Genomic DNA, 56,769 nt, shown 5'->3' with positions numbered 1-56,769 from the left:
GTACCCAACAGCATGGCGCACATCAATCTGACGCGCGGCGCCGATGCCATCGTCATCGCGCCGGCCAGCACCGATTTCATCGCCAAGCTGGCCAACGGCCTGGCCAACGACCTGCTGTCCACCTTGTGCGTCGCCAAGGGCAACTGCCCCCTGCTGGTGGCGCCGGCCATGAACCGCGAGATGTGGCTGCATCCCGCCACCCAGCGCAATGTGGCGCAGATAAAGGCGGACGGCGCCCTCATTCTTGGGCCCGCCGAGGGCGACCAGGCCTGCGGCGAAACCGGCAGCGGCCGGATGCTGGAACCCCACGAATTGCTGGCCGAGCTCATCGCCTTCTTCCAGCCCAAGCCGCTGCGAGGAAAAAGGGTGCTCATCACCGCCGGCCCCACCTCCGAGAAAATCGACCCCATCCGGGTCATCACCAACCGCTCCTCCGGCAAGATGGGCTATGCCATTGCGCAAGCGGCCCGCGAAGCCGGCGCCGAGGTCGTGCTGGTATCGGGCCCCACCGCCCTGCCCGCCCCCTACCAGGTGATGCGCGTGGATGTCGACAGCGCGGCGCAGATGCACGCCGCCGTCATGAACGAGGCCGGCAACGCCGACGTGTTCATTTCAGTCGCCGCCGTGGCGGACTGGCGGGTGGTGAACGCCAGCGGCAGCAAGCTGAAGAAGCAGGCGGACGGCAAGGCGCCCCAGCTGGAATTCGAGGCAAACCCCGACATCCTGGCCGACATCGCCCGGATGCCCTCAGGCCCATGGTGCGTGGGTTTTGCCGCCGAAACCGAGAACCTGCTGGAATACGCGGAAGCCAAGCGCAAGCGCAAGGGCGTGCCCTTGCTGGTCGGAAACCTGGCCCAGCAAGCCATGAATGCCGACGAAACCGAACTGATCCTGTTCGACGATGCCGGGCACACCGCCCTGCCCGTGCTTGGCAAGCTGGCGGCGGCGCGAAAGCTGATCGCGGCGATTGCGGACAAACTACCGGTCAGCCCCAAGCCCTGATACGAAGCGCGGCGGCGGAGAATACCGCCGCCCGCGGCTTGGCGTCCCCGGATACCGGGCCGTTGCGGTTTTCCTGTACCGTTGACGGGCTGAGCGCATACAATGGCGCGTCCCAGAAACCGCCTTTCCACAAGAAAGAAAAAGCCATGAGAAAAATTGCACTGAAGATCCTGGACCCGCGCATGAACGATTATCTGCCGGCCTACGCAACCAGCGGCTCCGCCGGCCTGGATTTGCGGGCCTGCGTGGATGCGCCGCTGTCATTGCCGCCGGGCGCGACGGAGCTCGTACCCACGGGCCTGTCCATCCATATCGCCGACCCGGCCTACGCGGCCATGATTCTGCCGCGTTCCGGCCTGGGACATAAGCACGGCATCGTGCTGGGCAACTTGGTGGGCCTGATCGACTCCGATTATCAGGGTCCGCTGATGGTGTCTGTATGGAATCGCGGCCAGCAGGACTTTACGCTGCAACCGATGGATAGGCTGGCGCAGCTGGTGGTGGTGCCGGTGCAGCAGATCGAGTTCGATATCGTCGATGAGTTCGAAGACAGCGATCGCGGCGCCGGCGGCTTCGGTAGCACGGGGCGCGGCTGAGCGCGTGCTTCTACGCTGTGCTGTGAACTAATCTTCTGCTGCGCAGATCATTCTTCCCCGGCCTTTCTCTTCGATTGATCGCTTTGATTGATCGCTTCCTTATGACGCCGTGGCGGGATGGCGGGGGTCGGGGCTGGCGAATTCGGGAGCGTCGCGGCATGGGCCCATGGCGAGGAGGCAAGGTCGTGACTGTTCGAGCAACAAGGGTGTTGGCAGCCCGGGGGGCTGCCAACGTTGCGAGTTTCACGGCCGCCTCGCCATGGGACTATGCCGCGAGTAGTCCCGGAACGGGACCGCGGACGGTGAGCAGGCCCCGACCCCCGCCATCCCGCCTGCTCAAGAACCAAAGATAGACAGAAGCACATCTGATACCCGACATTGCAGCCATTTCTTCGGGAAAACCGATGACCTAGCCTCGGCTAGGCCGCTTCCTCTTCCCCCAAATAAGCCGCCCGCACCTTCGGATCATCCAGCAACTGATCCGAAGGTCCTTCCAGAATCACGCGCCCCGACTCCATCACGTAGCCTCGGCTGCTCGTCTCCAGCGCCAGCTTGGCGTTCTGCTCGATCAGCAAAATCGTTACGCCTTCGGCGGCGATGGTGCGCACCACCTCGAAGATCTTCTCGACCATCAGGGGCGCCAGCCCCATCGACGGCTCATCCAGCAACAGCAGGCGAGGACGTGAAATCATCGCGCGTCCCATGGCCAGCATCTGCTGCTCGCCGCCCGACAAGGTACCGGCCGACTGCCGGCGCCTTTCAGCCAGGCGCGGAAAAAGCTCGAACACATGCTCGGTGTCCGCCTTGACGCCGTCCTGATCCTTGCGGCTGTACCCGCCCATCGCCAAATTTTCTTCTATGGTCAACTGCCCGAAAATGCCCCGCCCTTCGGGCACCATCACCAGGCCGTCGCGCACCAGCATATAAGACGGCGCACCGGCAATCGACTTGCCTTCGTAAAGAATATCGCCGCCGGCAATCGGCACCAGGCCGCAAATCGCGCGCAAAGTCGTGCTTTTACCCGCCCCGTTGGCGCCGATCAGGCTGACCAGTTCGCCGCGCTCGACCCGCAAGTCCATGCCGCGCACCGCGCGGATACCGCCGTAGGCGACTTCGAGCTGGCGTATTTCCAGCAAATTATTGGTATTGCTCATGAATGTTCCCCGCCCTTGCCGTCGACAGCCGGCGCCTGATCCGCAATGCGCCCGGCAGGCGCGGCGGGCGTGTGATCGGCAGCCCCGGCCCCCAGGTAGGCCTCGATGACCTTGGGATTGCGCTGTATCTCCGCCGGCTTGCCTTCGGCCAGCACCTTGCCGTATTCAAGCACCAGCACACGATTGCACAAGCCCATGACCAGCTTCATGTCATGTTCGATCAACAGTACCGTTACCCCGTCGTCACGTATCTTTTCGATCAGGCGGCGCAGCACCACCGTTTCCGACGCGTTCATGCCGGCGGCCGGCTCGTCCAGTGCCAGCAAGGCGGGATCGGTGGCCAGCGCCCGGGCGATCTCCAGGCGGCGCTGGTCGCCGTATGGCAGCGAACTGGCAACGTCGTTGGCCCGTTCGCCTATGCCCACGTATTCAAGCAATTCGTGCGCGCGCTGCTCAATGGCGGCCTCTTCGTCGCGCGTCGCCCTGTTGCGGGTGATGGCCCCGTAGACGCCGGCGCGGGTGCGAATGTGGCGCCCTATCATGACGTTCTCGATGGCGCTGAGGCTGCCGAACAGGCGTATGTTCTGGAAGGTGCGCGCCAGTCCGACGATGGCGATTTCGTGCGGCTTCAGGCGGGTAAGCTGGTGCCCCATGAAATTGCAGTTGCCCGACTCGGGCACATACAAGCTGGTCAACACATTGAAAAGTGTGGTCTTGCCCGCCCCATTGGGCCCGATGAGCCCGTAGATGTCGCCCTTGCAAATGGAAAAACTGACATCCGACAAAGCCTGCAAGCCGCCGAAGCGCTTGCTCAGCTTGTTGGCCACCAGGAGCAATTCGGGCATGGAGCGTGCATCGCTGTTCACATTGGCCTGTATCATGCCTGGCCCTCCTTGGCGGCGGTGAGTTCGCGCCGGCGCGTTGCCGACGGCCATAGGCCCGCGGGACGGAAAATCATGACCAGCACCAGAGCGAAGCCGAAGAGCAGCATGCGTATGCCTTCGGGGTCCAGAATCACGTCGCCGAACAAGGTCTGCTGCACCGGCACGACCACCGCCCGCAGCAACTCCGGAAACACGGAAAGAATGATCGCACCCAGTATGACGCCCGGTATATGTCCCATGCCGCCCAGCACGACCATGCACAGCACCATGATCGACTCCGTAAGACTGAAGCTCTCGGGGCTGACGAAGCCCTGCATGGAGGCGAACATGGCGCCCGCCACCCCGCCGAAACTGGCGCCCATGGAAAAGGCCAGCAGCTTGATGTTGCGCGTGTTGATGCCCATGGCCTTGGCGGCCACTTCATCTTCGCGCACCGCTTCCCAGGCCCGGCCTATGCGCGAATTCTGCAAGCGTACGCAGATGACGACGATGACGATGACAAGCAGCAGGAGCAGGTAATAGTACTTTTCAGGCCCCGTGATACGAAAGCCGAACAGCGATTGCGAGCGGCCGAAGGCGAACTCGCCGATCGAGAACGTATCGACGCGGTTGATGCCTTGCGGGCCGTTGGTGATGTTGATGGGCGCATCCAGGTTGTTCATGAAGATGCGCACGATTTCGCCGAAACCCAGGGTTACGATGGCCAGGTAATCGCCGCGCAGCTTCAGGGTGGGCGCGCCCAGCATGGCGCCGAAAAAGGCCGCCAGCAGGACGCCCAGCGGCAGCACCACCCAGAATGGCAGGTGCAAGCCGAAATGAGGCGATGCCAGCAAGGCCCATACATAGGCGCCCACAGCATAGAATGCGATATAGCCCAGGTCGAGCAGGCCGGCGAAGCCCACGACTATGTTCAGGCCCAAGGCCAGCATGACATACAGCAAGGCGAAGTTCAGCGTGCGCACCCAGCTTTGGCCGGCCATGCCCAATACGAATGGCAGCACGGCCAGCACCAGGCCGCACAAGGCGATGCCCAGCCACACCTTGAACGATATACCGCCGCTGCGGGAAACAGTGGAATAGCTCATGCGCGGTCTCCCACCCGTTCGCCCAGAAGTCCGGACGGGCGGAACACCAGGACCAGGATAAGCACGATAAAGGAAAAGACATCCTGGTAATTGCTGCCGAACACTCCATTGGTCAGGTCGCCGATATAGCCCGCGCCCAACGATTCGATCACGCCCAGCAACAGGCCGCCCAGCATGGCGCCGCCCAGGTTGCCGATGCCGCCCAGCACGGCCGCCGTGAAGGCCTTCAGGCCGAGCATGAAGCCCATGGTGTACTGGGCCACCCCGTAGTAGGTGGTAATCATGACGCCCGCCACCGCGGCCAGCGCCGACCCGATCAGGAAGGCGGCGGAAATCACGGTGTTGATATTGACGCCCATCAGGCCGGCCACTTCGCGATTCTGTGCCGTGGCCCGCATGGCGGTGCCCAGGCGCGTGCGATGCACCACCAGCAGCAGCCCGGCCATGATGGCGGTTGCCGACAGAATGATGATGATCTGCAGCATGCTGATGCGCGCCCCTCCGACCTGGAAGATATTCGGTTCGATGATGTGCGGGAAGCTAAGGTAGTTGCGTCCCCAGACCATCATCGCAATATTCTGGATAATGATGGATACGCCGATGGCGGTAATCAGCGCCGCCAGGCGTGGTGCCCGGCGCAAAGGCCGGTAGGCGAAGCGCTCGGCGATCCAGCCCAGCGCCATGCAGACGGGGATGGCCAGCAACAAGGCGGCCGCCACGGCCAGCCAGGCCGACATGCTGCCCGGATCGGCGCCTATCAGCGTGACCACCAGCGTGGTGGCGACCATGGCGCCCACCATGACGACGTCGCCATGGGCAAAATTGATCAGGCCTATGATTCCATAAACCATGGTGTAGCCAAGGGCAACCAGGGCGTACACGCTGCCCACGGTAATGCCGTTGATCAACTGTTGTAGAAGAATATCCATGCTTTAGGACTCGCGGCTTGGGCCGGCCGCAGCCGGCCCGTGAAGGACGGAAGGCTTAGTTGGCCTTGCTTACCATGGTCTTGACCATTTCCCATTTACCGTTTTTGACTTCGTAAATGGTGACGGAAATTTCCTTCAGGTCGCCGTTCTTGTCGTAGGCGATGTTCTGGCTGGTGGCGCCGGTGCGCTGCAAGGCGGCCAGCTTGGGCAGATAGGATTCGGGCTTGGCCGATCCAGCTTCCTTCATGGCGGTGATCATGTTCCACGCGCCGTCATAGGCGTAAGGCGCATAGACGCCCGGTTCGACCTTGAAGCGGGCCTTGTAGTCGGCTTCGAATTTCTCGCCGGCGGCCATTTGCTTCAGGGGCACGCCTGCCAGCGACGCGTAAGTACCGTTGGCGGCCTCGCCGGCCAATTTCAGGAAGGTGTCGCTGCGCGTCATTTCGCCCGAGACCAGCGGAGCCTTGATGCCCAGCCTGACCATCTGGCGGCGCATCGGACCCGACTGCGCATCCAGGCCGCCGAAGAAGATGGCATCAGGGGTCTTGGACTTGATATTGGTCAGGATGGAGGTGAAGTCGTTGGCCTTGTCGGTGGTGTACTCGCGGGAAATGACCTTGCCGCCATTGGCTTCCACGGCTTTGGCCACCTGGTCCGCCAGTCCCTGGCCGTAGGCGGTGCGATCGTCGATCAGCGCCACTGTCTTGGCCTTCAGGTCCTTGACGATGAATTCACCGGCCGCGGCGCCCTGCTGCGTATCGCTGGTCATCATGCGGAAGGTGGTGTCGTAGTTCTGCTGGGTGTATTCGGGCGAAGTCGCCATGGCGATCTGCGGCAGGCCCGCATCGTTGTAGACGCGCGAAGCGGGGATGGTCGTGCCCGAATTGAAATGGCCCAATATGCCTTGCACGTCTTCATCGACGATCTGCTGCGCCACTTGCACCGCGGTGCGGGGATCGGCCTGATCGTCGCGCGTCACCAGCTCGAACTTGGCTGTCTTGCCATCCAGCTGTATGTTCTGCTTGTTGGCCTCTTCCAGCGCAAGCGTAAGGCCATTCTTCATGTCTTCGCCGTAGTGCGACTGCGGACCGGTAAGCGGCGCGGCAAACCCCAGCTTGACCACGGTGTCGGCCGCCTGCGCGGGACTTAGGGCGAAACCCGCCATGACGGCTGCCGTGGCGGCCAAGAGTTTGAATCCTTTGGTGGACTGCATGTTTATCTCCTTGTGGATGAGAATACGGTCATTCTCGAGCGCGGGTTGCACCCCGCATTAAACCAAAAGCACAACCAAGCGGTAATTGGTCGTAACCCTGAAAAATCGTTTATTCCGGCCTGCGCCGGCTCAGCCCACCATCATCAAGCTGGCATTGCCGCCGGCCGCCGCCGTATTGACGCAAACCGACACCTCCCTTAACAGGGGTTCCAGGCGATAGGCCCCGCCCGATGCCAATTCGTCGCTGCTAAGACCTTGAACCGGAACGATGGGGCCATTACGATCGGCCACAGTGCGGTTCAGTTCGCGCAGCGCATCGCTATCGCCCTCGAACAGCACGGCATCGTAATCGCCGCTATCGATCTCTTCTTGCCCGGCAAGGCGAATGCTGGTGTTTTCAGCCTGATCGCGATCGACGAAAAAGGCACGGCCCGCGCCGCCGCCCACAACCACCATGGCATTGCCCGTATCGGAGCAAGCCTGGAATTGCGCACGCGCGCCGGCTTCGGTAATCGGCACGCACAGGACCGTGCCGCGCGGCTTGATGCGGTAAAGATTGCTTTCTCCGGTCGGACCGGGAAGCGTCTGCACCGCGATCCGGCTGGCGGAATCGATCTCGCACCCGGCGGGCAAGCCCGCCGGCCGACGCGACAGCAAGCGCGGCAAATACAGGGGTCCGCCCGCCTTGGGCCCGGTGCCCGACAAGCCTTCGCCGCCAAAAGGCTGGACACCGACGACTGCGCCGACGATATTCCTGTTCACATAGATATTGCCGGCAAGTATTCGTTCGGACACACGCGCAACCGTTTCGTCCAGCCGGGTATGCACACCGAACGTAAGGCCGTAGCCTGTCGCGTTCACCGCATCGATCAACGCGTCCAGATCCTGGCGCTTGTAGCGCAGGACGTGAAGCACGGGACCGAAAACCTCTTTTTTCAATTCCGATACCGCACCCAGTTCAATGATGGTCGGCGGCACGAAATACCCATGCCCGCATGCGGCGCCCAGATCGAGCTGATCGACTCTGTGCCCCGCCTCGCGCATGGCCTTGATGTGCGTCTGTATGCCGGCCTGTGCCTCGGCATCGATGACCGGCCCCACATCGGTCGTCAGCACATCGGTCCTGCCGATACGCAACTCCTGCATGGCGCCGCGCAGCATCGTCAGCACACGATCGGCGCAGTCTTCCTGCACACAAAGCAGCCGCAGCGCCGAACATCGCTGGCCGGCCGAATCGAAGGCTGAAGTCAGCACATCGAATACCACCTGCTCGGCCAATGCCGACGAATCCACCACCATGGCATTCTGGCCGCCCGTTTCCGCAATGAGGGGGATGGGATGCCCCGCATCGTCCAGCCTTTCGGCCAGCTTGCGTGAAATGAGCAGCGCCACGTCGGTCGATCCCGTAAATATCACGCCGCGCACGACGGGGCTGGCCACCAATGCGGCGCCCACGCTTTCGCCGCGTCCCGGCAGCAACTGGACGGCGCCGGCGGGCACCCCCGCCCGATGAAGGATGGATACGGCCGCCGATGCAATCAGGCTGGTCTGCTCGGCGGGCTTGGCCAGCACCGTGTTGCCGGCCGCCAGGGCCGCCGCAATCTGCCCGGTAAATATGGCCAGTGGAAAATTCCAAGGACTGATGCACAGCACGGGACCCAGCGGACGATGGGTATCGTTGGAAAATGAACGCTCGATCTGGGCGGCGTAATAGCGCAGGAAATCGACGGCTTCCCGGACCTCCGAAATCGCATTGGAAAGCGATTTTCCCGCCTCGCGCACGATCAGGCCCAGCAGGGGCTGCATCTCGTCTTCCAGAATCTGCGCCGCGCGGACCAGGCACTGCGCCCGTTCGGTGACGGGCGTAGCGGCCCATATGGGCGCAGCATTGTCCGCCGCGGCCAGGGCATTGCCGATATCGGCGCCAGTCGCCTCTATGACATGGCCCACGATATCGCGGTTATCCGAAGGATTGCGCACGGGAACAGCCCGCGCATCGTCCCAGGCGAAACTGCCATCGGCCAGCAGCGGGAAGGCGCGCCTGTCCTGGCTGACGCCGCTGAGCAGCGCCGCCGCCAACGAGCCCAGGCGATGCTCATTGCTAAGATCGATGCCGGCGGAGTTCGGCCGGCCATCGGCCTGCCGGTACATGTCGCGGGGCAAGGGTATCTTGCCGTGAGGGGCGCCCAAAGGCTGGATGCGCTCCGCCGCCTGAACCGGATCGGCGATCAGCACATCCACGGCAACATCTTCGTCGCCGATCTGGTTGACGAACGAGGTGTTGGCACCGTTTTCAAGCAGGCGGCGCACCAGATAGGCCAGCAAGGTTTCGTGCGTGCCCACCGGCGCGTAGATGCGGCAGGGACGATTCAGCTTTCCCTGCGATATCGGTCCGGTCACCAGTTCGTACAGCGGTTCCCCCATGCCATGCAGGCACTGGAATTCGTACTGTCCCGGATAATAGTTGCGGCCCGCCATGTGATAGATGGCCGACAGCGTCTGGGCGTTATGCGTGGCGAATTGCGGATACACCGCCTGGGGCGCCGCCAGCAATTTGCGCGCACATGCCAGGTAGGCGACGTCGGTATAGACCTTGCGCGTATAGACCGGATAGCCTTCCAGCCCGTCGACCTGCGCCCGCTTGATTTCGCTGTCCCAGTAAGCGCCCTTGACCAGACGCAGCATCAGCCGATGGCCGCTGCGCTGGGCAAGGTCGATAACATAATCGATGACGAACGGGGCGCGCTTCTGGTAGGCCTGAACCACAAAACCGATGCCGTTCCATCCAGAAAGATCGCGGTCAAAGCACAAGGCCTCCAGGATATCCAGCGAAATTTCCAGCCGATCCGCTTCTTCCGCATCGATATTCAGTCCGATGTCGTAGCTGCGGGCCAGCTTGGCCAGCTCGGTAGTGCGCGGCAGCAGCTCGGCCATCACGCGATCATGCTGGGCGCGGGAATAGCGCGGATGCAGTGCGGAAAGCTTGATGGAGATGCCTGGCCCCTCGTAGATGCCGCGGCCTTGCGCAGCCTTGCCTATGGCATGTATGGCTTGCACATAAGAGGCGTAGTAGCGGTCCGCGTCCTCGGACGTGGTGGCGGCTTCGCCCAGCATATCGTATGAATAGCGGAACCCCTTGTCTTCGTGCTTGCGGCTGTTGGCGATGGCCGCCGAAATGCTCTGGCCCGCCACGAACTGCTCGCCCATCATGCGCATGGCGATATTTACGCCTTTCCGAATCAGCGGTTCGCCGCCTTTGCCGATCAAGCGCGTCAGGGCCTTGGACAGGGATTGCTCGCTGTTGACGCTGACCAGCTTGCCTGTAAGCATCAGGCCCCAGGTGGCCGCATTGACGAACAGGGATGGGGATTCGCCCATGTGCGAACGCCAGTCGCCATGGCTGATCTTGTCCCGGATCAGCGCATCGCGGGTGGCCCGGTCGGGTATGCGCAACAGCGCCTCGGCCAGGCACATCAAGGCGACCCCTTCCTGGCTGGACAGGGAAAACTCCTGAATCAGGCTTTCAACGCCGCCCGCCTTGCGCTTGCCACGCAAGGTTTCCACCAGGCGGCGGGCCAGGGCATAAACTTCCTGCGGCTGGGCGCAACGCGCCTGATCGATCAGCAAAGGCACGCATTCCGTTTCCGGACGCCGGTAGGCGGAAGTGATGGCGGCGCGCAGCACCGATTGGGGCTGTACGTCCTGGGCGAACTCGTAGAATGGGGGCAAGGCATCCGGGCCGGGGAGCTCTCCGGTTTCGGCTTCGCCATCGCCCTGGCCGAAATGGGCGATCTCGGCCGGCAATTGTCCGCGCTCTATCGCCTCGACATAAGCCAGCAATGCTTGCTTATGCAGCCAATGCGGGGTGCAGCCGAGCTTGACGGCCGCGGTTTTCAAGCGCTCGCGCAAGGTTTCGTCGACCTTGACGCCCAGTGTCGTTGTTGCCATGTGTGTATCCGTATTCCCTATGCCACCATCTGGAACCCGTCCTGCGCTTGGCGCTCAGAAACGTTTCAATATCCAGCGGTATGGAATACTACACAGGTTGCACCTTTTTTACACTAAGGTTAACCCCTAATGAAAATCCTAGGAAAAGGTACAACCTTTCAGGGTTAGACCTTTGCCGGAATCGGCCGGCTGGCTTCCTTGCAATTGGCTGGCGATGGCGGCGCCGAGCTTCTGGAGAGCAGCCTGATGACCGGCCACCAGGGCCGACATCCCCTCTCCCACCGCTACCTGCGCCTCGGCCCGGCACAGCACGGTCTTTTTGCCCGGCTGACGAATAGGCGACAGACGCCAGGTCGCATCGACCAAGGCGCGTTCGCCATACAGGGAATCGAAGCGCTGCACACGAACGCTTATGCGCCAGACCGGCAGGGACTCGGGCGCTCCGGTTGCGGCAATGTCGAGTACGCCCAGGCGCCGGGAAATATCATCGGACAGCGCATTGCGTATTTCATCGGACAGGGGCGAAGCCCATAGGGAACTGTTCAAGGGCATCACTTGCGTGGAGTCCGGATCGCTCACGACGATCTGCGGCCTGTCCACTTGTTCGGGTACCTGGACAACCTGGACGCTTATGGCGTATTCCGGCTGCGCGCCGCCTTTGACCGCGGTAGTGTGTCCGGCCGTCGCGGACGGCAGCAGGGTGTAGTAGTGACTGGGTTTTCCCGACGCGCATGCGGCAAGCAACCCCGCAGTCAGGACGATCATCGTTATTCTCAAGCCATGCATGCCTATCTCCTGGTGCCCCGTCCCGGGCACCGAAATTGACGAAGCGAATCCGACATGCTGGACATCATGGGCTGACCGGCAAGGCGTCAGCCGCCCGTCCGCGAATGAGCGCCGAAGGGTTCGTCCGCAAATAATCGGATAAAGCGCGCAAGGACTTGGCCGCGCCATTGATCTCGGTCAGCGTGCGTTCAACATTGCCGCTCAAGGAAGAGTCCTCGGCCAATACCTGATCGATGCGCTTCAAGGATTTTTGCGCTGTCTTCAGCATGGCGGCCGCCTGCGGCGTAAGCTCGCCCTCGAAACGCTTCAAAAGCCTGGTCATGGAAGTCAGGCTGGAGCGCAGGTCGTTGCTGATGCCTTCGAACGGAATGGCGTCGAGCTTGCCCACAATACTGCTGATCTGCTGTTGCAGGCGGTCGAAATTGCCGGCAATGGTAGGCATAGTCACCGGCACCTGTTTGGCGTCGAAATCGGCGGGCTCAGCGTCGGGGAAGAAATCAAGGGCCACGTATTGCTGGCCTGTCAAAAGATTGGCGGCGCGTATCTGTCCGCGCAGGCCATGCTTGACCAAAGGTCCCAGCAGGACCGCGCCCGGATAGCCGGTGGCCGAATCCATTTTCATCATGTTCTCGTACACGGCGCCAAAGCGCAGCGGATACAGTTCGGCCTTCACCAGAGCATAGAAGCGCTTGGTCTTCTGGTTGAACTCCAGATCTATGTCTATGACCTTGCCCAGTTCCAGTCCGCGAAAGTCCACCGGCGCACCCACCTTCAGACCGCGCACCGACTGTTGAAAATGCAGCTCGATAGGAAATGGCGGGCCGTCCGGGTCGGCCATGGCTTCGATCCGCGTCGCCCCCAGGGCGAAGCGGCTGTCGGCCTTGGCCGGTTCCGTATTGGCTTCGTTGGCGGACGCAAACGCCACGCCCCCGGCCATTACGGAAACCAGCGAGCCGGTTTGCACATTGAAGCCATCGGCATCGAGCGACAGATTGATGCCGCTGGCATTCCAGAAGCGCGTATCGGAAGTAACGAACTTATCGTTCGGCGCGTCGATGAAGACCTGTATGTTGACCGATTTTCCGTCTTCGCCCAGATCGTAGCCAATGACGCGCCCAACCTGTATGCGCCGGAAATACACCGGAGAGCCGATTTCCAGCGAACCCAGGTCGGGGGCATACAAGGTATAGCGGGTGCCAGGGCGTCCGCTGGTGATCTCAGGCGGCTTCTCCAGCCCTTCGAACTCATAGACCGGGTCGTCGCCATTGTTGGATTCAGCCGCATCCACGCTTATATAGGCGCCCGACAGCAGAGTGCCCAGGCCGGACACGCCGCTTATCCCCAGGCGTGGACGCACCACCCAGAAGCGGCTGCCTTTCTGGGTAATGTATTCGGATCCTTCGCGGTTGAGATCGGCGCTGACCAGTACTTTTGAGCGATCGGACGACACCTTGATGCCCGATACCGCGCCAATGACCACATCCTTGTAGCGGATCTTGGTCTGGCCGACTTCCAGCCCCTCCGCCGATTCGAAGCTTATGGTGATGGTGGGACCGGTATGCATCCAGTTGCGCACCAGCAGCGATGCGCCAACCAATGCCGCGACCAGCGGAACCAGCCATATCCAGGAGATTCTTCCTTCACGCCGAGGCCGCACATCCGGCTGCAAGACTGCGCCGCGTCCCGCCGATCGTGCATCGCCATCTTCCCCGGCCTTGTCGCCCGCGCCGGATTCCGAAGTTGTAGAGGGGTCTGTCATGCGCTTCTCTTTAGCCTGTACTCAGGAACCTTGCTATTGCGTTCCATCCGCTCGTCCCACCCGCAACGCGGGTCATAGCTCAGCGTGGCGAGCATGGTCAGTATCACCACCACGCCAAAGCTGGCCGCCCCCGGACCGGCTATGACTTGGGATATTCCGGGAAAATTCGCCATGGCCGTCATCAGGATCACCACGAACACATCCAGCATGGACCACTGCCCGATGAACTCGATCAATTCGTAGAGCCTGGTGCGTTGGCGCTGAACCTCGCTTCCTCGCCAATGGTGTTTTACCATAAGCACCGACAAGGCCAGCAGCTTGGTCATGGGAACCACAACGCTGGCAATGAACACGATAAGCGCCAGATCCCAGGACCCCAGCCGCCACAACTCGAGCACTCCGCCCAATATCGTGTGCGCGCCGTCGCTGGTGGCGGTGCGCACACGCATGATCGGCAGCACGTTGGCGGGAATATAAATAATCGCCGCGGCGATCACCAGCGCCCAGACGCGCGAAAACGGGTCGGGCTTGCGAAAGTGAATTCGCGCTCCGCAACGCTTGCAAGGATCGGACTTCGCCGAGGACGCCAGGCTCTGCACGAAACCGCAGGACTCGCAAGAGGCCACAGGACCGCCGGCGGACGAATCCATCGAGGCATTCGCCACCAGCCCGGCATCTTCGGCGTGGCGCCACAGGCGGTGAGCATTGAGCCTGCTTAGCGCGGTGATCAGAAAGGCCAGGACTCCAAAAGCCCATATTGCCGGCCCCGGTTCTATGGTGGCAAACCCGGAAAACTTGACCAGGGCCACAAGAATGCCCAGCATCAGCACCGGCACCATGCTCCATGGCTCCACCCAATGCAGCAAGCGCATGCCGTAGTGGAAGTCGGCCGGCAGCCGACGCGCGCGTATGGCCATCAGGGCCCAAAGCAGAATGAACAACTGCATCAACGGCAACCAGAAGCTGAACAGGCCGGTCATGACAGCCAGGGTTTGGTGGCCCTGCTGCCAAGTCAGGTAGAGCGCCCCAGGCAGGGATGCCTGAATGCTCAGGCCCTGGATATTCAGCCGCGCAATGGGAAAATAGTTGGCAATCGCGAAAATGATGATGGCGCTTGCTGTAAGGGCGATCCAGCCATCGGGCGAAACCGCGCTGTTCCGGAACAGCGCATAACTGCAGCGCCTGCACGTGGCAACCGCGCCGGGTTCTATCGGCACACGCTGGTGCAGTGTCGCGCAGTGCCGGCAGGCAACGACCAGGCTGTCCGCCATCAGAACCCGGCAGCCCTAGTCAACAAGCTCGGGTTCCGGATGCGACGGCGATGAATGGTTGGCGCTACCCGGCTTGCCCGGCTTATCCGAAAACGACAGCTGGACCTTTCCGTCGTGGTCCAGGTCGACCTCGACATGCCCCCCATCGACCAGGCGTCCGAACAGCAGTTCGTCGGCCAAGGCGCGCCGGATGGTGTCCTGAATAAGCCGCTGCATGGGGCGCGCACCCATTGCGGGATCGAAACCCTCTTTTGCAAGGTGATCGCGCAAAGCCTGCGAAAACACGACGTCGACCCGCTTTTCGTGCAGTTGGTCTTCAAGCTGCATGAGGAACTTGTCGACGACCCGCAAGATGACGTCCCGCGAAAGCGGCGTAAAACCGATGATGGCGTCGAGCCGATTGCGGAATTCGGGAGTGAACAGCCTTTTGATATCGGCCATTTCGTCGCCCGTCTTGGCGGGTGCCGCGAAGCCTATGGTGCTGCGATTGAGCGCTTCGGCGCCGGCGTTGGTGGTCATCACGAGGATGACATTGCGGAAATCGGATTTGCGCCCGTTATTGTCGGTGAGCGTGCCGTGATCCATGACCTGCAGCAGGATGTTATAGACATCGGGGTGGGCTTTTTCGATTTCGTCCAGCAGCAGGACGCAATGCGGCTGCTTGCTGATGGCCTCGGTCAACAGGCCGCCCTGATCGAAACCGACATAACCCGGAGGCGCGCCGATAAGGCGCGACACCGTATGGCGCTCCATGTATTCGGACATATCGAAGCGCAGGAGCTCGACGCCCAGCACAAAAGCCAGTTGGCGCGCCACTTCGGTCTTGCCCACGCCGGTGGGACCCGAGAACAGGAAGGAGCCGATGGGCTTGTCGGGCCGGCCCAGGCCCGACCGGGCCATCTTTATGGCCGCTGCCAGCGCCTCGATAGCCGGATCCTGGCCGAAAACCACGGTCTTCAGGTCGCGTTCGAGCGTGGCAAGCTTGTTGCGGTCGTCATGGGAAACGCTTTGCGGCGGAATACGGGCAATCTTGGCCACGGTTGCCTGGACTTCGGCCTTGCCGATGATTTTCTTCTGGCGCGAGCGCGGCAGCAGGCGTTGCGCGGCGCCGGCCTCGTCGATGACGTCGATGGCCTTGTCGGGAAGGAAGCGGTCGTTGATATGGCGCGCCGACAGTTCGGCCGCAGCCGTGATGGCGGCCGACGAATACCTCACACCGTGATGAGCTTCGAAGTGGCCTTTCAAGCCACGCAGTATCTGTATGGTCTGCTGGACCGTGGGTTCGGCCACATCGATTTTCTGAAAGCGGCGCGACAGGGCATGATCTTTCTCGAAGATGCCGCGGTATTCGTTGTAGGTGGTGGCGCCCAGGCACTTGAGCTGGCCCGAGGACAGCGCCGGCTTGAGCAGGTTGGATGCGTCCAGCGTCCCGCCCGAAGCGGAACCCGCACCGATAAGGGTATGGATTTCGTCGATGAAAAGTATGGCGTTGCTGTTGTCCTTGAGCGTCTTGAGCACGCCTTTCAGGCGCTGCTCGAAATCGCCGCGATACTTGGTGCCGGCCAACAAGGCGCCCATATCCAGCGCATAGACCTCGGCATCGGCCAGAATTTCGGGGACATCGCCTTGGGTGATGCGCCAGGCCAAGCCTTCGGCGATGGCGGTTTTTCCGACACCGGCCTCGCCCACCAGCAAGGGATTGTTCTTGCGGCGACGGCAAAGCACCTGTATGACGCGTTCGACCTCGTGCTCACGGCCGATCAGCGGATCGATGCGCCCTTGGCGCGCTTCGGAATTCAGATCGGTCGCGTACAGTTCCAGCGGCGACTTTTGCTGGTCGGACTTGGGTTCGGCTTCCGGAGCCTGGGCCCTGGCCGGCTCGGCCGGGGTCTCTTCGGCCGATTTGGTGATGCCGTGCGAAAGGTAGTTGACCACATCCAGCCGGGTAACGCCCTGCTGCTGCAGGAAATAGACCGCGTGGGAATCCTTTTCGCCGTACATGGCCACCAGCACATTGGCGCCGGTGACCGAATTGCGGTTCGAGTTGCCCGAGGACACATGCATGATGGCCCGCTGGATGACACGCTGAAAGCCCAGCGTGGGCTGGGTGTCGACTTCGTCTTCGCCTGGGAAAACCGGCGTGTTTTCGTTGATGAATTTACGCAGTTCCTGGCGCAGGACGTCGATGTTGGCGGAGCAGGCGCGCAACACCTCGGCGGCGGCGGCGTTGTCCAGCAGCGAGAGCAGCAAATGCTCTACGGTAATAAATTCGTGTCGCGCAGTGCGGGCCTCGACAAAGGCCATGTGCAGGCTGACTTCAAGTTCTTCGGAGATCACGCTTCCTCCATCACATATCGGAGCGGACAAACAATTCGATAAATCCTATTCTATGACTAAATCGACCTTGCGTATCAACATTAATAAAAGAGTCATCTTACTGTTACCAGATAGCCTCAACGGCATCCTTAGCCCTACTATACCCGTACTTTTTTTGCGCCGCGAATCCGCCTTGAAAATAAGGCTGGGAGCCGTTGCAGCTATGCATCGGGCGCTGGTTCCATCACGCATTGCAAAGGGTGCTGGCGCGCGTGGGCAAGCTGGCGGACCATCTCGACCCGGGTGGCGGCGATGTCGCGCGGATAAACCCCGCAGACTCCCCGCCCTTCATGATGGACCTTGAGCATGATGCGGGCGGCCTCGTCCTCGGATTTTCCGAAAATGCGCTGCAGGACATTGACCACGAATTCCATGGGGGTGTAGTCGTCATTCAGCAAAACGACTTGGTACATGGGCGGCGGGGCAAGTTTGGCGGGTTGGCGATCAAGAACCGTGTCGCGTTGGTTTTCGATTTGTGTAGCCATGGCAAATACTAGTGGTTTCCATAGTTGACTATGTTAGGGTAAATTGCGCATTATCGTAGTATTCTGAGTGCTTGGAAGTATGCTGCATGCCAGAATCCAAAGGCTAAAGGTAACCCTTGTAGTCAAGTTTCAATCTAACACTATAGTCGAGAGGCAGTCCGCATGTCTGATTCAACCGCAACCTCCACGCCTGGGGATACACAAAAGCTGACAGGAACCGTCAAATGGTTCAACGATGCCAAGGGTTTCGGATTCATTACCCCCGACAATGGGGGCGAAGACCTATTCGCGCACTTTTCATCTATCCAAATGAACGGCTTCAAGACCCTCAAAGAAGGCCAGAAAGTCGCTTTTGAAATCGCACAAGGACCAAAAGGCAAACAAGCACTCAATATTACGGCTGCCTGAGCCAAAGCGTAGCCGCTTTGCTCCAACGTTAATAACAATGCATAAATCGTTTCGACCTACAGGGCTTTCCAGCCCTGTTTTTTTTCATGCCTGCCTGCTGGCGCTGGCCGCCGCCCTGCCATCCGCCCCCTCTTGGGCGCAAGCCATGCTGCTGCCGACCGCTCAGCTATCCATCGGGGCCCACAATATACAGGCCGAGGTGGCGGCTACCGATGCCAGCCGCTCTTACGGCTTGATGAACCGGGCATCGCTGCCCGACGACCATGGCATGCTCTTCGTGTTCGATGCCCCGACCACCACCTGCTTCTGGATGAAAAACACGCCGCTGCCGCTCTCCATCGCATTCATCGATTCCCGGGGTGCGATTGTGAACATCGCCGACATGCAGCCGCACAGCCTGGAAAGCCATTGCCCCAAGGCGCCGATGTCGTATGCGCTTGAAATGCGGCAAGGCTGGTTCAGGCGGCATTCGATCGCCGCGGGCGCTGTCATCAATAATTTACCGCAGCCTTGAGCCAAGGAAAAGCCGGGCCGCCGGGCCAAGCCGCGGCGGCCACTTCCGGAACTATACGCGTTCCAGGATGACGGCGATCCCCTGCCCCACCCCGATGCACATCGTGCACAGCGCGTAGCGTCCGCCGGTCCTGTGCAGCTGGTTTACAGCGGTCAGGGCCAGGCGGGCTCCGCTGGCGCCCAGCGGGTGACCCAGCGCGATTGCCCCGCCATTGGGATTGACGCGGGGATCATTGTCTTGGAGACCCAGCAGACGCAATACGGCCAGGCCCTGGGACGCGAACGCCTCGTTCAGCTCGATGACGTCCATTTGGTCTATGGTCAGGCCCGCCAGCGCCAATACCTTCTGCGAGGCAGGCGCGGGGCCTATGCCCATGATGCGCGGTTCCACACCCGCCGTGGCCATGGCGACAACGCGCGCGCGCGGCACCAGGCCCTGTTCGCGCGCCATGGATTCCGACGCGACCAGCAAAGCGCAGGCGCCATCGTTGACGCCGGAGGCGTTGCCCGCCGTAATCGTGCCATCGGGCCGGACAATGGGCTTGAGCTTCGCCAAGGCCTCCAAGGTAGTCTCGCGGGGGTGCTCGTCGGTATCCACCACCACCGGGTCGCCCTTGCGTTGCGGAATATGAACGGGCGTGATTTCAGATTGAAATACCCCGGCCTTTTGAGCCGCGGCGGTCTTGGCCTGGCTGGCCAGCGCAAAGGCATCCTGATCCGCGCGGGAAACCTTGTATTGATCCGCAACATTCTCGGCCGTTTCAGGCATGGAATCGACGCCATATTGGGCTTTTAGCTGCTTGTTGACGAAGCGCCAGCCTATGGTGGTGTCGAAAATGGCGGCGCTGCGCGAAAATGCGGTCTCGGCCTTGCCCAAGACGAAGGGTGCGCGGCTCATGCTTTCCACTCCCCCCGCCAACATGAATTGCGCATCGCCGGCGCGGATAGCCCTGGCGGCCGAGCCGATGGCGTCCAGGCCCGATCCGCACAAGCGATTGATGGTGGCGCCCGGCACATCGATGGGCAGGCCGGCAAGCAAGGTCGCCATGCGCGCCACGTTGCGATTGTCCTCGCCGGCTTGGTTTGCGCAGCCGAACAGCGCATCGTCCAGCCTGGACCAGTCCACATCCGGGTTGCGCTGCATCAGCGCCTTGAGGGGGATGGCGGCCAGATCATCGGCGCGGACAGGCGCCAGCGCGCCGCCGTAGCGGCCGAAAGGAGTGCGAATCGCATCGCAAATAAAAGCGTGAGTCGTCATGGTCGAACCTGAAAAGAAAAGGAAAAGCGGAATCCGATCAAATCGGGGGCCGCAGCGGGCGGCCACACAGTGAACTTATCTTAGCGCATCCAGCCCGGATTCCAGCCGGCGCAAGGCAAGCTGTCCACACCATGGCCGCTTACCGGCTTTTGGTTTGCGCCAGGCATATCCACGCTCCTGAATTCCAAGCTCAGGCGGCAGGATCCGCAACGGCGCCGCAAAATAAAAAACCCTCGGAAAACCGAGGGTAGAAAAACAAAGCCCGGACATCCGGGCATGCCAAACGGCGTATCAGCCCAGGTTGGCTGCGGCGAACTGCCAGTTCGCAAGATTCCAGAAGCTTTCCAGGTACTTCGGACGCGCATTGCGATAGTCGATGTAATAGGCGTGTTCCCATACATCACAGGTCAGCAGGGCAACGTCGGACGTGGTCAGGGGCGTGGCGGCATTGCTGGTGTTGACGATATCCAGCGAGCCATCGGATTTCTTGACCAGCCAGGTCCAGCCCGAACCGAAGTTGCCGGCGGCCGATTTGTTGAAGGCCTCTTTGAAAGCGGCAACGCTGCCCCATTTGGCATTGATGGCGGTCAACAAGGCGCCCGTGGGTTCGCCGCCGCCGTTGGGCGACATGCTGTTCCAGTAGAAGGTGTGATTCCAGACCTGCGCCGCGTTGTTGAAGACACCGCCCGACGATTTCTTGATGATCTCTTCCAGGGAAGCCGATTCGAATTCAGTGCCCGCGATCAGGTTATTCAGGTTGGTAACGTAAGCTTGATGATGCTTGCCGTAGTGGAATTCGAGCGTTTCCTTGGAGATGGTCGGAGCCAAAGCGTCGAGTGGGTACGGAAGCGGGGGAAGCGTAAAAGCCATGTTCATTTCCTTCAAAAAAACCAATCGGTGTGCCGATGAAAAAGCACGTTCTAGCGCAGGGGGTAAAAATTGAACCCTAGCCGTCAGAGCAAGCCATGTGCCTGTAGGACATCCACCTGCAGCCTGCCGCGGCCAAGCTCAACATTAAGCTGCTCGCCAACGCTCAAGTCTAACGCATTTTTTACGATATCCCCGCTTTCCTTGCGTACGATGGCATAGCCGCGATCCAGGATATTGCGCGGGCTCAAGGCCTGCAGCGTCTGCGCTGCGGCGTCCAGCCGCTGCCGCCTGCGCTCGATCTGGCGCAGGGCCGCGTCGGCAAGCTGACGCCGCGCAAGGGAAAGATCGCCGCGCAAACCTTCCAGCCGGGGCTGGGCATGCGCCAGGCGCGCCCGGGCCGCCCCCAATCGGGCGGAATGGCGCTCGTGGGGATGCGCGGCCGCCCGGGCCAGCCTGTTCTTCAATGCCTGCAACCGTTCATTCTGCTGATGCAGGCGCTGCTGCGGCGACACCAGCAAGGCCACGGCCCTGTCCAGCCGCAGAGCGCAACGCTCCAACTGGCGATGCTGCTGCGCCGCCAGGGCGGCGCACAAGCCGGCCAGTTGGTTTGCGCAATTGACCCGGCTGCGGCAACACAGCTCCGCCGCCGCCGTGGGCGTGGGGGCTCGCAGGTCGGCCACGAAGTCGGCAATGGTAAAGTCGGTTTCATGCCCCACGCCGCTGATAATGGGAATGGAACTATGCGCAATCGTGCGCGCCAGCGTCTCGTCGTTGAAGCTCCACAAATCCTCCAGGCTCCCGCCTCCTCGCACCAGCAGCAGGGTATCCACCTCGCGCCGCGCGATGGCCTGTTCCAGGGCCAGGTTCAGTTTGCCCGCCGCGTCCAGCCCCTGCACCGGCGCCGGATAAATCACAATGGATACATGGGGCGCGCGTCTGGCCAGAGCGGATAGCACATCCCGCAAGGCGGCAGCCGCCAGTGAGGTGACAACACCCACCGCGGCGGGCATGGGGTTGATGTCGCGCTTGCGGCCGGGATCGAACAGACCTTCGGCCGCGAGTTTTTCTTTCAGCGCCAGGAACGCCTCGTGCAGGTCGCCGCGTCCCGCGCGCCGCATGCTCTCGACCTGCAACTGATAATCGCCACGCGGCTCGTAGAGCGTTACATTGACCCGGAATTCGAATTTCTCGCCTGGCTTGGGCACGAAGCCCACCGACTGCGCCCGTCCCCGGAACATGACGGCGCGCACCGCGGCGCTCTCGTCCTTCACGGAGAAATACCAATGGCCCGATGCCGCCTGAGTAAAGTTGGATATCTCGCCGCGCACCCAGATGCGCGAGAAATTACCCTCCAGCAGCGCCCCCACGCGGCGATTGAGCTGGCTTATCGTCCATACGCCGTCGCCGGCCGCCGGCGTCCCGTTCAAATCCATACGAATAATCCTGTTTATCGATTTCTTTCCACAGAGAAAATCATCCTGTCAAATCGATGAAATATCAACCCAATTCCGGCCACTGATCAAATAACGCTTTAAGTCAGCTTTATAACCATATGATAAATAACAAAATAATGGAAATATAGGACGTGAGCGCAAATTAGCCACTGAACCTCGAGAGCCGGTAAATAGCGCATGTCGGAGAACTTGTGCACAGAATTATCCACAGATTCTGTGGATACTCTCGTGTAAGCCATGCTACATGCCGATTTGCCCCAAAATTTGAATGTCCGCGTGCGTTTACAAAGCACGTCCGACGACATCCCAGGTTCTCGGCCGATCTTGGGCATGGCAAGCCGCAAATAGCGCGACTGTTCAGACGCTTGGAGCCGTTCAATCCGGCAAAGCCCATCATCCGGTATTTCCCGTCGCTGGATTATAGTGTCGGCGACAGTCCCGGCAATTGTAAAATGCGGACTAGTCCAAACAACCTTCCTGAGGGTGGAGAACACATTGCTCGAACTCATTCATGCGGCGGGGTGGCCCATATGGCTGCTGATCGCCACGTCGGTTCTCGGTCTGGCGCTGATCATCGAGCGGTTCCTGTCGCTGCGCAGCGGTCAGGTATTTCCGTCCCGCCTGCCCGGACAAGTACTGGAACTGCTGCGGCAGAAAAACGACAGCCCCGAAGCCATCGTCCGCCTGGCCGGCAATTCGCCCTTGGGCCGCGTGCTGGCCGAAGTTCTGATGAACCGCCATGAATCCGCCGCCTACCGCATGGCGGCCATCGAAGATGTGGGCAAGGATGTCGCACACCGCCTGAACCGCTATCTGCCCGCCCTGGCCACCATCGCCGTCGTCGCGCCGCTGATGGGCCTGTTCGGCACCGTCGTCGGCATGATAGAGATCTTCGCCTCGTATACGCCGGCCGGCGGAGATCCGTCGCAGCTGGCCCGCGGCATTTCCATTGCCCTCTATAACACAGGCTTCGGCATCATCATCGCCATTCCCGCCTTGATTTTCCACCGGTATTTCCGTTCCAAGGTGGATCATTTCCTGCATCGCATGGAACGCGAGGCGAGCGCGCTCAATCGCATGATCGACCATGGGGCCGCCCAATGAATTTTCGCAGCCGGCAACCCGGCGACGAGCCGGAAATCAACTTGATCCCGCTGATCGACGTGCTGCTGGTCATCCTGATTTTCCTTGCCGCCACGACCTCCTTCACGCGCTTCAACCAAATGAAACTGGCGCTGCCCGAGGCCAGGGCCGACGCCCTCGACGCGGACGCCCTGAACATGGCGGTCAGCCAGGAAGGCATCTATGCGCTGAATGGTCAGTTGCTGTCCGGCGGCAGCGCCCAGGATATCGCCCAGGCGCTGGCCGCCGCGGCCGGCGGCCGCAAGGACGCGGTGCTGGTCATCAACGCCGACGCCCAGTCCACCCATGAATCCGTCGTGCGTGTCATGGAGGCGGCTCGTCTGGCGGGCGTCGAGCGCGTCAATTTCGCCACCCAGAGTCCACGTTGAAAGCACCCGCCATACTTGAACGCGCCCTGCATGCCGCCTGGCGACGCAAAGGCCTGAGCAGCACGCTGCTGCTGCCTTTTTCGTGGATGGCGCGGGCCGCCATCGCGCGCAAGCGCCAGCGCTATGAAAAACACCCGGAGCGGGTATATCACTGTCCGCTGCCTGTCGTGGTCGTCGGCAATATCTATGTGGGCGGCACAGGCAAGACACCGGTCACGATCGCCCTGGCGCAGGCGCTGCGCGCCCTAGGCTGGCAGCCCGGCATCATCAGCCGCGGCTATGGGGCCGACATCGGCGAGCGGGCGCGCTCCGGCCAGGGCGACCTGGATCCGGCGCGCTACGGAGACGAGCCTGCCCTTATCGCCCGGATTACCCAGGCGCCGATCGCCGTGCACCCCGATCGTCCCCTGGCATTGAAAAGGCTGCGGCGGGATTACCCCGAAGTCGATGTCATCATCGCCGATGACGGCCTGCAGCATCTGGCGCTGGGCCGCGATATGGAGATCGCGGTGCAGGACGCCCGGGGCATCGGCAATGGACGCGTGCTGCCGGCCGGTCCGTTGCGCGAACCGGCCAGCCGCCTGAAATACGTGGATTTCCTGATTACCAATCTGCCCTTCGGCCAATCCGGCCCGACGGCGGCCGACACGCCGGCTCGCCAATTGACCATGAGCCTCGTTCCCGTAAAGGCGGTTCAATTGACGACAGGCCTTGAACTGGAATGGACGTCCTGGCTGGCGGAATTCGGACAGCAGCCGGCCAGCGCGGTCGCCGCCATCGGCCAGCCCGACCGCTTTTTTTCGATGCTGCGGGCAGCCGGCCTGGAACTGTCGCACACGGTCGCCCTGCCCGACCATCACGCCTACGCGTCCTCGCCTTTCGCCGGGCTGCCCGCCTCTCCGATTCTCATAACCGCCAAGGACGCGGTCAAGTGCGTGCGTTTCAATGACGACAGGCTATGGTCGGTGGATGTGTCGCCCCTCTTTTCCGATCCGGAATGGATAACGCTGGCCAACGATATGCTGCGCATGATCGCGCAGCACAAGAAGGCCGTGGCCGAGCACGCTCCCAGGGATTAAACTCTGTCTTTATTCATTTCGATTTTTGGAGCCGCGCATGGAATCCCGCCTGCTTGAAATTCTGGTCTGCCCCCTGTGCAAAGGTTCTTTGCGCCATGACCGCGAACAGCAGGAGCTGATCTGCCGGGCGGACAAGCTGGCCTTCCCCATCCGTGACGGTATTCCGGTCATGCTGGAAAACGAAGCGCGCGAACTCACGGCTGATCCCGCCAAGAATCATCCACCCGCCGACACCCAAGCCAAGGCATGAGCTTCATTGCCGTCATTCCGGCGCGCGCGGCCTCTACCCGCCTGCCCGGCAAACCGCTGCTCGATATCGCCGGCCAACCCATGGTTGTGCGCACCGCCGCCCAGGCGGCCCGGTCGCTGGCCAGCCGGGTCGTCGTGGCCACCGACGACCCGCGCATCCAGCAGGCGGTGCAAGAGCATGGCTTCGAAGCCCTGTTGACGCGCGCCGACCATCCCACCGGTACCGACCGGCTGGCCGAAATCGCGGAGCAATTGAAGCTGTCGCCTGAGTCCATCGTGGTGAATGTGCAGGGGGATGAGCCGCTGATCGACCCGGAACAGATCAATCAGGTGGCCCGATTGCTGGACGAGGCCCCCGATGCCGCCATCGCTACCTGCGCCACCCCCATCCATGACGCGGAAACGCTATTCAGCCCCAGCGCGGTCAAAGTCGTCTGCACGCTGAATGGGCGGGCGCTGTATTTTTCGCGCGCACCGATACCCTGGGCCAGGGATGCGCTGGCAGACGGCTCCCGCATCCTGGCCCCCGGCCTGCCCGCTTTGCACCATATCGGCCTTTATGCCTACCGCGCCCGTTTCCTGGCGCGGTTCCCCGGCCTGCCTGTCGGCCCGCTGGAAGCCTTCGAATCGCTGGAACAACTGCGCGCGCTGGAAAACGGCTTTTCGATTGCTGTCCATGTGACCCAAGGCCATCCCGCCATGGGAGTGGACACCCAGGAAGACCTGGAGCGAGTACGCGAAATATTCACAAATAGGTTATAAATCGACTTCAAATTCGCTGATTCCGGCTCCATGGCATGCAGAAATTGCTGCATTGCGGCATAATCGGAAAAAGTTAGAAAAACACGAAACTCCAGGAGGAATTCATGCGACTGATTCTGCTCGGCCCACCCGGCGCCGGTAAAGGAACCCAGGCGGCGTTCATCACCGAAAAATTTGGCATCCCCCAGATTTCCACCGGCGATATGCTGCGCGCCGCGGTCAAAGCCCAAACACCGCTTGGCCTGGAGGCCAAGAAAATCATGGACAGCGGCGGCCTGGTCTCCGATGACATCATCATCGGCCTGGTGCGCGACCGCCTGCGGCAGCCCGATTGCAAGGACGGCTATCTGTTCGATGGCTTCCCTCGCACCATCCCGCAGGCCGACGCCCTGAAAAACGCCCGCATTCCGCTGGACTTTGTGGTCGAGATCGTCGTGCCCGAGGAAAACATCATCGAGCGCATGAGCGGACGCCGCGTGCACCCGGCCAGCGGCCGCAGCTACCACACCAAGTTCAATCCGCCCAAAACGCCGGACCAGGATGACGTGACCGGCGAACCGCTGGTGCTGCGCGACGACGACCGCGAAGAAACCGTAAAGCACCGCCTCTCGGTATACCGGGAGCAAACCCGCCCCTTGGTCGACTACTATTCCAGCTGGGCGCGGTCCGGCGCCGCCGATGCGCCCGCCTACCGCCAATTGTCCGGCCTGGGCTCGGTCGACGAAATAAAAGAACGCATATTCCAGGCGCTCAAGGCCTGAAATCGCTGCACACAACGGGCTACGCGCCCGTTTATCAAAGAGACAGACATGGAAATCAAGAGCAAGGTGTTCATCGTTACCGGTGGCGCATCCGGTCTGGGCGCAGGCACGGCCCGGATGCTGGTCGCCGAGGGCGCAAAAGTCATCCTGGCCGACGTCCAGGATGAAGCCGGCGAAAAACTGGCGCAGGAGCTGGGGCAGTCCTATGTGCATTGCGACGTCACCCGGGAAGCCGACGGGCAAGCCGCCGTTGCCGCCGCCCTGAAAGCGGGCGCACTGTTCGGCCTGATCAATTGCGCCGGCGTCGCTCCCGCCTCCCGGACGGTCGGAAAGAATGGCCCGCACGCGCTGGACCTGTTCCAGAAAGTGGTCATGATCAATCTGGTCGGCACATTCAATATGTCGCGCCTGGCCGCGGCGGCCATGAGCGAAAACACGCCCGAACCCACCGGCGAACGGGGTGTGCTGATCAACACCGCCTCGGTGGCGGCCTACGACGGCCAGATCGGACAGGCCGCCTACGCAGCCTCCAAGGCGGGCGTGGTGGGCATGACCTTGCCCATTGCCCGCGACCTGTCGAAAACAGGAATACGCTGCGTAACGATCGCCCCCGGCATTTTCGGCACCCCCATGATCTTCGGCATGCCCCAAGATGTGCAGGACTCCCTGGCGGCCAGCATCCCCTTCCCCGCCCGCCTGGGCCGGCCCGAGGACTATGCCAAACTGGTGAACAGCATCATCACGAACGAAATGCTGAACGGTGAAACGATACGCCTGGATGGCGCCATCCGCATGGGCCCGAAATAATCACCCGACGCCATGAGCTTGCTTAGGTCCGCCGCCACTGTCAGCAGCTTCACGCTGTTCTCGCGCATAACGGGCCTGGCACGCGATGTCCTGATCGCCAGCGCCTTTGGCGCCGGACCGCTGACCGATGCATTCTGGGTTGCCTTCCGCATTCCCAACCTGCTGCGCAGGCTATTCGCGGAAGGCGCCTTCTCGCAGGCCTTTGTGCCCATACTGGGCCAGGCGCGCAGCACGCGCAGCTCCGAAGAAGTACGCGTGCTGCTCGATCGCGTCGCCCTGCTCCTGACATTCGCCCTGGCACTGGTAACGCTGATCGGCATTCTGGGCGCGCCGTGGGTGGTCACCGCCATGGCCAGCGGCATGCGCACCGCGGCACGGCAAACCGAATTCGATGCGGCGGTCTGGATGACGCGACTGATGTTCCCCTACATCATCTGCATGTCTCTGGTGGCATTCGCCTCGGGCATACTGAACACCTGGAGCCGCTTTGCCATACCGGCGTTCACGCCGGTCCTGCTGAACCTGGCCATGATAGGCGCCAGCCTGTTCCTGGTGGCCTACTTCGAAACCCCCATCTATGCACTAGCCGCGGGTGTGATGCTGGGCGGCGTGGCGCAACTTCTGGTCCAATGGGCGGCGCTGGCCAGGCTGGGCCTGCTGCCCCGCTACTCCTTGCGCGTTGGACAGGCCTGGAACGATCCCACTGTAAAACGTATTTTGCGGCAGATGCTGCCCGCCATCCTTGGCGTCTCCGTGGCGCAATTGTCGTTGCTGATCAACACCAACATAGCCACCTGGCTGCGTCCGGGCAGCGTCACCTGGCTGTCCTTTGCCGATCGGCTGATGGAGTTCCCCACCGCGCTGCTGGGAGTGGCGCTGGGTACCGTGCTGCTGCCCAGCCTGTCCGCGGCCCATGCGCGCCAGGATCATGCGGGCTATAGCGCCCTGCTGGATTGGGGCTTGCGCCTGATTCTGCTGCTGGGGCTGCCGGCGGCCCTGGGCATGGCGCTGCTGTCCGACGGCTTGGTCGCAACGCTTTTCAACTACGGCGCCTTCGGCGGGCAGGACGTCGCACAGACCCGCCTGGCGGTCATGGCCTATTCCGTGGGCCTGATCGGCCTGCTGGCAATAAAAATCCTGGCGCCCGGCTTCTATGCGAAGCAGGATATACGCACTCCCGTAAGGATCGCCGTTTTCGTACTTGTCCTGACGCAATGCTTCAACCTGATCCTGGTGCCGTATTTCGCGCATGCCGGACTGGCCCTGTCCATCGGACTGGGAGCCACCGTGAATGCCCTGTGCTTAGTTGTGTTGTTGCAGCGCCGCAAGCTATATCAACCCGGCCCCGGCTGGCTGAAGTTCAGCTTGCGCATACTGCCCGCCCTGCTGGCCATGTCCGCCGTGTTGGGCTGGGCCGGAAACTCCGTCGACTGGGTCGCACTGGGTGCGCAGCCGGGGATGCGCATTCTTTGGCTGGGCGGAATTTTGCTGGGCAGCATCCTGATCTATTTCAGCATGCTTGCCCTATTCGGATTCCGCCCTTCGGACTTTACACGCCGTGGCAAGTGATATAGAATAGCTGTCTTTGCCGAATAAACCATACAGATACACGGATAGACACCCAAATGGCCAATACCGCCCAAGCTCGCAAGCGCGCCCGTCAATCGGTTGAGCGCAACAAGCACAATTCCAGCCTGCGCTCCATGCTTCGCACGTCGATCAAACGCGTTCGTCAAGCCATTGAAGCCGGCGACAAAGCAGCCGCTACTGACGTTTTCCAGAAAACCACTAGCATCATCGATCGCGTTGCCGACAAGAACATCATTCACAAAAACAAGGCCGCTCGCCATAAAAGCCGCCTTGCCGCAGCAGTCAAAGCGCTAGCTTGATTACTGCCATGGTTTAAACGGCAAAGAAATCGGCGGCGAATATCGCCGGACAAAAACGGGACGCAACAGCGTCCCGTTTTTTTTGCCTCGCCTTCTTCGCATTGCCAGCCTGCGGTATAGTTCGGTCTGCATTCGTACACCATAACCAGGACAAAGACCGAGACACCCATGACATCGCCAAAACCCGCTCTGCTGCAGCTTCTGCCCTTTCCTTTTCCTCACACCCAAGAACGCCTGGCCAAGCATTTCGACGTGATCGAGCTTTGGAACGCGCCGGACGCGCAGGCCGTCATCGACGCCAGGAAGGACGAGATAGCCGTGCTGGTCACCAGTGCCATGACGCCTACCCGCGCCGAGCTGATCGACCAATTGCCGAACCTCAAGGCGATCTGCAGCCAGGGGGTGGGCTACGATGCCATCGATGTAAAACATGCCCAGCAAAAAGGCATACAGGTCAGCAACACCCCCGACGTCCTGAACGACTGTGTCGCCGACCTGGCCTTCGGCCTGCTGCTGGCCGCCGCGCGCAAGCTCGGGCATGCCGAACGCTATGTGCGAGCCAATCAATGGGGCGGCGACGTCGCGTTTCCCCTGGGCACCAAGGTCAGCCACAAGAAACTGGGCATCGTTGGCCTGGGGCGCATAGGCATGGCCATTGCCCAGCGCGCCACAGGCTTCGACATGGAGGTCCGCTACCACAACCGCCGCCAGCGCGAGGACGTCACACTGGGCTATGAGCCGTCGCTGAAAGAATTGGCCTCCTGGTCCGACTTCCTGATCGTCGCAACCGTGGGCGGCGCGTCAACACGGAAGCTGATCGACCAGGAAGTGCTGCGGGCGCTCGGTCCCAAAGGCATCCTCATCAACATTTCGCGCGGCTCGGTCATCGACGAGCAGGCCATGGTCGATGCGCTGGTCAGCGGCGAATTGGGCGGAGCGGGACTGGACGTCTACGAGGCGGAACCCACCGTGCCGGACGCGCTGAAGACCCTGGACAACGTAGTCATTCTGCCCCACATCGCCAGCGCGACCAATGAAACCAGGCTAGACATGTTGAATCTGGTACTGGACAACGTAGACGCCTACGCCACCACGGGCAAGCTGCTTACTCCGTTGCCGGCGCTGTAAAGCCGCAAGCCCTTCCGCCAGGCCGGCAAAGGCGGCGCGGCATACGGCCATGGCGCCGCCGACCCATAAAAAAAACCGCCTTTCAAGGGCGGAGGGTTGGGGTTTCCTGCTCGCTGGTCTGCAATTTGTTATCGACGGCGAAATCGCACACGAATTTCCAGGCCAAGGGCTCGAGTTCGCGCAGGCGCTGATCGACAATGACGCAGCGCACGCCATCCAACACGACGGGGACGACATACGGGGAGTAGGTAAGATGGCCGCCGACGGAACCGGCCGGTCGGAATTGCGACATTACGCCTGCCAGGCGCTCGGCCCAGTCGCTGGGACGAAACCGCTGGCCGTCGAGCGTAAGGCCGTGAATAACTAACTGCTGTACAAGATGGGTCATAGACTTCCGCGGACAAATCGTAGCCATTTCAGGCGTACAAAGCTTTCCCTGCGCCGCGAATTGTATATGATAGCTTCCCTGGCGGTTTGCCGCGCCCGACTCGGCGCCGGACTTGCCCGCCAACACGGCTGTTTTCCAGCTTGACGCTTACTTTGCCGACGGCCATCCGACAAGGTAAGATGGCTCTTTTACACAAGGCTTACTATGTCCGACGCCACACCACAAACTGGCCCACTACGGCATTTTCTGCAATTTCGCGACTTATCCAAAACCGAAATCCAGTACGTGCTGGACCGCGCCCGGCTTATCAAGAATAAATTCAAGCGCTACGAGCCCCATCACACTTTGCACGACCGGAACCTTGCCATGGTCTTCGAAAAGGCCAGCACGCGCACGCGTGTTTCGTTCGAAGCGGGCATGTATCAGCTTGGCGGTTCGGTCATACATCTTACCACCGGCGACTCGCAGCTGGGCCGCTCCGAACCCATAGAAGACACCGCCCGCGTAATTTCCCGCATGGTGGATCTGGTCATGATCCGCACCTTCGAGCAGACACGCATTGAACGCTTCGCCTCGCACTCGCGCGTGCCCGTCATCAATGGACTCACCAACGAATACCATCCCTGCCAGATCCTGGCCGATATCTTCACCTTCATAGAGCACCAGGGGCCCATAGCGGGCAAAACAGTGGCCTGGATAGGCGACGCCAACAACATGGCCTATACATGGCTGCAGGCCGCCGAAATGCTCGATTTCCGCCTGCATGTATCGGGACCCGTCGGATATCAGCTGGATCCCGAACGCATCGGCCAGCCGCCCGCCGGGGTTTTGCAGGAATTTTCCGATCCCATTCAGGCATGCCGGGGTGCGCACCTGGTCACAACCGACGTCTGGACCAGCATGGGCTACGAGGCCGAAAACGAAGAACGCCGCAAGGCTTTCGCCGATTGGCGCGTAGACGCCGAAATGATGGCGGCCGCCGATCCCGACGCCCTTTTCATGCACTGCCTGCCCGCCCATCGCGGCGAGGAAGTCACCGGCGAAGTCATCGACGGACCGCAAAGCGTCGTGTGGGACGAAGCGGAAAACCGCCTTCATGTTCAAAAAGCGCTGATGGAGTTCCTGCTGCTGGGCCAGTTGTCCGCCTAAGCCCGCAGCAAAAGATTCCCAAAGGCCGGGGCCGCTGAAAGCGCCCCCGGCCTTTTTCCATTCCGGCTCAAGCCGAAAGCCGTCAATCCAATGGCCCGACCCAATCCAGGCATCCGCTTTCCCGCCCCGGACCGCCTCGGGCAATCCCCATCTTGCGTGAATTTTTTATGTATGTAAAATCATTTACACACACAGGAAATCAATCAGATGAAAAAACCTTCTTGGATCGTCCGCGAATCGGACGTCGCGGGCTATTCCCCGGCCAACCATAGCGGTACCGTCAATCGCCGGCTGATCAGCCGGGAAACCGTCGGCGCCCAGCACGTTGAAGTGCTGTTGGGCACCATTGAAAAAAACCAGGGCGCTCTTCCTCATGCCCATCCCGGCATCGAACAGATCTGCTACCTGCTCTCGGGATCGGCGATTGTCGAGGTGGACGGCGAACGCGGGGAAATGCAGGCCGGCGACTGCTGCTATTTCCCGCCCGACAAGCGACATGTCTTCACCGTAACCAGCGACGAGCCCGCGCGGCTGCTGGTCATTTATTCACCGCCTTATGAAGAAAACCCATCGCGGGTCATACGCTGATCGACCTTCGATAAAACATGGCCGGATCGATACCGCGCCAAAGGAGACAAGCATGAAAACATTGAATAGACACGCCCGCCTTTCCGCTGCGATCGGCAAGCTGACACCAAGAAAACTGATCGCCGGCGCGCTGTTGGGCCTGGCCGCTTGCGGCACGACAGCCCTGGCGGCCTATCCCGAAAAACCCATCAGCCTTATCGTGCCGTTTCCGGCAGGGTCGGGCACCGACGCAGTCGGGCGAATCTTTGCCGAGGAGCTCAGCAAGCTGCTTGGCCAGCCCGTCATTGTGGAAAACAAGCCTGGCGCCAACGCCACCATTGCGGCCAACTACGTCGCCAAGGCCAAGCCGGACGGCTACACCCTTTTCGTTACCACCAACACATCCCATTCAGCCGCGCCGTGGCTGATGAAAAACGTCGCTTACGACCCGATCAAGGACTTCACCCCCATCGCGCGCGGCGGCAACCTGCCCTTTCTTCTGGTCGCCAACCCCACTCGCCCCTACAAGACGGTGCAGGAACTGGTCAGCTACGCGAAAAGCAACCCCGACATGGTTACCTACGCATCCGGCAACAGCACCGGAATCGTGGCGGGGGCCACCTTCGGTGTGCAGGCCGGCCTGAAGCTGCTTCACGTGCCATACAAAGGCACGCCGCAAGCCCTTACCGACCTGGTCGGCGGCCAAGTCGATTTCATGTTCACCGACTTTACATCCGGCATGCCCTTTGTAAAGTCCGGCCGTCTGCATGCCATGGCGGTATCCACCGCCAAGCGCAGCGAACTGGTGCCCGACCTGCCCTCCATGGAAGAGGCCGGCATGCCGGATTTCGATATCAATTCCTGGAATGGCTACTTCGGTCCCGCCGGCATGCCGCCTGACGTGGTCAAGGTATTGAACACCGCCATCAACAAGATAGTCAGCACTCCCGAAACCAAGACCCGCCTTGCGCAATTGGGCTTTGACGCATTCAGCGGCACACCCGACGAGTTCGCCAAGTTTGTGAAAGACCAGTATGCGCTCTGGGGAAAATGGATCAAGGCTGCTGGAATCGAGCAGCGATGACTGAAACGCAAGCCTGCGCCGGCCCCCTGGAAGGCATACGCATCCTTGATCTGAGTTCGGTGGTGATGGGCCCGTACGCCACGCAAATCCTCGGCGACCTGGGAGCGGATGTCATCAAGGTGGAATCGCCGGCGGGCGATAACATGCGCGCTGTCGGCCCCATGCGCAATCCCGGCATGGGCGCCATCTACCTGCACCTGAATCGCAACAAGCGTTCGGCCGTCCTGGACCTGAAAACGCCGGACGGCCGGAAGGCCTGCCTGGATCTGGCCAAGACCGCCGACGTACTGCTCTACAACACCCGTCCGCAAGCCATGGCCCGGCTGGGACTGGACTACGGCGCCGTGGCCCAGGCCAACCCCCGTATCGTCTATGTCGGAGCCTACGGCTTCGGCAATCGCGGGCCTTATGCCGGCAAGCCCGCGTACGACGATCTGATTCAGGGCATGACCGCCATCCCCGCGCTGTATCACCAGAACTCCGGAGATGTTCCGCGCTATGCGCCGCTGACGCTCGCCGACCGCGCCGTCGGCATGCACGTGGCCATCGCCATTCTGGCGGGCGTCGTGCAGGCACGCGCATCGAATCAGGGCCAGGCTATCGAGGTGCCCATGTTCGAGGCCATGGCCCAACTCGTGCTGGGCGACCACCTGGGCGGCCGGACATTCGAGCCGCCAGCCGGCCCCACTGGCTACGCGCGCCTGCTTGTCGCCCATCGCAGACCCTATGCCACATCCGACGGCTACATCAGCGTCCTGATCTATAACGACAAGCACTGGTCGCGCTTCTTTCAGCTGATAGACCGGCTGGACTTGCTGGCCGACGAGCGTTTCAGCACCCACACCGCAAGAGCCCGGCACATCGATAAAGCGTACAGTCTGGTGGCCGGCGTCCTTGCGGGCAACACCAGCGAGCATTGGCTGCAGGCTTTCGGAGCGGCCGATATACCCGCGGCTCCGCTGTATAGCGTGGACGACCTGATCGACGACCCGCACTTGCAGCGGGTCCAGATGTTGCAAACGCTGCAACACCCCTCGGAAGGCGCCATGCGATCGCCCGCACCGGTGGGCAGCTATTCCAGAACCCCCTTGAGCATACGGCGCCACGCGCCGCGCCTGGGGGAACACACGCAAGAAATCCTGCTGGAAGCCGGCGTCGGCCAGGCGCTTATCGACAGCGTGCTCGGGCAGGCTGGTACACAAATAAAACAGCAGGACGAGGAAACACCATGAGCTTCGTATTATCGGAAGAACACAAGGCGCTGATCGCGGGCGTGGAAAGCCTTTGCGGCAATTACACCGACGACTATTGGCTGGAACGCGACCGCGACGGGCGGTATCCCCATGACTTCCATCGCGATCTGGCACAGGCTGGATGGCTGGGCATAGCCATGCCGGAAGAGTACGGCGGGTCGGGCCTGGGCATGTCGGAGGCCGCCTTGATGATGCAGGCCATTTCCCGCTCAGGCGCAGGCTTCTCCGGCGCATCGGCCGTGCATATGAACATCTTCGGACTGAATCCCGTCGTGGTTTTCGGAACGCCCGAACAGCGCGCACGCGCGCTGCCTCCCTTGATCACCGGCGAGCAAAAAGCCTGTTTCGCGGTCACCGAACCCGACGCCGGCCTCGACACGACCAAGCTTTCCACCCGCGCGCTGCGCGAAGGCGATCACTATATTGTGCACGGCCGCAAGATATGGATATCGACCGCCCAGGTGGCCGACAAGATGCTGCTGCTGGCGCGCACCACGCCTTTGTCCGAAGTCAAGAAACCGACCCAGGGCCTGTCGCTGTTCTACACCGACCTGGATCGGACAAAAGTGGAAGTGCGGGAAATTGAAAAAATGGGCCGGAAGTCGGTCGACTCCAATATGCTGTTCATCGACGGGCTGCGCATCCCCGCCGAAGACCGCATCGGCGAGGAAGGCAAGGGTTTCGAATACATTCTGCATGGCCTGAACCCGGAGCGCATCCTGATTGCATCGGAGGCCGTGGGACTGGGCCGCTGCGCACTGGCCCACGCCGTCGATTACGCCAATGAACGCGTAGTCTTCGGCCGCGCCATCGGCCAGAATCAGGGCATACAGCATCCGCTGGCCCAGACATGGATGCAACTGGAAGCGGCCGACCTGATGGTCAAGAAAGCGGCTTACCTATATGACAACGACCTGCCCTGCGGCGAGTTCGCCAATACAGCCAAATACTTGGCGGCTGAAGCGGCATTCAATGCCTGCCAAACCGCGGTGTTGACGCTGGGCGGCATGGGCTATGCCAAGGAATATCATGTGGAACGCTATTTACGCGAAAGCTTCATTCCCCGCATCGCGCCCGTAAGCCCGCAATTGATCATGTGCTTTATCGCGGAAAAAGTGCTGGGCCTGCCCAAATCCTACTGACCGGCGGCGGGGCCTGGGCCGCGCCCGCCTTTAGAAGCTCTGTTCTATAAAACGGCAGGCCGCGCGTAATTTTTTTGCCTTGTCCTCGATATCGACTTCAATGCGATACAGAGGCCCGGCAATCGATATGGCGTAGGCGTTGCCCGACACCTTGACCGGCCAGGCGATGGCGCCCACGTCGTTCATGGACTCCCCCAGGTTCGCGAACCACCCGCGCTCGAGCGAGGCCTGAACATCGGCTTCAACCGCTTTAGGGGTGATCAGGGTGCGGTCGTTATATTTCTGCAGCGGCTTGGCCGAGAGCAGCTTGAATCGTTCCTGTTCGTCCATCGTGGACAGCAAGGCCTTGCCCAACGAATTGGCGTGGATGTCGCGCTGAGAGCCGGCCACCCCCACATAGCTGATAGGATGCGGCGAAGCCAGGACCTCCAGATACACCACGCGATTATCCGGATCCAGCTTGCCCAGCACCACCGTTTCCGATGTGGTATCGCGCAGCTCTTCGAGGCTGGGCAGCACCCGCTCCAGTATCGGGTCGGCCCGGGAAATGCGCTGGGCCATGGCCAGAAGGCGGCCGGTAGGGTAATAGCCTTGCCGGCGTCCCGCCTCATACAGATACCCCTGGCTCGTCAGCGTGCGCAGCAAAGCCAGGCAGCTGGAAACCGGAGCGCCCAGATGGCGCGCGATTTCCGACAAGGCTAGCGGCTTGGCCTCGCGGGCGAAAATCTCGATGATCTCGATAACCCGCAACGCCGTCTTGACGTTTGAATCCGGACTTTTGGAGGCCATGGTTTTCTTATCCGTCAGCAATCATCCAGGACAAGAAGGGACGGCGCACGCGCCGTCCCTTCGCCTTACTTGTCGCTTTTGTCTTTCAACTGAGGCAGCGCCGAACCGCCGGCCGGAGCCAGCAGGCCGCTCTGAACGTAGGTGAACAATTTTTCACGCGTATCGACGATATCCAGATTGCGCATGGTGAGCTGCCCGATACGATCACGCGGCGAGAACGTGGACTCGCCCTTCTCCATGGTCAGGCGCTCGGGCTTGTAAGTTAGATTGGCCGAGCGCGTATCCAGGATGGAGTAATCGTTGCCGCGGCGCAGCTCGATGGCGACTTCGCCGGTGATCGCGCCCGCGACCCAGCGCTGAGCCGTTTCGCGCAGCATGATGGATTGCGGATCGAACCAACGCCCCTGGTACAGCAAGCGGCCCAGCTTCAAGCCATTCATGCGGTACTGCTCGATGGTGTCTTCGTTATGGATGCCGGTAACCAGCCGCTCGTAGGCGATATGCAACAAGGCCAATCCCGGCGCCTCATAGATGCCGCGGCTTTTCGCCTCGATGATGCGGTTTTCGATCTGGTCGCTCATGCCCAGGCCATGGCGGCCGCCGATGCGGTTGGCTTCCAGCAGGAGCTCGACGCTGTCGCTGAACTCCACGCCATTCAGCGCCACGGGCCGGCCTTCTTCAAAGCGGACCGTGACCTCTTCGCTCTTGACCTGGACGTCGTCGCGCCAGAAAGCCACGCCCATAATGGGCTGGACGATCTTGATGCCGGAGTTCAGATGTTCCAGATCCTTGGCTTCGTGCGTGGCGCCCAGCATGTTCGAATCGGTCGAATATGCCTTCTCGGCCGACATCTTGTAGTCGAAACCGGCCTGGCGCATGTATTCGGACATCTCGGAGCGGCCGCCCAGCTCGTCGATGAATACCTGGTCCAGCCAGGGCTTGTAGATTTTCAGTTCGGGATTGGTCAACAGGCCATAGCGATAGAAGCGCTCGATATCGTTGCCCTTGAAGGTGCTGCCGTCGCCCCAGATATTGACGTCATCTTCCTTCATGGCGGCAACCAGCATGGTGCCCGTCACGGCTCGCCCTATGGGCGTGGTGTTGAAGTAGGTGACACCCGCGGTCGAGATATGGAAGGCGCCGCATTGCAGGGCGGCAATCCCCTCCGCGACCAGTTGCTGGCGGCAGTCGATGAGGCGCGCTTCCTTGGCGCCGTACTCTTTGGCGCGACGAGGAATGACGTCGTAGTCGGTTTCATCGGGCTGGCCAAGATTCGCCGTATACGCATAGGGAATCGCGCCCTTGTTGCGCATCCATAGCAAAGCGGCGCTGGTATCCAGCCCGCCGGAAAAAGCGATACCGACCTTCTGGCCGGTTGGAACGTTTTCAAGAATGGTTGTCATGGGAGATCTAAGGCCTTGGAAATGAATTCGATTAACCCGCCATTATATCCTTGGCGCCGACGGCGCCCGGACGCCAGCCCGGATAGCCGCTGCCCGACAACTCGTTATTTTCACGGGTTATAGACAAAACCGGGGCCGTTCACCACTTCAGCCTTCGGTTTTGCTAAAATAATCCTGTTGGGGGAGTAGCTCAGCTGGGAGAGCGCTGCGTTCGCAATGCAGAGGTCGGGAGTTCGATCCTCCTCTTCTCCACCAAGTAAATATCCCGACCGGTATCGGTTGGGATTTTTTGCTTGAAACGCTTGATCCCGCGGACAACGGCTACCAGAGGCCTCCATTGATCCATTCAAGCCCGCGCCCATTCCCTTTAAGGATGCGCCCCGCGCCACGCTCCGGGAATTCACGATGATGCCCTTGAGCGCCCCGTAGCCTATCGCCCACCTGATTGCGGGTCAGTCCAACATCATCCAGCAGATGATCATCCAGCTCCAGCAAATGCAGATACTGCCGGCGCTCCCAACAACGCCGATGCACATGATCTGAAAACCGCGCCAGCCAACGCGGCAAGCGCCCCGCAGCCATGAATGCGCGCTTGAATCCCGTAAAAAATGTCGACTCTTTCATGATCGGGCATCCTTAGGCGTACTTAAGCATGGGATAAAGCGAGGCCAGCAGCAGTAATGCCATCGCCCGGTTGAAATGGCGCTGTCTAAAGGGGTCGTCCAAGAACAATCGCAATAGGCTGCCGCAGCCCGCCCACAGACCTACGCAAGGCAAATTAATGGCCGCGAACAGGCTGGATATGAGCACGACATTCACCAGGTACCCTTCCTGCGGAACATAGGTGCTGACCGCGGCAACAGCCATGGTCCATGCCTTGGGATTGACCCACTGGAAGGTAGCCGCCCCAAGGAAACTCAGCGGCCTGCCGCCGCCCGCCCCCAAGCCGCCCGCCGCCGAGGCGGCAGGCCGCGCGATGTTCCAGGCGAGATACATCAGATAGGCGGCGCCAAGGTATCGCAACAGCTCGTACAGAACAGGGAAAGCGGCAAGCAGCGCACCGAACCCCAACCCGACCGCTACCACCATGATGAAGAATCCCCCGGTAACGCCGAACATATGCGGCAGGGAACGGCGGAACCCGAACGTCGCGCCAGAGGCCAACAGCATGGTGTTGTTCGGCCCCGGCGTGATTGATGTAATCAGGGCAAACAGGGAAAAGGCAATCAGCAGATCGACAGGTGGAAACATGCTCGGCCATCGGACAATAGAGTCCCCATGGACTCGCAGAGTAATCTTTGCAGATTTCCCATCTGTATTTAATACACAGATATCCGAGACTTTTCCAATACAGATCGCATCGACATCGCCCCAAGCCGGCTTGATTGCCATAAACTGTATCTTTCTTGGATACAGATTAGCCGGTACAGTATTGAAATATTATTGCGCCGCCTGACGCGGCACGGACGATTGATATGAGCCGCTACTTGGATCTCGCCGAAACGCTGGGCAGCCGAATCGAACAAGGCCTGTACGCAGCCGGCGCCCGCCTGCCTTCCGTGCGAACGCTCAGCCTGGAGCACGGCGTCAGCCTGACCACCGTTCAGCAGGCCTACCGGTGGCTCGAAACATCGGGCCTGGTCGAGGCTCGTCCACGCTCCGGCTGGTATGTGCCCCACAGCCGCCGCTGGCCTGAACTTCCCAAGATGGACAAGCCGACCTTGCGGCCGATCGATATCTCCGAATGGGGCCAAATACAAGATCTGCTTGAATTGGAGCGAGATGGACAAACCGTCCAGTTGGGCCGAGGCATGCCGGATGTGGAAAGCCCCACCCTCAGGCCACTGCAGGCGGCGCTGGCCCGCGAGGGCCGCCATGCCGGCATTGCCAGCCTGCAATACAACGACATGCAGGGCGTCCCCGCCTTGCGCGAGCAATTGTGCCGCTTGGCTGTGGACGCGGGTTGCCGGTTCACGCCCGATGCGCTGATTGTCACCACAGGGTGCCAGGAAGCGCTGTCCTGCGCCATCAGGTCCTTATGTGCGCCAGGTGAGATTGTGGCCATCGCTTCACCCAGTTATCACGGCATGATGCAGATACTGAAGGAAAGCGGAGTGCAGGTCGTTGAGATTCCGTCCGACCCTGTGTTGGGAATCAGCCTCGAGGCACTGGAACTTGCGCTCGAACGATGGCCTGTCAAGGCCATCCAGGTTATTCCCAACGCCAACAACCCGCTCGGCTATACCATGCCGGATAGCCGCAAGCTGGGCCTGATCCGGCTCGCACAACGGTTCGACGTGCCCATCATAGAAGACGATATCTACGGCGACCTGTCGTACGGCTGGCCGCGGCCGCGCACGCTCAAGGCGCTGGACCAGGATGGCCGCGTGCTGCTTTGCAGCTCGTTCTCCAAAACCTTGGCGCCCGGCCTGCGGGTCGGCTGGATCGCACCTGGCCGCTACTTCGACAAGGTAATGCGCATGAAGTACACCAGTTCGGGCCCAACGGCGCCGCTGCCGCAAATCGCCATCGCCGAATTTCTGCGCAAGGGGCACTATCAGCCGCACCTGAGCAGAATGCGTCGGCAATACCAGCGCCACCGCGACATCATGACAGACTGGATTCGTCGCTACTTTCCCGAAGAGACCCGGATCAGCCAGCCGCAAGGAGGATTCACCCTATGGATCGAACTGCCCGAAACCGTCGATACCCACAAGCTGGATCCCATGTTGAAAGAAAACGGTATCGTCATCGCACATGGAAACATTTTCTCAGCGGCGGGGAAGTATCGGAATTGCATGCGTCTAAGTCATGCAATAGCCCTGACGCCGCGCAGCGAATGGGCTATCCAGCGCATCGGATCCGCCTTGAGCCAGCTGCTTCCCTCTGAAAGCCCTTATAGCTCGTCGCCTGCCGCCTCTAGCCGACTGGCTTGGTCGCCTTGATCATGGTCAAGGCCGAGGCAATCATGCCGCCCATATCGCCCATGTTGGCGGGTAATATCAAGGTATTGTTTTTCTGGGCTACTTCCTTGAAGGCGTCCACATAGCGTTCGGCCACGCTCAGGTTAACGGCATCCATGCCTCCAGGAGTCTGAGTGGCGCGCGCGACCCGTTCCAGGGATTCGGCCGTAGCCTGCGCAATGGTCAGCAGCGCCTGGGCTTCGCCCTGAGCGTAGTTGATCATGGATTGCTGCTCGCCTTCGGACTTAAGGATGGCCGCCTGGCGGTTGCCCTGGGCAATATTGATGTCTTCCTGCTTTTTACCCTCGGACTCGGTGACCAGCGCGCGCTTGGTGCGTTCGGCCGTAATTTGCAGTTGCATGGCCCGCAAGATTTCGTCCGGAGGCGTCAGGTCGCTGATCTCGTAGCGCAGTACCTTGACCCCCCAGTTGGTGGCAGCCTCGTCCAGCGCCTTCACCACAGCCAGATTGATCAGGTCGCGTTTCTCGAACGTCTCGTCCATTTCCAGCTTGCCGATCACGGAACGCAAGGACGTCTGGGCCAGGTTGGAAATTGCCAGTACGTAATTGGTCGAACCGTAGGAAGCCTGGCGTGGATCGGTGACCTGATAGTAAAGCACCCCATCCACCTTCAACTGGGTGTTGTCTTTGGTGATACAAACCTGGCTCGCGACATCCAGCACCATTTCTTTAAGCGAATGGCGATATGCCACCTTTTCCAGGAAAGGCACAATGAATCCCAATCCAGGAGACAGTGTGCGGTCGAACTTGCCCAGGCGTTCCACCACTGCGGCATGCTGCTGGGGCACAATCTGAATGGTGGATTTGATAATGACAAGCACGACCAGAGCCGCGATTATCCAGAAAGATAGCGTCATTACATAAGCGTCCATAGGGGATCCAATAAGAAAAAAGATAAGGGCGTCTGGGACTCCAAACGCCTAATGTTGAGTATCCGATGCGGGATACTGGCCCGGACGTAAAATCAGCGTCAGACCTTGCACTGCTTGAATATAGTGTTCGCCAGGCTGCGTGGGCTGGTCGATGTCTATGCGGGCGCTCCAGTTGGCGCCCCGATAAAACACCCTGGCCTGTCCGTTCTCGTCCCACACTTCCACAATTACGTTCTGGCCTATGTCTTGCACCACATCGGGATCGGACTGAGTGGCCATGCCGCCTTTGGACCGGCGGTGACGATGCACCAGTGCCAGCCCGATCAGGGCTACGGCCAAACCACTAATAATTTGCCACACCAGAGATAAGCCCGCGTATGCCGCCGTGCCTGATGCCGCGAAACCCAGGGCTACCAGCAGCAGGTAAAAGGTTCCTGTAGTCATTTCCAATAGCAAAAACAGCGCAGCTACGCCAAACCAAAACCACATGCCGGATTCCTTATAAATTGTTTCCATTGTGGCACGTTAAGGCGTTTGTAAGGAAATTAATCACTAGAGTGGGCACTTAAGGAGGCTGGATGGGGTGCTTTGATCCAGCGGGCGCCATGCCCCTATTACCGTTAGGCGCCGCGCTTTCAGCACATCCCTATTCGAGCTTAAGATTCAACCGTTGCAATAAGTCCCTTGTGGCGGTAATTTGATCGCTAAATATCTTTTGAAAAGCCCCAGGTGTTCCCTCTGTTGCATCAACTCCTTCGGCGTTGAGTTGATCTTTAAATAAGGGATCGCTCAGCGCGGTATTGACGTCCTGATTGATTTTGTTAATGACCTCTTTCGACACACCTGCGGGAGCAAATACGCCGAGCCCCAATGACACGTCAAACTGTGGGTAACCTGATTCGGCAATCGGCAACACACCTGGATAGAGCGCCGAGCGCCGTGCGCTTCCCAGCGCCAGCGCACGCACTTTGCCCGCTTTCATTTGAGGTTGCGCAAGCGATGTGCTTGCGAGAATGGCATCCACCCGGTTACTAAGCAGATCAATCATAGAAGGCGATCCGCCCTTGTATGGAACATGCACTATCGACACACCGGCAACAGAATTAAGCTGTTCAATACCAAGGTGATATGAGCCGCCGAAGCCGTTACTGCCAAAATTAAGCTTTCCCGGATTACTTTTTGCGTATTCTATAAAATCCTTAAAAGTCTTGAGCTTGGAATCCGCGTTCACCAAAAATAGAGTCGTGCTTAAGCCGACTTGGGCAACGGGAAGAAGATCGCTCTGAGGGTCATAACCAATGGGCAATCCACCCGCTTTGGCTATTACCATTGAATCGTATTGGCTTAGCAATAAGGTGTATCCGTCCGGCTTGGCACCTGCGACAATGCCCCCCGCAAGGTTACCGCCTGCCCCAGGTTTATTCTCGATGACGACCGAGACTTTCCAGATGTCCGCAAGCTTCGCAGCCAACTTTCTTCCAACGTTGTCGACAATCGCACCTGGAGGAAACGGTACGACTAGAGTGACTGGCTTACCAGGAAATATCGCTTGAGCGTGAGAGGCCGAGAAGCATAAGGCCGCAATCATCGCCATCAAACCGGCTATGAACCGCCGCCTTGCCCAAGCTCCTGAATGAGCTTGTTGTTTCGTTGAAAACATATCTATCTCCTTTATATTATTTATTTATATCTATAGCTTCTGCACGCTGGAACGCACATCACTGGCAGAGGCAGGCGACCCGCCCGCTTTCTGAATTAATTCGACGGCCCGCTCGACCCATTCGAGATTCCCCTTATTCGTACCAAGCGGCGCATCTTCCAACCCGACGCGTATATGCCCTCCGGCGTGCACGGTAGGTTTGATCAAAGCCGAGATATCGGTACACCTGCCCGCAGTCATCCAAGGCGCGCGGGGATGCTCTCGATCAAGTAGCCGAAGATAGGCGTCCAACGCGAATTCTTCAGGCGGCAGACCAAAAGCGAAAACGTCCGTGAACATGAAGCGGTAAATTGGCACAGGTACGCCTGTCATGTGCTTGAACAGCGCAGCGCCAAGCCTGAGAAAACCGGGTTCATAGATTGCGTAGCTAGGGTGGTAGCCATACTGTTTTGCCAGCATCAGGCCATTACGCACATGCTGTTCGGAATTCACATAGACATAACCGCTACGATTCTGCTGCAACTCCGAAACCAAGCTGAAATTTACGGATCCTGGGTCCACCACCGACCACTCCAACAAGCCCTTTTCAGCCAATTGCTTGATTGGCGCGTATCTGATCGGAGAGTCGGGGTTTTCAGGGTGCTGCCCTACGGTCGGATATACGATTGCATCGCATTCGCGAAGAATCCCCTTGACTATCGATTCAAAAATATCGGGATCATCATTCTGCCTGCCGCTGGATTCGTCATAGGTATGCAGGTGTACAACCGACGCTCCGGCGCGCACACACGCTATTGCCTCCTGAATAATTTCTTGTGGGGCGACAGGTATCAATGGTTGTCGGCCTCGGGTCCAACCTCCATTTAAGGCAACTTCGAGCCATACTTTTCTGGACATCAGTGTTCCTAGTATTTGTGAGTGGGCAACTTCTTTCGCACAACAATCAGTGCGGCAGATGGGGCTCCGAAACAAGGTCCAGTAACACAACGTTTACGGCGACCAAGTCGCGAGGCACCAAAGCGGAGTTCAGGCCCACAACGGGACGCACCCTTGAGCCGGGTGAAGATGTGGCCCATTTTCCTGTGCCAGCCGCGCCATTTACCGCCAGCGGGTCCACCTCTTTCCTAAGCTTGTCCGCCTCTTCTCGGCGACTGGCTTTCACTGCTATGCGCAGAATTACTTCGTAAGGCTCAAAGTTAAGTGGAGGCGATGACTCCCGATGCACGCTATTTATGCCTAGGTAATCCATGCGGATTTCGTCAGCGTCTAACTTCACCTTCTTGAAGCGTTCATGCAGGATGGTTTGGGTCAGCTTCGCTCGGGCCAGGGCGCCTGGCCCCGCAAAAAGCACCATTTCTTCGGTCATGAATCCTTCATTCAAACCGATCAATGCCTTTAACGTTGGCGTCTTAGGCCGACCTGCATCGCTGATAAATACCTCGACTTGATCTTTTTCGATCTCTTTGAATGTCACCTTGGTCAAATCAGCAATACAGTCGGGGCAAAAATATGAAGATGGGTCTTGCACCTCATACAGCAATTGTTCTTTGCATGTGGCTTCCGTGATCAACCCGCCCGTGCCTGGGAGTTTGCTGATAATCACACGATCTTCAGTAACCTCTGCGATGGGAGTACCCACGTCGTGCAAGTTGGGGACGTCTTTGTACCCAGGATCGGCGAAATACCCGCCTGTTATTTGCGATCCGCACTCAAGTAAGTGACCAATGACCATGCCCTTTGCCATGAGATGATGGTCATCGAAGTCCCAATTGAACTCATGAGCAAGCGGGCCCAGGTATACACACGCATCAGCCACCCGCGTTGTAATCACGACATCGGCGCCTTGGCGAAGGGCGTCAACAATGCCCTGCGCCCCCAGGTAGGTTTCCGCGGAAACGATCTTTTCCCTGCTATGCGAGATAGGCTCGTCGGTCTCCACGAAATCCAAGCCCAGATCCGCTATTCGATCCAGCAAGAGGCCGCCACATACGGCGGCGACCTTAAGATCGGCAATGCCCTGTTCTCTTGCAGCTCGCATGATGCGCTTGGCTGCAGCCACTGGATCCAGCCACCCTTGATTTGTAATAATCTTGATGCCCTTCTCTTTGCACTCCCTGAGAATTGGCTCTAGGCGGCTGACCAGATAGGGATCGTAAGGTGGAACGTCCACACCATCCATCATGGCTACCTGCGCCGCGCTCATTGTTACTTCCGACATGGAATCGAAACACAGGTAATTGATGTTGCCATCACGGACCAGATCGCTGGCTGGCTCAAATCGATCCCTCGCCCATCCGGTTGCGCAGCCCAGACGTACTTTCTTCGCATTGACGTCTTTCATCGCTTGCTTCCCGCGCGCTCGACTATCGAGTCAGGAACATCGATTTCCATGGCCAGCATCAGCGATGAGAGCGCTTTGCCTGACTCCTCAAATGCCAAAGTGCGCGACCGCCCGCCTTCAAGCACATCTTCCAGCACAAAATTCAGGGCGCCAATGGAAGGCACTTCGTAGCGGGTAATTTTGCCCTTTGTGATGGGCCCGTATAGTTTTTGCACGGCCTCGACCGTCACCCGCTCTTTAATCAAGGGGTAGTCTGCCTGGCTATACCCGATCACCGAAACGTTAGAGCCATTACCTTTTTCACCTGACCTTGAGTGCGCAATTTCGCGCAGAGTAATCCGCTTCAAATCCAACCTCCAATATATCTGTTGCGCTTTCTGCACCGCCGATAACTGCCGTCACGGCGGACAAAGCGATTGCTACTTCACGGCCATGTTATGCATGCAAGATATATTATTCAAATTAAATTTTTTACATTGTTATATAAAAATAACTAATATATAAAACTCCATATAGCAACAAGGAGCGAAGCACATCAGTTAAGTATTGAACCTCTTCTGTTGATCTTTCGATGCCGCCGTAATGAGTTGGACAAAGCTCTCTGCGGAAGGAGACAGCGATCTTTGTTTGAGTTTCACGATAGCAATCTGCCGAGAGAAACCTGGGGCTTGAATCAGGCGCGCGCGCAGCCGGCCATCCACCTGTAGATTGACTCCGCTCCTGGGCAACAGCGCAATACCCAGCCCAGCCTGGACCATTCCGACAGCGGTCGACATATATGACGCTTCGCAAGAGGCCACGGCCACCCTTCCTTGCGCGGCGAAGGCGTTATCCACGATACGCCTGGCATTGCTTCCATGAGCCATTAAAACGAGATCATGGGCAGACAACCGATTCACATCGACTTGTTCCGCCGACTGTATTGGATGTCCCTCGAGAAAGAGTGCGCACATCTGCTCTTCTAGCAGCGGGGTGATATCAAGGTCTCCCACATTCGGATGGGTATCGGTCAGGCCGAATTCGACATCGCCTCCCGTCACCATCGATATCACCTTATCGCCCAAGGCGTCGCTCAATAAAAAAGAAATTCCCGGATGCTGTTTTCGAAACTCAGCAATATGCACAGGCAAAAAAGACGAGGCCACTGAAGGAAGACAGGCAATTCTTATGACTCCTGTCCTTTGTGTGCGGATATTCTGGCTTATCTCGATGACCCCATCCAATTGATGAAGCATGGCCGAAAGCGCCGGCACAAGTTCCAACCCCACCGTGGTAAGTCGTAGCTGACGCGTAGTACGATCAAATAGCTTTAACCCAAGGTTCTCTTCTAATTGTTTGACTTGTACGGTAATGGCGGGCTGTGTTCTATGAAGAGCTTCTGCCGCGAGCGTAAAACTGCCGTAACGGCTCACAGCGATAAACGCACGTAGCTGCACAAGAGAAATATTCATGACTATGACTCTGCCTTTATGACCTTGGTGAACAGTACTGGAATAGCGGACACGAGTAGAAAACTACACTTTAGCGATACAAAAGCTACCTAGAGCGCATCTGGGCTACGCATAGTGTCATCGCGGTTCCCCACCCGCACATACTGTATCCCAATCCCTGATAGCCGCCGGCGCCATGGACTTGGCCTGATCGATAAAGTGCCGCGCGCTGGCTGAAAGCTTGCGCCGGCGCTTATAGACGGCGCCCAACTGCCTGAGTGCCCCCGCGCCGTGTATGGGTGCGAAATGCAAGCCTTCGGAGCCCAAGGCATACGCCGCGCTGCTGGGAATAACCGCCACGCCCATGCCGTGCCTGACCATAGATAGAGCCGTCACCAGATGCGTCGCTTCCACCGAGTACGACTTGGCGCTGGACGTCAGCTCCATTTCCTGGGCCGTCGCGCCGCCGCCTATCATGATCAATCGATGCTTGGCCAAAGAGCGCCATTCCAGGCGGGTGCTGGACAACAGGGGATGCCCTTCGGGGGCGGCAAGCAGCAGGCGATCCGCCAGCAAGGGAATGAACTCGAACTCGGCTTCCTTAGAGGCGCGTCCGATGCCCAGTTCCACCTGGTTACGCCGCACCGCTTCAATCACCTCGTCGTTGGTATGTTCGCTCATGTAAATATGAACGGAGGGGTAGCTTCGGTGAAAGGCCCCTAGAACCTCTGTAAGAAAGCCCAGGGCCAGGGACGGCACGGAAGCGATGGACAACTTGCCCCGGACGCCCTTGCCTTCCTCCTTGGCGTACTGGTAGACCTCTTCCAAGTCGGACAACGCCCTATTCATCGTTTCATACAGGCCTTCTCCTTCGGGCGTGAGACGGCAACTACGCGTCGTCCGTATGAACAACTGCATGTTCAGATCGTCCTCCAAATGCTTGATGAGCGCCGTAAACGCCGGCTGGGACACGCAAAGAAGGCGTGCGGCGGCATTGAACGAGCCCTCTTCGGCGGCGAGGCAGAAAGCTTTGAGTTGACGATACTTTATATTATTAACCATACGTTAATTTTAGTTCTCATTATTCAAATTGACTAACTGACTACCGCCTCCTAGCATGGTGCCCATCATCCACGAACAAATGGAGCAACCATGAACTTCCTTTCACGCAAGACGGCTTTAATGCTGGGCGCGGCTGCGCTGGCCGCATCGGCGTCCACCGCATATGCCGACAGCGCGACCTTCCCGCAGCGCCCGGTCACTCTTGTCGTCCCATACTTGCCTGGCGGCACTCCCGACATCATGGCTCGGCTGATAGGTCCGGAATTGCATAAGCTTTGGGGTCAGCCCGTCGTGGTCGAAAACCGCGCTGGCGCCAACGGAGTGATCGGTTCATCGGCTGTCGCCACCGCAAAGCCCGATGGCTACACCATGGTCGTTGGAACGACCGCGACCCACGTCGTAAATGGCTTGCTGTACAGCAGCATTCCATACGATGGAGTAAAGGATTTCGCACCCGTGGCGATGCTGGGAACACTGTCGAACGTGCTTGTCATCAATCCGAAGGTGCCTGCCCGGAATATTCAGGAATTGATAGCGCTGCTGAAAGCCGAGCCGGGAAAATACAACTACGGTTCTGGCGGGAACGGCAGCTCTAATCACCTTGCCGCCGAGATGTTCAAGACCATGGCGGGCGTCTCCATCATGCACATACCTTATAAAAGCGCGGCGCCCGCGTTGACCGGTTTAATTGCCGGTGAGACTTCCATGATTTTTGAGAACGTCTCCACAGCCATCCCCCATATCAAGAGCGGCGCGCTGCGCCCGTTGGGCGTAACCAGCGCCAAAGGTTCACGCGCATTGCCGGACGTTCCCACGATCAGCGCTTCAGGGGTGCCCGGATACGACATGTCGTTCTGGTATGGCCTGCTGGCCCCGGCGGGCACGGATCCCAAAGTGGTTGAAAAAATCAATGCCGATATCAGGTCTGTACTGGCCAAGCCTGAAGTGCGCGGCAAGCTCGAGGATCGAGGCATCGACATCAGCGATAGCACCCCGTCAGAATTCAGTGACTACATGAAGGCGGAAGTGCCGAAGTGGACCGAGGTCGTGAAGGCTTCGGGCGCCCGCATAGACTAGGGATTCAGATGATGCAAAGCATGCTTGAAACAGAACCGAAGCAAGACGCGACAAGTGGGACGGCGCCACGCTGCGTGCTTCTTTCCACCGGAGGCACCATCGCCTCGCGGATAGACCCCGTCACCGGCCTGGCCATCCCCGCCCTATCGGCGGGCGACTTGCTCGGGGCGCTACCGGAACTGGAGGGCCGGATTGCTGTGGACCTGGAGGATTTTGCACGCATCCCATCCCCGCACATCGGCCCGGAACATTGGATGCCGCTGCATACGCGGATCACTTCCTTGTTGGCCGACGATGGTATTGCCGGCGTAGTGGTGAGCCATGGAACCGGCCTGCTCGAAGAGACCGCCTGGTTCCTGGACCTTACCTTGTCTTCCGACAAGCCCGTTGTGCTTGTCGGCGCGCAGCGCAACAGCTCTGAACGGGACTACGATGGTTCACGCAATTTGCTGAACGCACTGCAAGTGTGCGTGCACCCGCAATCTCGGGGCATGGGCGTGCTGGTTGTCCTGAACCAGCACATCAATGCGGCGCGGGACGTGCACAAGACGCACACCTTCGACGTGGAGACCTTCAATTCGGGAGAATGGGGCTTTCTTGGAAACATCACAGCCGACCGGGTGGCATTCCATCGCAAGCCGTCGCGCCGCCTGCGCATGGCCTATGATGGGCGACCGCTGCCCCGCGTCGACGTCATCCCAATGTACGCCGGTGCGCCGGGCAGCCTCATCAAGGCCGCCGTGGCCGACGGAGCGCAAGGCATAGTCATACAGGCAGTGGGTTCGGGGCATGTTAACCCCAGCTTCGCTTCGTCCATACAAGACTTGTTGCGTAGTGGAATTCCGGTCGTGATCGCCACGCGTGTCCCGCGCGGAGGGACGCGGGCATGCTATGGTTTCGAAGGCGCATCCCAGCTCTTGCAGAACGACGGAGCAGCCCTCGCCGGCGATTTGTCCGCGTGGAAAGCACGGGTTGTACTGATGCTCGCGATGGCGGCAGGCGATGCTTCGCAAGCCGCCCTGCGCTCGCTGTTAGATACGTAAACGGATTCAAGCATCGGGATCGGGATGGGCCGCCCCGCTGGCCGGGAGCGGAACCATCACCGGCTGCCCAGGAGCGGTGCAGCCCTTGTCGCAGCAACGGCCGGGCTGGCGGTTCCTGGTGATGGCCCGGTCCTCCTGGTGCAGCACCCCGCGTTCCAGCAAGCGTTCGACAAGTTCCACCTTGGACCCCACCGGATAATTGCGCCAGATTTCCTGCTTCATCGCCGCGGGCCAACCGCCGCCATGCAGGCTGATGACCGAATACCACCCGGCTTGATAGGAAGCCGTCAGATCCTCTATAAAACGGGCTGTCTCGATACGCTTTTCGTAAGGAACGCTGGGATTGGCCCGCAGCACGTCCGACAGTGTCGCGCTGGTCGCGGGGTTGTGGTCCTCGTCCGGCCCGGGCAACGCCACGATCAGTCCGCCGGACACTTCATGTGCAATGCGGTGCATGTCATAAATCTGCGTCGACAATAGCAACTTGCCGATATTGCTGAACACCGGCTCCGGCATGAAACTGCCGCTATGGGGATCCGCGGCGGCATACACGCTGGCCGCAACGCCGCAGGCATAGAAGCCCTCGGTAATCTTTATGAGCTCCACCATGGGCTCGCGCAAGTTGCTCTTTGTCCCGGGGTCGAAACCATTGGCTTCGCACATCAAGGCGCCCGCGCCGATAAGCAGGTCCCCGAAGCCCGCCCTGGCCGCGATGCAGCTATGGCGGTGATGTGTCGCATAGCTGTAGGTCAGCACGTGACTGTGTTCCCATTCTTGATCGTAGAAAACCCGATCCCAGGGGACAAAAACCCGGTCAAAGATGACCACACCGGTGGATTGCCCGTATTTTCGGGAAAAGAGCGCACTGCCGTGCTCCAGCTTCTCGCCCGGCCGCCCGGCGGGACGAGCCACTATGGTGATTCCCTTCGCATCGACAGGGACCGCGCAACAGACCGCGAAATCCGCGTCGTCCCTACCCATATTGCGGCTGGGCATGACCAGGAGTTCGTGCATGTACGGAGCGCCAGTGACTATAGCCTTGGTCCCGCTGATGACGATGCCCTTCCCATTGCGCTCGACCACGTGCACATAGGCATCAGGGTTGGACTGTTCATGAGGCCGCTTGCTGCGGTCACCCTTGGCGTCGGTCATCGCTATGCCAAGGGAAAGATCACGATCCTGGACATCGGCAAGGTAAGCCTTGAAGCGGGCTGCGAATTCCGTGGTGCCGCGCGCATCGTCGATGCGCGCCACGACTTGAGCAATTCCGTTCAAGGCATCGTGAGCCAGGTAACGTTGCGCGCAACCCGTTTCCTGGCACAGCACGCGCACGGCTTCCAGCTTGTTAAGCAAATCGCCCGAGGACTCATTGACATGAAGCATGCGGCTGACCACACGATTGCGCTCCGACTGCGTCGCAAGTGCAATGGGAGCGAGCTCCGGACGCAAGGCGTAGTCATACGTGAAAGCCAAAGCGTTGACGCCGGGTCCGAACGCCGGCTCATCAGCCACGCTATCGACCAGGCGGCCGTCCATATAGACCACCGGCTTGTAACGCCGCAAAGACTCTCGATAGGCTTGTCCGGTCATCAGGTCGGCCCGGGCGGCGACTGCATTGGAGCTCATGGTGGATGCCTTTCATGAAATTACGCCATTTAATTTGAACACCGTTTAAAATATCGGTCAACGATTAATAAACTTATAATCCCGAAATGACAAAGACTTCATCTCCGCCCTCGAAATCGCCCTCACACGCAATAGAGAAGGCGCCGGCCGAGGATCCCAAGGCGGCGCGCAAGCGTGTCATGACCGATGCCCGGCGCGCGCTGATTTTGGATGCGGCCCGAGCAACGTTCTTTGAGCTGGGCATAGAGAAGACCAGCATCCGGGAGATCGCGCAGCGGGCCGGCTATACCCCCGGCGCGCTGTATAGCTACTTCACCAGCAAAGAGGCTGTATATGGCGCGTTGCTAAGCGAATCCCTGGAGCGCTTGAATGAAGAAGTGGCGGCGGCGTCCGCGGCAAATGGTAAAGACTTGTCGGAGACAGTCCGGGTCAAGGCACGCGCCTTCTTTGACTTCTATCGACGCAATCCACGAGACCTGGACCTTGGCTTCTACCTATTTCAAGGCATGCAGCCCCGTGGGTTGACCCCATCGCTCAACGAATCCTTGAATGCCCGTTTACGCGACTCGCTGCGTCCAGCACAAGACGCCCTGCGTGCAATGGGCATGTCCGAAGAACTGGCACTCGCCGAAATCACCGCCCTGTTCGCGCATACGGTCGGCCTCCTTATGCTTAGCCATACCGGGCGCATCCGTATGTTCAAACAAGGCTCCCAAGAGCTCTTCAACATTTATTTAGATCAGTTGCTTGAGCGCGGCGGCCTATATGTGAAGAAGCAGGCATGAAGAAATTGCCTATCGGCGCATTCACTATTTTTTCCGGCCGCGCCAGCGGCGAAACACCCACCCGTACACTATCGCATTGCCAACGATAAGCCCTGTCGCAAGAAATACCTGAACCTCCCGCGTCAGTCCCGGCGGATAGATGATCTGCATCAGATAGTGCTCGATAAAACCGCCCTGATATCCCTCTTGTCCCGCAAGCTGGCGCAGGATGTTCTCCAGCGGCGTCAGCGGACATATCCATCCGAAGCCGACCACGGCGGCGCCCCAGGCCAGTGCAATAAGATGCCATGGCGCGGTGCGCGGCTTCCATAGGACCAGCAGGCCGCCAAACACGACAAAAGCCACGAATGAGGCATGTGTCAGTACAACGAGATCGGCAAGTAATCGGTACATGGCAAGGGGCTGATTTGCTAAGCTGCGGCGTCAAGCAAGGGATCAACTTGCCCCCCATCGCATTGAGGCTATGATTGCATTAATCATATATAAGAACAGAGACAAACCTTCAGCCGCCGTCCATGAAAAAACTTGATATTGCAGCGCTCGAGGCGTTCATAGCCGCCGTCGAAGAAAAAAGCCTTTCAAAAGCCAGTCTGCGCGAGAACCTGGTCACATCGGCCATCAGCCGGCGGATAGCCGAGCTGGAAAGCTACCTGGGCAAGACATTGCTGCAGCGCCATGGCCGGGGCGTGGAGCCGACGCCAGTGGGCACGGTGCTATACCAAAACGCCAAGTCCATCGTGCGCAACATCAAACTGACGGAAGAAGCCGTCAATGACTACGACAGCCACGGAAGCGCCAAGATACGGCTGATGTCCAACCCTTCTTCCATATTGCAGTTTCTACCAACCGATATTGCGCGATTTCTGAAGCAACACAAGAACACCAGCATCGATCTGGTGGAAAGCCATAGCTATGACACGCCCCGCGCCGTGGCCGAGCATCTGGCCGACATCGGCGTTTACCATGCCGAGCAGCCGGCCACCGGCGTCATATCCCATTTATACCGCAAAGACCGCGTGGGCTTGGTCGTACCCAGCACCCATGCGCTCGCGGCGCGTTCCGAGCTGTATCTGGAAGAGGCGCTGGAATACGACTTGCTAGGCTACTTTCCCAGGCATTCGCTGGACCAGTTTCTAGTGCATGTGGGCTCGGCGCTGTCCCGGCCGCCGAACGTCAAGCTGCAAGTCTCGAACTTTGAAACACGGTGCCAGATGATACGGGAAGGCTTGGGCATAGGCGTCGTTCCGGAACGGATCGCTCAAAACTACCTGCAGCAAATGAATCTGAAGCTGCTGCGCCTGAAGGATGGCTGGGCGGAACGGCAGTTTTTTCTTTGCACGAACGACAAAACAAGCAGAAACCCCGCTGCCACCGCCTTGGTCCAGTGCATGCTGCAAAAGCCAAGATAGCAAATTCAAGAAAGAAGCCTTCTCGTTTTTTCAAACAACACCGCCAGCAAGTCTAATACAGTAAAGCCATTGTTCCTTTTCTTCAGGCACGGGCGGCACGATGTTATTAGAGACTCTAGCCAATTATGGCGCCAAAGATACGGTGGGCGAATTACCCGACCAGGTTCTGCATCATGCAAAACGCGCATTCCTGGATTGGCTTGCCGCGCTGTATCCCGGAACCCGGGTATCGCCCGGGGTCGAACTGCTTCGCGCACATAAAGATGAACTAGGCCTGGGCCGCTCTAGCCTGCCCGGCTACAAGACCACCACCCTGCCCGCCACGGCCGCCTGGATAAACGGCAGCGTTTCCCATGCCGTCGAGTTCGACGATATCTACCGGGATGCCGTGTACCACCCCGGATGCCCGGTTATTTCGGCCGCGCTGGCCGCCGCCGAATCCACCCAGGCATCGGGCAAGGCGCTGTTGCATGCGATAGTCGTGGGCTACGAAATATCCACACGCATAGGCGCCGCCGTTCAGCCGGCCCATTACAAATACTTCCACACCACTGGAACGGTGGGATGCATGGGCGCCGCGGCAGCCGTGGCTGCCCTCCATGCGCCCGGCGACGCGCTCGTCATGCGGCATGCCATCGCCACGGCGACGACATTCGCTTCGGGCTTGCAGCAAGCTTTCCGCTCCGATGCCATGACCAAGGCGCTGCATGCCGGCCACGCCGCGGCCGTGGGCGTTCGATCCGGCATGGCGGCGGCTTGCGGCGTCACGGGCGTATCCGACATTCTTGAAGGAGAAGTCGGTTTCGGCGCGGCCCTGGCCGACAAGCCGGATTGGCGCGTGGCGGTCGAGGGCTTGGGCAAAGACTACAACATTACCCGCATAACCCAGAAAAACCATGCCTGCTGCGGACACACTTTCGCCGCCATCGATGCCGCGATCGAGCTGCGAAACCGGCATGCCATCAGCCCGGAACAAATCAAGGAGATCCGGGTTGCAACCTACCAGACCGCACTGGACGTGACCGGAAACTTTCACCCGGACACCGTGTTCGAATGCAAGTTCAGCCTGCCTTATGTCGTCTCGCACGCCCTGCATCATGGCTCGGTCCGACTCAATGCCTTTGATGCCGAACGGCTGGGCGACAAATCCATACGCCGGCTCATGACCAAGCTTGCCTTGACGCCCGATGCGGCGCTTACAGCCAGTTTTCCCGGACAGCGGGCGGCCCGGGTTGCTCTGCTCTTGAACAACGGCAGCTCTGTCGAACATTTTTCGCCATATAGAAAGGGCGACCCCGAAGCGCCATTGAGCGACGTCGAACTGATCGATAAATTCAACGAGCTGACTGTCCCGGTGATTGGCGGTGCGCGCGCCGTACAACTTCAACGGCAAGTCTGGCGCCTGGATACATTGACTGTCCAGGACCTGGCCCTGAATTCGTAATTGCCGCCCCATGCGCGCCATAAACCCTTTACCAAGCGTAAACCCATGTCAACACTAGCCGAGCCTTCCGTAAGCACCACCACTTTCGCCGATGCCTTGCTGACACCGCGATCGATTGCCCTTATAGGCGCGTCCAGCGACCCAAAGAAGAATACATCCAGGCCCTTGCGCTTCATGCGGCAGCATGGATATACGGGGGCCATCTATCCCATCAATCCGGCGGCCGCGGAAATCCAGGGCGTAAAGGCTTATCCATCCGTGGCCCAGGTACCGGACGCGATCGACCATGCCTTCATCATGATCCCGGGCAAGCATGTGATCGGGGCGTTGAGGGAATGCGCCGCGAAGGGGATTCGGGTCGCCACGATCTACTCCGATGGCTTTGCCGAAGCCGGCGCCGAGGGCCAAGCCCGCCAAGAGCAACTGGTCGCCGAGGCCCAAAAACTGGGTATCCGCATTCTGGGACCGAACAGCATAGGCACGGCCAACGCGCATACTGGCGGCGTCTTGTCCGTTAATGCGGTATTCGAAATGGAATCGCTGGTCCAGGGCGGCATCAGCCTGGTGTCGCAAAGCGGATCGATGATGGGCTCGATGCTATCGCGGGCGGCCTCGCGTGGGTTCGGATTCGCCAAGTCCGTATCAGTGGGCAACGAAAGCGATATTTCCGTGGGCGAAGTCGTCGATGCGCTGGTCGACGATTCGCAAACCCGCGTTATTTTGCTTTTCCTTGAAACGCTGCGCGACACGGGCACACTGACGGCCGCACTGCGTCGGGCTCAACAGGAGGGAAAGCCTGTCATCGCCTATAAGCTGGGGCGATCCGAGCAAGGCGATGCCCTTGCTCAATCGCATACCGGCGCCATTGCCGGAAACAACGCGGCCATCGATGCCTATTTCAATGCCATGGGCGTCATGCGCATCGAAATGCTTGAAAGCCTGTTCGAAGCCGCGCCCCTGGCCAGCCGCTATGCGGCGGCGCGCCCCAAAAGCCGTTCCATGCAAGCCCCCCGGGTCGCTGTCATTACAACCACCGGCGGCGGCGCCGCTTCCGTCGTCGACAGCCTGGGCCTGAAAAACATCGA

General features: G+C 59.8%; 55 protein-coding genes and 1 tRNA gene (2 of these 56 only partly in view). 27 read left to right on the top strand and 29 right to left on the bottom strand.

Annotated elements, in window-relative coordinates; all coding sequences use genetic code 11:
* On the top strand, positions 1 to 1,002 hold the 3' portion of the coding sequence (gene coaBC / locus V0R37_RS06540) for a bifunctional phosphopantothenoylcysteine decarboxylase/phosphopantothenate--cysteine ligase CoaBC (RefSeq protein WP_420373754.1). 207 nt of this gene lie to the left of the window's left edge; 1,002 of the gene's 1,209 nt are visible here — the last part of the coding sequence; its start codon lies off the left edge, out of view; it ends in the stop codon at positions 1,000 to 1,002.
* 146 nt (positions 1,003 to 1,148) lie between these two features.
* Positions 1,149 to 1,598 carry a dUTP diphosphatase gene (gene dut, locus V0R37_RS06535; RefSeq protein ID WP_420373753.1) on the top strand — a complete coding sequence of 150 codons (450 nt, stop codon included), beginning with the start codon at positions 1,149 to 1,151 and terminating at the stop codon, positions 1,596 to 1,598.
* A 419-nt stretch (positions 1,599 to 2,017) separates the two neighbouring features.
* Here dut and V0R37_RS06530 read toward each other — a convergent pair whose 3' ends face one another.
* From V0R37_RS06530 to clpS, 11 genes are all read right to left on the bottom strand, one after another.
* The gene (locus V0R37_RS06530; RefSeq protein WP_420373752.1) at positions 2,018 to 2,752 is read right to left on the bottom strand and encodes an ABC transporter ATP-binding protein; all 735 of its coding nucleotides are present in this window, start codon (positions 2,750 to 2,752) and stop codon (positions 2,018 to 2,020) included.
* On the bottom strand, positions 2,749 to 3,633 hold the full coding sequence (locus V0R37_RS06525; RefSeq protein ID WP_420373751.1) for an ABC transporter ATP-binding protein: 885 nt from the start codon (positions 3,631 to 3,633) through the stop codon (positions 2,749 to 2,751). Before V0R37_RS06525 ends, V0R37_RS06530 begins: the two co-directional genes overlap by 4 nt.
* Positions 3,630 to 4,721: an ABC transporter permease subunit gene (locus V0R37_RS06520; protein WP_420373750.1), complete on the bottom strand. Its 1,092-nt coding sequence runs from the start codon at positions 4,719 to 4,721 to the stop codon at positions 3,630 to 3,632. The genes V0R37_RS06525 and V0R37_RS06520 overlap by 4 nt, the downstream gene beginning before the upstream one ends.
* Complete coding sequence (locus V0R37_RS06515) at positions 4,718 to 5,650, bottom strand: branched-chain amino acid ABC transporter permease (protein WP_420373749.1); 933 nt, start codon at positions 5,648 to 5,650, stop codon at positions 4,718 to 4,720. The genes V0R37_RS06520 and V0R37_RS06515 overlap by 4 nt, the downstream gene beginning before the upstream one ends.
* A gap of 55 nt (positions 5,651 to 5,705) precedes the next feature.
* A complete protein-coding gene (locus V0R37_RS06510; protein WP_420373748.1) occupies positions 5,706 to 6,863 on the bottom strand; it encodes a branched-chain amino acid ABC transporter substrate-binding protein in 1,158 nt (385 codons plus the stop codon).
* A gap of 129 nt (positions 6,864 to 6,992) precedes the next feature.
* On the bottom strand, positions 6,993 to 10,811 hold the full coding sequence (putA, locus tag V0R37_RS06505) for a trifunctional transcriptional regulator/proline dehydrogenase/L-glutamate gamma-semialdehyde dehydrogenase (RefSeq protein ID WP_420373747.1): 3,819 nt from the start codon (positions 10,809 to 10,811) through the stop codon (positions 6,993 to 6,995).
* 138 nt (positions 10,812 to 10,949) lie between these two features.
* Complete coding sequence (locus V0R37_RS06500; protein ID WP_420373746.1) at positions 10,950 to 11,597, bottom strand: PqiC family protein; 648 nt, start codon at positions 11,595 to 11,597, stop codon at positions 10,950 to 10,952.
* A gap of 64 nt (positions 11,598 to 11,661) precedes the next feature.
* Positions 11,662 to 13,356: a PqiB family protein gene (locus tag V0R37_RS06495; RefSeq protein WP_420373745.1), complete on the bottom strand. Its 1,695-nt coding sequence runs from the start codon at positions 13,354 to 13,356 to the stop codon at positions 11,662 to 11,664.
* On the bottom strand, positions 13,353 to 14,627 hold the full coding sequence (locus V0R37_RS06490; protein ID WP_420373744.1) for a paraquat-inducible protein A: 1,275 nt from the start codon (positions 14,625 to 14,627) through the stop codon (positions 13,353 to 13,355). The genes V0R37_RS06495 and V0R37_RS06490 overlap by 4 nt, the downstream gene beginning before the upstream one ends.
* A gap of 15 nt (positions 14,628 to 14,642) precedes the next feature.
* Positions 14,643 to 16,964, bottom strand: a complete 2,322-nt coding sequence (clpA, locus tag V0R37_RS06485) for an ATP-dependent Clp protease ATP-binding subunit ClpA (RefSeq protein ID WP_420373743.1) — start codon at positions 16,962 to 16,964, stop codon at positions 14,643 to 14,645.
* Positions 16,965 to 17,164: 200 nt separating this feature from the next.
* A complete protein-coding gene (gene clpS / locus V0R37_RS06480; protein WP_420373742.1) occupies positions 17,165 to 17,488 on the bottom strand; it encodes an ATP-dependent Clp protease adapter ClpS in 324 nt (107 codons plus the stop codon).
* 162 nt (positions 17,489 to 17,650) lie between these two features.
* Here clpS and V0R37_RS06475 point away from each other — a divergent pair, with 162 nt between their 5' ends.
* Positions 17,651 to 17,896: a cold-shock protein gene (locus tag V0R37_RS06475; RefSeq protein WP_165028941.1), complete on the top strand. Its 246-nt coding sequence runs from the start codon at positions 17,651 to 17,653 to the stop codon at positions 17,894 to 17,896.
* A gap of 37 nt (positions 17,897 to 17,933) precedes the next feature.
* The gene (locus tag V0R37_RS06470) at positions 17,934 to 18,410 is read left to right on the top strand and encodes a DUF192 domain-containing protein (RefSeq protein ID WP_420373741.1); all 477 of its coding nucleotides are present in this window, start codon (positions 17,934 to 17,936) and stop codon (positions 18,408 to 18,410) included.
* A gap of 51 nt (positions 18,411 to 18,461) precedes the next feature.
* On the opposite strand, the gene pcaF is transcribed toward V0R37_RS06470, so the two are convergent.
* From pcaF to xseA, 3 genes are all read right to left on the bottom strand, one after another.
* Positions 18,462 to 19,667 carry a 3-oxoadipyl-CoA thiolase gene (gene pcaF, locus V0R37_RS06465; RefSeq protein ID WP_420373740.1) on the bottom strand — a complete coding sequence of 402 codons (1,206 nt, stop codon included), beginning with the start codon at positions 19,665 to 19,667 and terminating at the stop codon, positions 18,462 to 18,464.
* Between the two features lie 291 nt (positions 19,668 to 19,958).
* Positions 19,959 to 20,537 (bottom strand): superoxide dismutase [Fe], encoded by a 579-nt coding sequence (sodB, locus tag V0R37_RS06460; RefSeq protein ID WP_420373739.1) that lies wholly within the window; start codon positions 20,535 to 20,537, stop codon positions 19,959 to 19,961.
* Positions 20,538 to 20,620: 83 nt separating this feature from the next.
* A complete protein-coding gene (gene xseA, locus V0R37_RS06455; RefSeq protein ID WP_420373738.1) occupies positions 20,621 to 21,970 on the bottom strand; it encodes an exodeoxyribonuclease VII large subunit in 1,350 nt (449 codons plus the stop codon).
* Between the two features lie 516 nt (positions 21,971 to 22,486).
* Between xseA and V0R37_RS06450 the strand changes: the two genes are divergently transcribed.
* The 10 genes from V0R37_RS06450 to V0R37_RS06405 all read left to right on the top strand — a co-directional run bounded on the left by V0R37_RS06450 (position 22,487) and on the right by V0R37_RS06405 (position 30,177).
* Positions 22,487 to 23,095: a MotA/TolQ/ExbB proton channel family protein gene (locus tag V0R37_RS06450; RefSeq protein ID WP_420373737.1), complete on the top strand. Its 609-nt coding sequence runs from the start codon at positions 22,487 to 22,489 to the stop codon at positions 23,093 to 23,095.
* On the top strand, positions 23,092 to 23,502 hold the full coding sequence (locus V0R37_RS06445; protein WP_420373736.1) for an ExbD/TolR family protein: 411 nt from the start codon (positions 23,092 to 23,094) through the stop codon (positions 23,500 to 23,502). Before V0R37_RS06450 ends, V0R37_RS06445 begins: the two co-directional genes overlap by 4 nt.
* A complete protein-coding gene (lpxK, locus tag V0R37_RS06440) occupies positions 23,499 to 24,581 on the top strand; it encodes a tetraacyldisaccharide 4'-kinase (RefSeq protein WP_420373735.1) in 1,083 nt (360 codons plus the stop codon). The genes V0R37_RS06445 and lpxK overlap by 4 nt, the downstream gene beginning before the upstream one ends.
* 37 nt (positions 24,582 to 24,618) lie before the next feature.
* The gene (locus V0R37_RS06435; RefSeq protein ID WP_420373734.1) at positions 24,619 to 24,831 is read left to right on the top strand and encodes a Trm112 family protein; all 213 of its coding nucleotides are present in this window, start codon (positions 24,619 to 24,621) and stop codon (positions 24,829 to 24,831) included.
* Positions 24,828 to 25,592 carry a 3-deoxy-manno-octulosonate cytidylyltransferase gene (gene kdsB / locus V0R37_RS06430; RefSeq protein WP_420373733.1) on the top strand — a complete coding sequence of 255 codons (765 nt, stop codon included), beginning with the start codon at positions 24,828 to 24,830 and terminating at the stop codon, positions 25,590 to 25,592. The genes V0R37_RS06435 and kdsB overlap by 4 nt, the downstream gene beginning before the upstream one ends.
* 104 nt (positions 25,593 to 25,696) lie before the next feature.
* A complete protein-coding gene (gene adk, locus V0R37_RS06425; protein WP_420373732.1) occupies positions 25,697 to 26,353 on the top strand; it encodes an adenylate kinase in 657 nt (218 codons plus the stop codon).
* Between the two features lie 48 nt (positions 26,354 to 26,401).
* Entirely contained in the window at positions 26,402 to 27,160 is a 759-nt protein-coding gene (locus V0R37_RS06420) for a 3-hydroxyacyl-CoA dehydrogenase (protein ID WP_420373731.1), read from the top strand.
* Positions 27,161 to 27,172: 12 nt separating this feature from the next.
* Positions 27,173 to 28,729 carry a murein biosynthesis integral membrane protein MurJ gene (murJ, locus tag V0R37_RS06415; protein WP_420373730.1) on the top strand — a complete coding sequence of 519 codons (1,557 nt, stop codon included), beginning with the start codon at positions 27,173 to 27,175 and terminating at the stop codon, positions 28,727 to 28,729.
* Positions 28,730 to 28,785: 56 nt separating this feature from the next.
* Positions 28,786 to 29,049 (top strand): 30S ribosomal protein S20, encoded by a 264-nt coding sequence (gene rpsT / locus V0R37_RS06410; RefSeq protein ID WP_420373729.1) that lies wholly within the window; start codon positions 28,786 to 28,788, stop codon positions 29,047 to 29,049.
* Between the two features lie 168 nt (positions 29,050 to 29,217).
* Complete coding sequence (locus V0R37_RS06405) at positions 29,218 to 30,177, top strand: 2-hydroxyacid dehydrogenase (protein ID WP_420373728.1); 960 nt, start codon at positions 29,218 to 29,220, stop codon at positions 30,175 to 30,177.
* 82 nt (positions 30,178 to 30,259) lie between these two features.
* Here the strand turns inward: V0R37_RS06405 and V0R37_RS06400 are convergent, their stop codons facing one another.
* The gene (locus V0R37_RS06400) at positions 30,260 to 30,565 is read right to left on the bottom strand and encodes a DUF3579 domain-containing protein (protein ID WP_420373727.1); all 306 of its coding nucleotides are present in this window, start codon (positions 30,563 to 30,565) and stop codon (positions 30,260 to 30,262) included.
* A gap of 204 nt (positions 30,566 to 30,769) precedes the next feature.
* Between V0R37_RS06400 and argF the strand changes: the two genes are divergently transcribed.
* From argF to V0R37_RS06375, 5 genes are all read left to right on the top strand, one after another.
* Positions 30,770 to 31,714, top strand: a complete 945-nt coding sequence (argF, locus tag V0R37_RS06395) for an ornithine carbamoyltransferase (RefSeq protein WP_420373726.1) — start codon at positions 30,770 to 30,772, stop codon at positions 31,712 to 31,714.
* Positions 31,715 to 31,921: 207 nt separating this feature from the next.
* Positions 31,922 to 32,302: a cupin domain-containing protein gene (locus tag V0R37_RS06390; protein WP_420373725.1), complete on the top strand. Its 381-nt coding sequence runs from the start codon at positions 31,922 to 31,924 to the stop codon at positions 32,300 to 32,302.
* Between the two features lie 52 nt (positions 32,303 to 32,354).
* On the top strand, positions 32,355 to 33,365 hold the full coding sequence (locus tag V0R37_RS06385; RefSeq protein WP_420373724.1) for a Bug family tripartite tricarboxylate transporter substrate binding protein: 1,011 nt from the start codon (positions 32,355 to 32,357) through the stop codon (positions 33,363 to 33,365).
* Positions 33,362 to 34,597: a CaiB/BaiF CoA transferase family protein gene (locus V0R37_RS06380; RefSeq protein WP_420373723.1), complete on the top strand. Its 1,236-nt coding sequence runs from the start codon at positions 33,362 to 33,364 to the stop codon at positions 34,595 to 34,597. Before V0R37_RS06385 ends, V0R37_RS06380 begins: the two co-directional genes overlap by 4 nt.
* Positions 34,594 to 35,760, top strand: coding sequence for an acyl-CoA dehydrogenase family protein (locus V0R37_RS06375; protein ID WP_420373722.1), 1,167 nt, complete (start codon positions 34,594 to 34,596; stop codon positions 35,758 to 35,760). The genes V0R37_RS06380 and V0R37_RS06375 overlap by 4 nt, the downstream gene beginning before the upstream one ends.
* 30 nt (positions 35,761 to 35,790) lie before the next feature.
* Here V0R37_RS06375 and V0R37_RS06370 read toward each other — a convergent pair whose 3' ends face one another.
* Both V0R37_RS06370 and argG read right to left on the bottom strand, forming a co-directional pair.
* A complete protein-coding gene (locus V0R37_RS06370) occupies positions 35,791 to 36,549 on the bottom strand; it encodes an IclR family transcriptional regulator (protein WP_420373721.1) in 759 nt (252 codons plus the stop codon).
* Positions 36,550 to 36,614: 65 nt separating this feature from the next.
* Positions 36,615 to 37,952, bottom strand: a complete 1,338-nt coding sequence (gene argG / locus V0R37_RS06365) for an argininosuccinate synthase (protein ID WP_420373720.1) — start codon at positions 37,950 to 37,952, stop codon at positions 36,615 to 36,617.
* A 179-nt stretch (positions 37,953 to 38,131) separates the two neighbouring features.
* Here argG and V0R37_RS06360 point away from each other — a divergent pair.
* Positions 38,132 to 38,207: transfer RNA gene (locus tag V0R37_RS06360), tRNA-Ala, on the top strand.
* Between the two features lie 66 nt (positions 38,208 to 38,273).
* Here V0R37_RS06360 and V0R37_RS06355 read toward each other — a convergent pair.
* Positions 38,274 to 38,576: a YjiS-like domain-containing protein gene (locus tag V0R37_RS06355; RefSeq protein ID WP_420373719.1), complete on the bottom strand. Its 303-nt coding sequence runs from the start codon at positions 38,574 to 38,576 to the stop codon at positions 38,274 to 38,276.
* 12 nt (positions 38,577 to 38,588) lie between these two features.
* Positions 38,589 to 39,203: a LysE family translocator gene (locus tag V0R37_RS06350; protein ID WP_420374032.1), complete on the bottom strand. Its 615-nt coding sequence runs from the start codon at positions 39,201 to 39,203 to the stop codon at positions 38,589 to 38,591.
* Positions 39,204 to 39,427: 224 nt separating this feature from the next.
* On the opposite strand from V0R37_RS06350, the gene V0R37_RS06345 reads away from it, so the two are divergent.
* On the top strand, positions 39,428 to 40,897 hold the full coding sequence (locus V0R37_RS06345; RefSeq protein ID WP_420373718.1) for an aminotransferase-like domain-containing protein: 1,470 nt from the start codon (positions 39,428 to 39,430) through the stop codon (positions 40,895 to 40,897).
* On the opposite strand, the gene V0R37_RS06340 is transcribed toward V0R37_RS06345, so the two are convergent.
* The 8 genes from V0R37_RS06340 to V0R37_RS06305 form a co-directional block, all read right to left on the bottom strand.
* Entirely contained in the window at positions 40,872 to 41,792 is a 921-nt protein-coding gene (locus V0R37_RS06340) for an SPFH domain-containing protein (protein WP_420374031.1), read from the bottom strand. The genes V0R37_RS06345 and V0R37_RS06340 overlap by 26 nt on opposite strands.
* 63 nt (positions 41,793 to 41,855) lie before the next feature.
* The gene (locus tag V0R37_RS06335) at positions 41,856 to 42,296 is read right to left on the bottom strand and encodes an NfeD family protein (RefSeq protein ID WP_420373717.1); all 441 of its coding nucleotides are present in this window, start codon (positions 42,294 to 42,296) and stop codon (positions 41,856 to 41,858) included.
* Between the two features lie 157 nt (positions 42,297 to 42,453).
* Positions 42,454 to 43,467, bottom strand: a complete 1,014-nt coding sequence (locus tag V0R37_RS06330; protein WP_420373716.1) for a Bug family tripartite tricarboxylate transporter substrate binding protein — start codon at positions 43,465 to 43,467, stop codon at positions 42,454 to 42,456.
* 30 nt (positions 43,468 to 43,497) lie between these two features.
* A complete protein-coding gene (locus V0R37_RS06325; protein WP_420373715.1) occupies positions 43,498 to 44,364 on the bottom strand; it encodes a beta-keto acid cleavage family enzyme in 867 nt (288 codons plus the stop codon).
* Positions 44,365 to 44,410: 46 nt separating this feature from the next.
* The gene (locus V0R37_RS06320; protein ID WP_420373714.1) at positions 44,411 to 45,808 is read right to left on the bottom strand and encodes an acyclic terpene utilization AtuA family protein; all 1,398 of its coding nucleotides are present in this window, start codon (positions 45,806 to 45,808) and stop codon (positions 44,411 to 44,413) included.
* Positions 45,805 to 46,155 carry an AtuA-related protein gene (locus V0R37_RS06315; protein WP_420373713.1) on the bottom strand — a complete coding sequence of 117 codons (351 nt, stop codon included), beginning with the start codon at positions 46,153 to 46,155 and terminating at the stop codon, positions 45,805 to 45,807. Before V0R37_RS06315 ends, V0R37_RS06320 begins: the two co-directional genes overlap by 4 nt.
* Before the next feature lie 192 nt (positions 46,156 to 46,347).
* Positions 46,348 to 47,259, bottom strand: coding sequence for a LysR family transcriptional regulator (locus V0R37_RS06310; protein ID WP_420373712.1), 912 nt, complete (start codon positions 47,257 to 47,259; stop codon positions 46,348 to 46,350).
* A 117-nt stretch (positions 47,260 to 47,376) separates the two neighbouring features.
* Positions 47,377 to 48,300, bottom strand: coding sequence for a LysR family transcriptional regulator (locus V0R37_RS06305; protein ID WP_420373711.1), 924 nt, complete (start codon positions 48,298 to 48,300; stop codon positions 47,377 to 47,379).
* Positions 48,301 to 48,390: 90 nt separating this feature from the next.
* Between V0R37_RS06305 and V0R37_RS06300 the strand changes: the two genes are divergently transcribed.
* Together V0R37_RS06300 and V0R37_RS06295 are read left to right on the top strand one after the other, a co-directional pair.
* Positions 48,391 to 49,377: a tripartite tricarboxylate transporter substrate binding protein gene (locus V0R37_RS06300; protein WP_420373710.1), complete on the top strand. Its 987-nt coding sequence runs from the start codon at positions 48,391 to 48,393 to the stop codon at positions 49,375 to 49,377.
* Between the two features lie 20 nt (positions 49,378 to 49,397).
* Positions 49,398 to 50,420: an asparaginase gene (locus V0R37_RS06295; RefSeq protein ID WP_420373709.1), complete on the top strand. Its 1,023-nt coding sequence runs from the start codon at positions 49,398 to 49,400 to the stop codon at positions 50,418 to 50,420.
* Positions 50,421 to 50,426: 6 nt separating this feature from the next.
* Here V0R37_RS06295 and V0R37_RS06290 read toward each other — a convergent pair whose 3' ends face one another.
* Positions 50,427 to 52,046, bottom strand: a complete 1,620-nt coding sequence (locus V0R37_RS06290) for a 4-hydroxyphenylacetate 3-hydroxylase family protein (protein WP_420373708.1) — start codon at positions 52,044 to 52,046, stop codon at positions 50,427 to 50,429.
* Between the two features lie 86 nt (positions 52,047 to 52,132).
* Between V0R37_RS06290 and V0R37_RS06285 the strand changes: the two genes are divergently transcribed.
* A complete protein-coding gene (locus V0R37_RS06285; RefSeq protein WP_420373707.1) occupies positions 52,133 to 52,831 on the top strand; it encodes a TetR/AcrR family transcriptional regulator in 699 nt (232 codons plus the stop codon).
* 24 nt (positions 52,832 to 52,855) lie between these two features.
* Here the strand turns inward: V0R37_RS06285 and V0R37_RS06280 are convergent, their stop codons facing one another.
* Positions 52,856 to 53,224: a DUF2784 domain-containing protein gene (locus V0R37_RS06280; protein ID WP_420373706.1), complete on the bottom strand. Its 369-nt coding sequence runs from the start codon at positions 53,222 to 53,224 to the stop codon at positions 52,856 to 52,858.
* 122 nt (positions 53,225 to 53,346) lie between these two features.
* Between V0R37_RS06280 and V0R37_RS06275 the strand changes: the two genes are divergently transcribed.
* From V0R37_RS06275 to V0R37_RS06265, 3 genes are all read left to right on the top strand, one after another.
* A complete protein-coding gene (locus tag V0R37_RS06275; RefSeq protein ID WP_420373705.1) occupies positions 53,347 to 54,240 on the top strand; it encodes a LysR family transcriptional regulator in 894 nt (297 codons plus the stop codon).
* A gap of 100 nt (positions 54,241 to 54,340) precedes the next feature.
* A complete protein-coding gene (locus V0R37_RS06270; RefSeq protein ID WP_420373704.1) occupies positions 54,341 to 55,684 on the top strand; it encodes an MmgE/PrpD family protein in 1,344 nt (447 codons plus the stop codon).
* A 45-nt stretch (positions 55,685 to 55,729) separates the two neighbouring features.
* On the top strand, positions 55,730 to 56,769 hold the start of the coding sequence (locus V0R37_RS06265; protein ID WP_420373703.1) for an acetate--CoA ligase family protein. 1,069 nt of this gene lie beyond the right edge of the window; the window shows 1,040 of its 2,109 coding nt (coding positions 1–1,040); the start codon lies at positions 55,730 to 55,732; the stop codon falls past the right edge of the window.

This window comes from Pollutimonas rozaliensis (assembly GCF_048751585.1).
Lineage (GTDB): Bacteria > Pseudomonadota > Gammaproteobacteria > Burkholderiales > Burkholderiaceae_B.
The sequence above is the reverse complement of the archived record's forward strand: the minus strand, read 5'-3'. Positions and strand labels throughout refer to the sequence as shown.

Coding starts and splice junctions, on each gene's coding strand:
- putA (WP_420373747.1), bottom strand. CDS start 10,811: ATGGCAACAACGACACTGGGCGTCAAGGTCGACGAAACCTTGCGCGAG.
- V0R37_RS06370 (WP_420373721.1), bottom strand. CDS start 36,549: ATGGCCTCCAAAAGTCCGGATTCAAACGTCAAGACGGCGTTGCGGGTT.
- V0R37_RS06285 (WP_420373707.1), top strand. CDS start 52,133: ATGACAAAGACTTCATCTCCGCCCTCGAAATCGCCCTCACACGCAATA.
- V0R37_RS06390 (WP_420373725.1), top strand. CDS start 31,922: ATGAAAAAACCTTCTTGGATCGTCCGCGAATCGGACGTCGCGGGCTAT.
- adk (WP_420373732.1), top strand. CDS start 25,697: ATGCGACTGATTCTGCTCGGCCCACCCGGCGCCGGTAAAGGAACCCAG.
- V0R37_RS06500 (WP_420373746.1), bottom strand. CDS start 11,597: ATGCATGGCTTGAGAATAACGATGATCGTCCTGACTGCGGGGTTGCTT.
- argG (WP_420373720.1), bottom strand. CDS start 37,952: ATGACAACCATTCTTGAAAACGTTCCAACCGGCCAGAAGGTCGGTATC.
- V0R37_RS06475 (WP_165028941.1), top strand. CDS start 17,651: ATGTCTGATTCAACCGCAACCTCCACGCCTGGGGATACACAAAAGCTG.
- clpS (WP_420373742.1), bottom strand. CDS start 17,488: ATGGCTACACAAATCGAAAACCAACGCGACACGGTTCTTGATCGCCAA.
- V0R37_RS06310 (WP_420373712.1), bottom strand. CDS start 47,259: ATGAATATTTCTCTTGTGCAGCTACGTGCGTTTATCGCTGTGAGCCGT.
- V0R37_RS06375 (WP_420373722.1), top strand. CDS start 34,594: ATGAGCTTCGTATTATCGGAAGAACACAAGGCGCTGATCGCGGGCGTG.
- pcaF (WP_420373740.1), bottom strand. CDS start 19,667: ATGACGACTCACGCTTTTATTTGCGATGCGATTCGCACTCCTTTCGGC.
- V0R37_RS06470 (WP_420373741.1), top strand. CDS start 17,934: ATGCATAAATCGTTTCGACCTACAGGGCTTTCCAGCCCTGTTTTTTTT.
- V0R37_RS06420 (WP_420373731.1), top strand. CDS start 26,402: ATGGAAATCAAGAGCAAGGTGTTCATCGTTACCGGTGGCGCATCCGGT.
- V0R37_RS06270 (WP_420373704.1), top strand. CDS start 54,341: ATGTTATTAGAGACTCTAGCCAATTATGGCGCCAAAGATACGGTGGGC.
- V0R37_RS06330 (WP_420373716.1), bottom strand. CDS start 43,467: ATGTTTTCAACGAAACAACAAGCTCATTCAGGAGCTTGGGCAAGGCGG.
- sodB (WP_420373739.1), bottom strand. CDS start 20,537: ATGGCTTTTACGCTTCCCCCGCTTCCGTACCCACTCGACGCTTTGGCT.
- V0R37_RS06380 (WP_420373723.1), top strand. CDS start 33,362: ATGACTGAAACGCAAGCCTGCGCCGGCCCCCTGGAAGGCATACGCATC.
- V0R37_RS06275 (WP_420373705.1), top strand. CDS start 53,347: ATGAAAAAACTTGATATTGCAGCGCTCGAGGCGTTCATAGCCGCCGTC.
- V0R37_RS06525 (WP_420373751.1), bottom strand. CDS start 3,633: ATGATACAGGCCAATGTGAACAGCGATGCACGCTCCATGCCCGAATTG.
- V0R37_RS06435 (WP_420373734.1), top strand. CDS start 24,619: ATGGAATCCCGCCTGCTTGAAATTCTGGTCTGCCCCCTGTGCAAAGGT.
- V0R37_RS06520 (WP_420373750.1), bottom strand. CDS start 4,721: ATGAGCTATTCCACTGTTTCCCGCAGCGGCGGTATATCGTTCAAGGTG.
- V0R37_RS06445 (WP_420373736.1), top strand. CDS start 23,092: ATGAATTTTCGCAGCCGGCAACCCGGCGACGAGCCGGAAATCAACTTG.
- V0R37_RS06510 (WP_420373748.1), bottom strand. CDS start 6,863: ATGCAGTCCACCAAAGGATTCAAACTCTTGGCCGCCACGGCAGCCGTC.
- rpsT (WP_420373729.1), top strand. CDS start 28,786: ATGGCCAATACCGCCCAAGCTCGCAAGCGCGCCCGTCAATCGGTTGAG.
- V0R37_RS06495 (WP_420373745.1), bottom strand. CDS start 13,356: ATGACAGACCCCTCTACAACTTCGGAATCCGGCGCGGGCGACAAGGCC.
- V0R37_RS06515 (WP_420373749.1), bottom strand. CDS start 5,650: ATGGATATTCTTCTACAACAGTTGATCAACGGCATTACCGTGGGCAGC.
- V0R37_RS06280 (WP_420373706.1), bottom strand. CDS start 53,224: ATGTACCGATTACTTGCCGATCTCGTTGTACTGACACATGCCTCATTC.
- V0R37_RS06345 (WP_420373718.1), top strand. CDS start 39,428: ATGAGCCGCTACTTGGATCTCGCCGAAACGCTGGGCAGCCGAATCGAA.
- V0R37_RS06295 (WP_420373709.1), top strand. CDS start 49,398: ATGCTTGAAACAGAACCGAAGCAAGACGCGACAAGTGGGACGGCGCCA.
- V0R37_RS06490 (WP_420373744.1), bottom strand. CDS start 14,627: ATGGCGGACAGCCTGGTCGTTGCCTGCCGGCACTGCGCGACACTGCAC.
- V0R37_RS06300 (WP_420373710.1), top strand. CDS start 48,391: ATGAACTTCCTTTCACGCAAGACGGCTTTAATGCTGGGCGCGGCTGCG.
- xseA (WP_420373738.1), bottom strand. CDS start 21,970: ATGGATTTGAACGGGACGCCGGCGGCCGGCGACGGCGTATGGACGATA.
- dut (WP_420373753.1), top strand. CDS start 1,149: ATGAGAAAAATTGCACTGAAGATCCTGGACCCGCGCATGAACGATTAT.
- V0R37_RS06335 (WP_420373717.1), bottom strand. CDS start 42,296: ATGTGGTTTTGGTTTGGCGTAGCTGCGCTGTTTTTGCTATTGGAAATG.
- V0R37_RS06350 (WP_420374032.1), bottom strand. CDS start 39,203: ATGTTTCCACCTGTCGATCTGCTGATTGCCTTTTCCCTGTTTGCCCTG.
- V0R37_RS06385 (WP_420373724.1), top strand. CDS start 32,355: ATGAAAACATTGAATAGACACGCCCGCCTTTCCGCTGCGATCGGCAAG.
- V0R37_RS06290 (WP_420373708.1), bottom strand. CDS start 52,046: ATGAGCTCCAATGCAGTCGCCGCCCGGGCCGACCTGATGACCGGACAA.
- V0R37_RS06405 (WP_420373728.1), top strand. CDS start 29,218: ATGACATCGCCAAAACCCGCTCTGCTGCAGCTTCTGCCCTTTCCTTTT.
- murJ (WP_420373730.1), top strand. CDS start 27,173: ATGAGCTTGCTTAGGTCCGCCGCCACTGTCAGCAGCTTCACGCTGTTC.
- kdsB (WP_420373733.1), top strand. CDS start 24,828: ATGAGCTTCATTGCCGTCATTCCGGCGCGCGCGGCCTCTACCCGCCTG.
- argF (WP_420373726.1), top strand. CDS start 30,770: ATGTCCGACGCCACACCACAAACTGGCCCACTACGGCATTTTCTGCAA.
- V0R37_RS06530 (WP_420373752.1), bottom strand. CDS start 2,752: ATGAGCAATACCAATAATTTGCTGGAAATACGCCAGCTCGAAGTCGCC.
- V0R37_RS06325 (WP_420373715.1), bottom strand. CDS start 44,364: ATGTCCAGAAAAGTATGGCTCGAAGTTGCCTTAAATGGAGGTTGGACC.
- V0R37_RS06305 (WP_420373711.1), bottom strand. CDS start 48,300: ATGGTTAATAATATAAAGTATCGTCAACTCAAAGCTTTCTGCCTCGCC.
- V0R37_RS06340 (WP_420374031.1), bottom strand. CDS start 41,792: ATGACGCTATCTTTCTGGATAATCGCGGCTCTGGTCGTGCTTGTCATT.
- V0R37_RS06400 (WP_420373727.1), bottom strand. CDS start 30,565: ATGACCCATCTTGTACAGCAGTTAGTTATTCACGGCCTTACGCTCGAC.
- V0R37_RS06320 (WP_420373714.1), bottom strand. CDS start 45,808: ATGAAAGACGTCAATGCGAAGAAAGTACGTCTGGGCTGCGCAACCGGA.
- V0R37_RS06355 (WP_420373719.1), bottom strand. CDS start 38,576: ATGAAAGAGTCGACATTTTTTACGGGATTCAAGCGCGCATTCATGGCT.